Consider the following 57,671-nt stretch of genomic DNA (forward strand, 5'->3'; position numbering starts at 1 on the left):
TATATTTAAAAGGAGTTCAGGATTTAACAGATAAGACAAAACCTTCAAGAAATTACTTTAAAAACTGCTACATCGAAGGGACAACCGACTATATTTTCGGAGCAGGAACCGCCGTTTTTGAAAACTGCACGATCTATTCTAAAGAAACAGCAAGCTACGTCACAGCCGCCTCCACTCCACAGGAAAGTGAATTCGGATTTGTTTTTATACAATCTAAAATCATCGGAAACGCGAAAGAACATTCAGTCTATCTAGGAAGACCCTGGAGACCTTTTGCCAAAACAGTTTACATCGATTGTGAAATGAATTCCACCATAAAACAGGAAGGATGGCATAATTGGAACAAACCCAATGCGGAAAAGACAACGTTCTATGCAGAATTTAATTCAAAAGGAACCGGCGCCAATGCTGGAAAAAGAGTTTCGTGGTCACATCAATTAACAAAACAAGAAAGAAAAAAAAATACAACTGACAATATTCTCAAAGGAAAAGACCTTTGGAACGTTAAAACAAGTTTAAAATAATTTCAACCCGAACATCAAAAACACCAAAGAATTTTCAATCATGAAAAAACACTTCACCAAAATAATGACGATAGGAATTGTATGCGGAAGTTTGACTTTTGTTGAAGCTCAAAACGTCCTAAGTTTCCCCGGTGCAGAAGGTTTCGGAAGATATACAACCGGCGGACGCGGCGGAAAAATTTATTTCGTGACCAAATTAAACGATGATGGTTCGGAAGGTACTTTAAGGCACGCTTTAGACCAAAAAGGTCCGAGGTATATTATTTTTAAAACAGGCGGAACAATTTACTTGGAATCACCGTTGAAAATAAAAGAAGGTGATATCACCATTGCCGGACAGACAGCTCCCGGAGACGGAATTACCATTGCCAACTACGAAACTTTTGTTGCAGCAAATAACGTAATTATCCGCTACATGAGATTCAGGATGGGCGATCAGAAAAAATATCAGGGTGACGCTTTTGGCGCAAGATTCATCAAAAATCTGATGGTAGATCATTGCTCGATGAGCTGGTCTACGGACGAGACGGTTTCCATTTATGTCAACGAAAATACTACACTTCAATGGTGCGTGATTTCTGAAAGTTTGAGAAATTCTGTCCACGAAAAAGGTGCTCACGGATATGGCGGAATCGCAGGCGGAAAATTTGCGACTTTTCATCATAATCTATATGCCCACCACGATAGCAGAAATCCCAGATTAGGGGAATATGCGGGAAGTAAGTTTGCATTAACCGATCTTACCGATTTCAGGAATAATGTGATCTACAATTGGGGACACAATAATGTGTACGGAGGTGAAGGAATGAACGTGAATCTCGTTAATAATTATTACAAACCCGGCCCTGCAACCACGACAAAACAACGGATTGCAGCCATTGATAAAAACGGAAAACCAGAAGCTGAAGTGTATAACATCTGGGGAAAATATTACATCACCGGAAATGTTGTGGAGGGAAATCCGGAAATCACAACGGATAACTGGACGATAGGCGTTTTTGATCAGATGAAAGCATATAATTTGACGGATAAAGATAAAAATTCCATTAAAATCAATCAGCCGCATGATATTCAGGACAATGTGAAAACTCATTCTGCGAAAGAAGCGTATGAAAAAATTTTACAGATCGGAGGGGCAAGCCTGGTGAGAGATGCGATTGATCTGCACGTTTTAAAAGATGTGAAAAATGGAAGCTTCATCTACAAAGGTTCAAAAGGAAGTGCCAATGGAATCATTGATTCTCAAAATGATGTAGGCGGATTCTCCAATTTAAATCCAGGAAAACCTCTCCCCGATTCAGACAGCGACGGAATGCCTGATGAGTGGGAAATTAAAAATAAATTAAATCCTAAAGTTGCCAATTCCAACGGACGGGATTTAGATAAAAATTACGATAATATCGAAGTATATTTTAACGATCTGGTTAGAAAAATAACCGAAAGACAACACTATAACCATGAAGACTTTTAGTTAAAAACCAGTTATCTAATAAAAAAATATTATGAAATTCAGTTTGTTTAGAATAATCATAGCAGGAGCATTTTTGAGTTCAACATTTTCTGTGGCTCAAACTTCTGTGATTGAAAAAATTAAAGAAAATCCAAAAGCTCCCTTTTCATATGCAGAGCTTTCCGTAAAAGAAGGCGGGAAATGGGAAGGCAATCAGTACATTGGAGGAACTTTTAAAAACATCAACCAGCTTGTGCTTCCTGCCGAACATACCGACCATTCTTATTATATCAGATATGAAGGTATCGGTCTGGAAAACAACCAGATTGGCTACAGACTATATTTAGACTGGAGGAATGCAACTGATATTTTCGGTAAAAAAGTAAACACCTTGGCCTTGCCTGAAGTCGGACAAGACGGTTTTGAATCCTATCATCACGATGCACCCTGGGGACAGGATATTTTGAAATCCGGCCGTACCATTGGCATCGGTTCTTACGGAAGATATGACGAGCAGAATGACTTTATTGAAACCTTTAAAGTTGTAAAAAATACAGCCGTAAAAGTAGTTAATGAAAAAGATCAATCTTATGCAGCCATCGATTATAAGGGCTGGAAAACCTGGGGTGATGCCATAGATTTACAGTCAAAACTGACAATTTTTAATAAAGATCGTTTTGTAAAAGTAGATTTAAACTTAAGCAACACTATTTCAGGGTTATGTACCGGAATTGTTGCCATTAAAAATATTCCGTTAAAACAAGGAATCAGTAAAAATAAAAAATGGGCTTATATTGCCACTTACGGCAATCAAACGGAGACAAAAAAAGACGATAATCTGGGAATGGCTGTCTTCTACCCTCTCGAGAGTTTTGATAAATATGTTAAGACAAAATCCACTCATACCGTTATTTTCAAGAAAGTGAAGAATGTTTCTTATTACTTTTTGGGAGCCTGGTCTCTGGAACCAAACGGCTTAGCAACAGAAGAAGCATTTTATCAGGATTTAGATAAGAAACTGGATATTTTAGATAAAACCAATCAACTTTAAAGTTTAAAATAATGAATTTCATTAACCATAATATAAGATTATTGGCGCTTGCTGCTTTAGGTTCAGGAATATTTTTGGCTTGCGCCCAAACAAAATCTGTAACCGCTTCAAAATCTTCAACAGAAGCTTCAAAAGCAGGGAAAATAGTTCCTACAAACCTGAAATGGTCTGAAAGAATGTTGCTTTCCGAAATGCAGCGTTTTCCGGAATCCTGGATGCTTGATTTCAGTAAAAGCCCGAAATGGACCTATCCATCAGCGATTGTTCTGGATGCCGCTGAACAGCTCTACGCGAAAACCGGTAAAAAAGAATATTACAATTACATCAGCGAATTCGGAGAAAAACTGATCAAAGAAGACGGTACAATTCTTACCTACGATCTTGAAAAGTACAATATCGACATGCTGAACAGCGGAAATGTGCTTCTATATCTTTATGAAAAAGAGAAAAAAGAAAAATACCTGAAAGCCCTTCAAACCCTTCGTTCCCAAATTGACGGGCAGCCAAGAACCAAAGAAGGATCTTTCTGGCATAAAAAAATATATCCGTACCAGGTGTGGCTGGATGGTCTGTACATGGGAATGCCCTTCTACACGCACTATACGAAAGATTTTGTAAAAGGTGCAGAAGCAACCAAAGCATATGATGATATTGTTTTTCAGTTTGATTCGGTTCAAAAGAATCTTTTAGACAAAAAAACAGGATTGCTTTATCACGCATGGGATGAAAGCAAAGAACAAGCCTGGGCAAACAAAGAAACAGGACTTTCACCCAATTTCTGGGGAAGAGCGATGGGCTGGTACGGAATGGCAATGGTAGATGTCCTGGATTATTTACCTGAAGACCATCCCGGAAGAGCAAGATTAATTTCTTATATAAAATCCTACACCGATGCCATCATCAAAGTTCAGGATAAAGACAGCGGACTTTGGTATCAGGTTTTGGATAAAGCAGGAGAAAAAGGAAATTATACGGAGGCTACGGCTTCAGCAATGTTTGTTTACACAATTATTAAATCGGTCAATAACGGTTATCTTCCAAAATCCTATAAAACTTATGCTAAAAAGGGGTACGATGGAATCATCAAAAATTTAATTACAGTTGATGAAAATGGAGTGGTAAATTTAAATAAATGTTGCGCAGTAGCCGGTTTAGGTGGAAAACCTTACAGAGACGGGTCGTATGAATACTATATCAATGAAGAAGTTCGTTCAAACGATGCAAAAGGAACAGGACCGTTTATCCTGGCTAGTTTAGAATTTGAAAAATAAAACTAAAACCTGCAACCCAATTCCTATTGCCTAAACAATGAATCTGATTTTATGAGGACAAAAAGCATTTTAAATATAGCAACAATCACAATACTTTCAGTTGCGTCAACCTATCTCAACGCACAGGAAAAAAACTATGTTTCCGAGGTCTGGACAGCCGATCAGGGCAAAAATTACAAAAACCCAATTTTGTATGCAGATTATTCCGATCCCGATGCGATTCGTGTTGGTGAAGATTATTACATGACGGCTTCAAGCTTTAATGAAGCTCCGGGATTGCCTATTCTTCATTCAAAGGATATGGTCAACTGGAAATTAGTGAATTATGCCATTCAGGGTATTTTACCAGCCGGACATTTTTCCACGCCAAAAAGAGGGGACGGAGTTTGGGCGCCAAGCATCAGATTCCACAAAGGAGAATTTTACATTTATTGGGGTGATCCTGATTTCGGAATTTATATGGTGAAAACCAAAGATCCGTTAGGAGCTTGGGAAAACCCCGTTTTGGTGATGGAAGGAAAAGGCTTGATTGATTCCTGTCCGTTTTGGGATGAAGACGGAAATGCATATTTAGTTCACGGTTGGGCAGGAAGCCGCGCAGGTGTGAAAAGTTTACTTTCAATTAATAAAATGAATCCTGAAGGAACAAAAGTTTTGGATAAAGGTGTTCATGTTTTTGATGGTCACGATGCACATCCGACAGTTGAAGGCCCGAAAATGTATAAAAGAAATGGCTATTACTACATTTTTGCTCCCGCAGGCGGAGTGGCTACAGGTTGGCAATTGGTCTTGAGATCAAAAAATATTTACGGTCCTTACGAAGAAAAAGTTGTTCTGGAGCAAGGTTCCACAAAAATCAACGGGCCTCACCAGGGAGCCTGGGTTGATACGTCCTCGGGTGAAGATTGGTTTTACCACTTTCAGGACGTTGATGCAGGTGGAAGAATCGTTCATCTTCAACCCATGAAATGGGAAAAAGACTGGCCGGTTATTGGAACTGACCATAATAAAAACGGAATCGGGGAACCGGTTTTAACCTATAAAAAACCAAACGTCGGTCAATCCTACCCTGTCGTTACGCCTCCTGAAACAGATGAGTTTGATGGAGATAAATTAGGATTACAATGGCAATGGAGCGCGAATGAAAATATTGTTTGGTCATCCAAACTTCCCGGACAGAAATTTTTAAGATTATTTTCAATGAAGATTCCTGAGGGTGAAAAAAACCTGTGGAACATCCCGAATTTGTTAACTCAAAAATTCCCGGCACCTAATTTTGCTGCTTCCACGAAAGTTAAATTAACTCCGGAAGATGCTAAAGAAGGAAAAGCTGCAGGACTCTTAGTGATGGGATTAGATCATGAATCAATCGTAATTACCAATAAACAGGACGGCTTTTATTTACAGTTAAGAAGAGCCGAAAAGGCAGATAAAGGCGGCGAAGAAAAGGTTTTATTTGAAACAAAATTAAAAGGAAACGAGGCCTATTTAAAAGTAAATGTCAACGAACCTAACGGTTTGTGCCAGTTCAGTTACAGCGAAAATGGAAAAAATTTCACCAAAGTAGGTGACGTTTTTCAGGCAAAACCCGGAAAATGGATTGGTGCTAAAGTCGGTTTGTATAGCATAAGTACGGCAAAAGCTCCCCGCGGGGGATATGCGGATTTTGATTGGTTTAGAATTACTAAAAATTAATAGTTTTCTCCACAGATTTTCATAGATGTTGATGTAATATTTTTATTTATAGGTTTAAAAAATTTGCGCAATGATCTGTAAAAACCTGTATCATCTGTGGGAGAAAAAATAAACATAGATTTTGAAAAAAACAATAACAAAAAATAAAACTCAAAAAAATAAAATGAAGCAGTCTCTCAAAGTTATCGGTTTAGCAGCAGCAATGATGTTTTCAGGACAAATCTATGCTCAGAATCTGGATATTTACAAGAATCTTGAGTTTAAGATGCCTCAGGTTGTGGAAACCTCTTTTCCTGCAAACACAGTTTCCATTACACAATTTGGCGGAGTTGCAGGCGGAAATATAAAAAATACAGAAGCTTTCAAAAAAGCAATCGATGATCTTTCTAAAAAAGGCGGCGGAAAATTGGTTGTTCCCCGCGGAATGTGGTTAACAGGACCAATTGAATTGAAAAGCAACATCAATCTTCACGTAGAAGAAGGAGCATTCATCATATTTAGCAAAGACAAAAACGATTATCCTTTAGTTGATGTAAGTTTTGAAGGATTAAATACAATCCGCTGCCAGTCCCCCATTTCAGCAAGAAATGCAGCCAATATTGCCATCACGGGAAAAGGCGTAATTGACGGAAGCGGTGATGCCTGGAGAGCCATTAAAAAAGGAAAAGTATCAGAATCTGAATGGAAAGAAATTGTAAAATCCGGAGGAATTCTATCTTCAGACGGTAAAACCTGGTATCCATCAGAAAGTTATAAAAAAGGATTTGAAAGCAGTTCGAGCTTCAACGTTCCTGATAAAATTTCTAAGGAAGAGCTAAAATCGGTTAAAGATTTTCTTCGTCCCGTAATGGTAAGTTTGGTGGGTTGTGATAAGGTTTTGCTGGACGGGCCGACCTTCCAAAATTCGCCCGCATGGAACCTTCATCCGTTGATGTGTTCGAATGTCATTTTAAGAAATCTTACCGTAAGAAATCCTTGGTTTTCACAAAACGGCGATGGTGTAGACGTGGAATCCTGCAAAAATGTTTTAATCTATGATAATACCTTTGACGTTGGTGACGACGCAATTTGCATCAAATCAGGGAAAAATGAAGACGGAAGAAAAAGAGCAATGCCCACTGAAAATGTTATCATTAAAAACAATGTCGTTTACCACGGTCACGGAGGTTTCGTTGTTGGAAGCGAGATGTCCGGAGGAGCTAGAAATATTCACGTTTCCGACTGTACTTTCATCGGAACAGATATTGGTCTTCGTTTCAAAACAACACGGGGAAGAGGTGGAATCGTTGAAAATATTTACATCAAAAATATCGATATGATTAATATTCCAACTCAGGTAATTGGCTTCAATATGTTCTATGAAGGAGCTTCACCGGTTTTGGAAGACGGGCAAAAAAAAGAAGAAAACAAAGCACCGGAAAAAGTTTATCCCGTAACAGAGGAAACTCCGATTTTTAGAAATATTTTCTTTAAAAACATCAATGCAGTTAATTCTTACGAAGCGATTACATTATTCGGTTTAGCTGAAATGAATCTTAAAAATATTGTGATCGAAGATTCTCAGTTTGACACGAAAAAGGCTCTTACCATCGTAGATGCAGACGGAATTCAATTAAAAAATGTGAAGCTGAAATATTCTCAAGGAACAGGAGCAACAGTCTACAACAGCAAAAACATCAACCTTGCGACGGTAAAATTTGAGTCTCAAAATAAACCGTTGGTTAAGGTTTTAGGAAATAAATCAGGGGCAATCTTCTTACCCAAAGAAGTTGCAAATGATAAAGCTGCAATTTCTATTGCAACGGAAGTAGCTAAAAATGCGGTTAAATAATCTTAGTGGTTCAAAAATTTAAAATTTGACAACATGATTTTTAACAAAAAACATACTTATATTTCTATTTTTTTAATGGGAGGAACATTAGCATTCGGCCAGATTCAACGGCCGAATGCAACTCCTTACACCAATGAAACTACCTATGAAAAACTAAAGAAAAAATACACTTTTATCACTCCTATAGATCGGCCGGTTCCGAAAAATATAGGGATTGATAAAGATGTAGAATATGCCAATATTAATGGACTTTCATTAAAAGCAGACATTTATTATCCTGTCGATAAATCTAAAAAACACCCCGGAATCGCAATGGTTCATGGTGGTGGCTGGATTTCGGGAAGTAAGGAAAATGAAAAATTCATGGCAATGGAACTGGCTGCAAAAGGTTATGTTGCAATTGCGGTCGGTTATCGGTTGGCCGATGTTGCAAAATATCCCGGCGGAGTTGAAGATATTGAGGAGGCCATTCATTGGTTAAAGAAAAACAGAAAAAAATATTCTTTAGATCAAAATAAAATAGCAGTGTTGGGAGAATCAGCCGGGGCACAAATTGCAACTTTGGTTGGTGTACGATCAAAGAATAAAATTAAGGCAATCATCAATATTGATGGAATTGTTTCATTTATTCATCCCGAAGCTGAAGAAAGTACATATGCTTCGTATTGGTTGGGCGGTGACAGGAGTGCCAATTTGAAAACCTGGACCGAAGCTTCACCCTTAGAATATATTAATGAAAATACACCTCCTACTCTTTTCATCAACAGTTCTCAACCTCGTTTTCATGCCGGAAGAGACGATATGATGAAGAAATTGAAGAACTATAATATTCCGACTGGGTTTCACGAAATTAAAGATTCTCCGCATTCATTTTGGAGTGCAGAACCCTGGTTTACGGAAACATTGAATTATACTGTTGCCTTTTTAAATAAAGTTTTGAAATAGGATAAAGGTTAAGTTTGAGATTAAGGCTAAGACCAACTTAAGTAAAGTTTTATGAAAAAATTATTTTTAATTCTGTTCATTTCAATGACTCAATTTCTCTTAGCAGAAAATGATCCGTACATTAAAATCACTGTAGCTAAAAACGGTAGCGGTGATTTTACATCGATTCAGAAAGCAATAAATTCAGTAAGAGATTTAGGACCTGCGGAAGCATTGATTTTCATTAAATCCGGAACTTATAATGAAAAAATTACTATCCCTTCTTCAAAACATAAAATCACTTTAGAAGGCGAAGATAAAGACAATACTATAATCACCAACAATGATTTTTCAGGAAAATTGGATTCATTTAATGAAAAAAAGACAACCTTCAATTCCTACACTTTATTGGTCATGGGTGATGATATTAAAATCAGTAATTTAACGATTCAAAACAGTTCTTGCAACGAAGGACAGGCAGTTTCTCTTCATGTGGAAGGTGACCGTTTTGTGATTAAAAACTCTAAAATTCTGGGTTGTCAGGACACGGTTTATTCTGCTACCAATCATAGCAGACAATATTTTGAAAACTGTTATATCGAAGGAACAACTGACTTTATCTTCGGACAGGCAACGGTTGTTTTTAAGAACTGTACCATTAAAAGTTTAGCCGATTCTTACATCACCGCAGCCGCAACAGAAGCCGACAGACAGTACGGTTTTGTCTTTTTAGACTGTAAATTAATTGCCAAAGAAGGCATCACAAAAGTATATCTGGGAAGACCTTGGAGACCTTATGCAAAAACAGTTTTTATCAATACGGAAATGGGAAAACACATCCTTCCGGAAGGCTGGAATCCCTGGAAAGGCGATAAAATGTTCCCTGATAAAGAAAAAACAGCTTATTATGCAGAGTTTGGGAGTAAAGGTGAAGGAGGAAATATTTCAAAACGGGTAAGTTGGTCGCAGCAATTGACAAAAAAAGATTTGAAAAATTATACACTAGAAAAGATTCTGGGTGACTGGAATCCAAATAAATAATGAAATAAATCACTAAGATGCTTCGACGGGCTCAGCATGACAACTCTAATACTAATTGCTTCATTTAGCAGCACATTTGTAGCGATGCCGAGCTGAGCCGAAGCATCTTTCAGGTTTAATTAAAAATAAATTGTAAGATGAATAAAAAACTTAGCATACTATTATTATTCCTATCAATAATAACATTTGCCCAACAAAAAACAACCCTATTTTTAATTGGCGATTCCACAATGGCGAATAAGGAAAATCCTGATAAAAATCCTGAACACGGTTGGGGACAAGTTTTGCCACAATTTTTAACGACAGGAATTGAAGTCCAGAATCATGCAATGAACGGAAGAAGCTCAAAAAGTTTCAGAACAGAAGGAAGATGGGATAAAGTGATGAAAAAGCTTAAAAAAGGAGATTTTGTGATCATCCAGTTTGGCCATAATGATCAGAAATTGAAGGATTCAACTAAATTTACCAATCCATACACTCAATACAGGGCCAATTTAGAAAGATACGTCAATGAAACCAGAGCCAAGGGCGCAACCCCCATTCTGATGACTTCCATTGTCAGAAGAAATTTCACAGAAAATGGTGTTTTGATTGATACACACAAAGAATATCCGTTAGTGGTAAGAATGGTTGCCAATGATATGAAGGTCTCGTTCATTGATATGCAGTTATTAACTGAGCAAATGGAAATTGCGTACGGTCCGGAAAATTCAAAAAAACTGCATCTTCATTTTGCGGAGGGTGAAAATCCATATTACCCAAAAGGAAAAGCTGATGACACCCATTTGTCAAAATTAGGCGCAGAAACTGTTGCAAAACTGGCTTTGAAGGATTTGAAAAGCTTGAATATCGGGTTGGAGAAATATATTAAATAATTCAAAACATAAAAAATGAATTTCAAAAAAGAACCATTTTTCAACGGTAATTCCGGATGGGAAGATTTAGGAAGTGGAGTTTCCCGTCAGTTTCTCGGGTACAATTCTCAAATAATGATGGTGATTGTAAAATTTGAAAAAGATGCGGTTGGAGCCTTGCACCAGCATTTTCATTCGCAGATCACTTATGTTGCATCGGGAAAATTTGAAGTGACTGTTGATGGTTAGGTGAAAATTTTACAGCAAGGTGACGGTTTTTTCGCTCAGCCCAATATTTTTCATGGGGTAAAATGTCTGGAAGAAGGACAGTTGATTGATGCTTTTACACCGTTCAGAGAGGATTTTCTTAATTCTTAAATATGAAAATGTTAGTTAATCGCAAATGATTTTCTTGCGCCTTAAAAAAGAATCATTTAATGAAACTTTACACCATTGCAATTAACCAGAAGAATACAGACTTTTTTTAATCAAAAACCAATGAAAAAAGCAATTTTTATTACAGCATTTTTCCTTATAAATCAATTATCTGCACAGGAAAAAATCATTTTGTGGCCAAAAGGTCAAATGCCGAATTCCAAAGGATTGCAATTAAAAACTGAAGAAAAAGAAGGAAGAATTGTACAAATAAAGGAAACCGAACTTTTTGCTTTTTTACCTCCGAAAGAAGAAAGAAAACAGATGGCTGTCATTGTCATTCCCGGTGGTGGATATTATAAACTTACCTATGATCTGGGTGGCTATCAAATTGCAAAATGGTTCAACACGCAGGGAATATCTGCATTTGTTTTAAATTACAGGTTACCAACTTCTCCTGATTTAAAGCAAAAAGAAATTGCACCATTACAGGATGTTCAGGCGGCTATAAAATACCTCAGAAAAAATGCGGTGCAATATGGCATTTCATCAGATCAGATTGGAGTAATCGGAACTTCTGCAGGCGGACACCTGGCTGCAACGGTAAGTAATATCTCTACAGATTATACAGAATTAAAAGGCGACTGGGAGAATATTTCTACCATTCCTAATTTTGCGATTCTTGTTTCTCCCGTTATTGATTTGGGAGAATTTGCCCATATTGGAAGTCGCAATAGTTTGCTTGGTGAAAATGCTTCTCCGGAAAAGATCAAAGAATACTCTATGCAGAACCGGGTAACGGAAAAAACTCCGCCTACTGTTTTATTTCATGCTCAAAACGATAAAACAGTTCCTGTGATGAACAGCATTCTTTATTATCAAGAAATGACAAAAAATAAAGTAAAAGGAGCATTGTTTATCTTTCCTGAAGGTGAACACAAAATTGGAATTACGAACAGATCAGAACTAACTGATAACTGGAAAAAATTATGCTCGGACTGGCTGAAAACGATAGGTAATAAGTAATTAATATCTTATTTCGTAGTAATCACAAAAATTTAACAATTCAAAGTATGCTGAAAACCATTCAATATAAAATATTTTCACTGGCTTTTGGAGCGGTAATTTCCATTTCTATTCATGCACAGCAGAATTTAAAACTAACCTACAGCAAACCTGCAGAAAACTGGAACGAAGCGCTTCCCATCGGAAACGGAAAGCTCGGCGCAATGGTTTTTGGCGGTGTTTCACAGGAACATCTTCAACTTAATGAAGAAACAATCTGGGCGGGTGAACCGGGAAATAATGTTCCGAAAAACACATTCGACAGTATTCAAAAAATCAGGAAACTGTTGAATGAAGGTCAGTTTGAACAGGCTCAAAAACTTTCTAATACAACTTATCCCCGAGCAGCGCCAAAAGACCTGAACTACGGGATGCCTTATCAGACGATGGGTGATTTATTTTTAGATTTCAAGGGTCATGAAAATTTTAAAAACTACGAAAGAGCTTTAGATATTGAAAAAGCAGTAAGCACTGTTTCTTACAAAGTAAATGCTGTGACTTTTAAGCGTGAAATTTTCACTTCTTTTGCCGATAATGTGGTTGTGATTAAATTATCTTCCAGTAAGAAAGGGAATTTAAATTTTTCAATTAATGCTACTACTCCACACTTAAAAAAATCAATTTTTACGGAGAAAAATCAACTGGTGATCACCGGGACAAGCGGCTCGGCTGATAATAAAACCGGAAAAGTTAATTTCAAAACGATAGCTGTTCCTGTTCTAAAAGGTGGAAAATTGACCTCAACTCAAAATAAATTAACCATTTCAGGAGCAGATGAAGTGATTATCTATGTTTCAATCGCTACCAATTTCAAAAAATACAATGATATTTCCGGAAATCCGGATGCGAAAGTTTCTGAATATTTAAACAAAGCTTTAAGCAAAAAATATAATGATGAATTAAAAGCTCATACCGAAAAATATCAGAAATATTTTAACCGTGTACATTTAAATTTAGGAACAACAGATCAGGCGAAAAAAACAACGGATATCAGAATTAAAGAATTCGCCCATTCTAAAGATCCTGATCTGGTCGCTTTGTATTTTCAGTTTGGTCGTTATCTTTTGATTTCATCTTCACAACCGGGAACTCAGCCCGCCAACTTACAGGGGATCTGGAATTACCAGTTGAATCCGGCCTGGGACAGCAAATACACCGTCAACATCAATACAGAAATGAATTACTGGCCTGCCGAAAACACAAATTTGAGCGAAATGCACGAACCTTTGTTTGATATGATTCAGGATTTATCGGTGACAGGACAGGAATCTGCCAAAGAAATGTACCATGCAAGAGGTTGGAATATGCATCACAACACAGATTTGTGGAGAATTACCGGAATTGTGGACGGTGGTTTTTATGGAATATGGCCGATGGGCGGTGCGTGGCTCACACAGCATCTCTGGAATCATTATTTATACACGGGGGACAAAGAATTTTTAAAGAAATATTATCCTGTATTGAGAGGTTGTTCCCTATTTTATCTGGATGCTCTTCAACAGGATTCTTCTAAAAAATACCTGGTGGTTTCCCCTTCGATGTCACCCGAAAATAAATATTTAAACGATGTTGGAATTACGGCGGGAACGACGATGGATAATCAGTTGGTTTTTGATGTTTTTAATAATTTTATTAATGCTTCAAAAGTTTTAAATGAAGATAAAAATCTTTCGGATGAAGTAAAATCAGCGTTAAATAAACTTCCGCCTATGCAGATCGGGCAGCACGCCCAGTTGCAGGAATGGCTGAAGGATATGGACCGAACCGATGATAAACACAGACATATTTCGCATTTGTACGGATTGTTTCCTTCGGGGCAGATTTCACCTTTCAGAAATCCTGATTTAACGGAAGCAGCAAAAAATTCTATGATGTACAGAGGCGATAAATCAACAGGTTGGTCAATGGGCTGGAAAGTAAACTGGTGGGCAAGGTTATTGGATGGAAATCGTGCTTTTAAACTCATTTCAGACCAATTAACACCTGCTCCGTTGGAAGCAAAAGGTCAGTCAGGGGGAACTTATCCCAATCTTCTGGACGCACATCCACCGTTTCAGATTGATGGGAATTTTGGCTGTACATCGGGAATTGCAGAAATGTTACTACAAAGTTATGACGGCTATCTATACATTTTACCGGCACTTCCTGATGCTCTTCCAAATGGTTCAGTGAAAGGCCTGAAAGCACGTGGCGGATTTGAGGTTGATATAGAATGGAAAAAATCAAAGCTGACGAAATTAATTATTAAATCAGCTTTAGGAGGAAATTGCAGAATCAGAACAGCTAAAGATGTGGTGTTGGTAGCTTCTGAAGCCTCGGCTACCCAAACTCAACTGAAACCTTCAAAAGGAAATAATCCGAATGAATATTATCAGATCAACTCAATTAAAGCTCCTTTGATTTATGATAAAGCAGAATTGAAAGGTTTTACAGTTCCAGAAACGCAGGTTTTTGATTTAAATACTGAAAAAGGTAAAATCTATAATTTTGATGTAAAATAAAATTAAATAATTAATAAAATGCAATCGATTTAACAAACTAAATAAATAATATTATAATTATATAAATATTAATATTTTAAAATATAAAACATATTAACATTAAATATATAATTTTATACTTCAATCAAATAACAACAAATTACTATGAAAACAACATTTAAGGTTATCTTCCTGACAGCAGCCCTAAGTTCGGCTTTTATCCTGACAGGCTGCGGACAGGAAGACATCAAAACAGATTTAACGGAAAATCCAAACGACCTTGCTATGAAAAGCATTCTTGTAGCAAACGCGATTGTCCCTTTGGCTGATTGTCTTGCTCCGGGATGGGCTTCCCAAAACGGCGGAACAACCGGTGGCGGAACCGCAGCCGAAACTACGGTTACAACCTACGCCCAATTAAAAGCAGCTATCGAAAACACTGCTGTAAAAGTTATCAAAGTAACCGGAACAATCACGGTTACTGCCCGTTTATCATTTCAGGATCAAACCGGAAAAACAATCTACGGAACGAGCGGTGCTAAATTGGTTTCAACAGATCAGACAAAAGACGGTTCGGGAATTATCAATATTAAAAGATGTAACAATATCGTCATCCGAAATCTGATTTTCGAAGGTCCGGGAGCTTATGATACAGACGGTTGGGATAATGCTATTTTAGACGATTGCCGGAATGTATGGATCGATCACTGTGAGTTTAGAGACGGCGTTGACGGAAATTTTGACATTAAAAACAAGTCCGATTTTATCACGGTTTCCTACACAAAATTTCACTATTTAAAACCGCCAAAAGCCGGCGGTTCAGGTGGAACCGATGATCACAGATTTTCAAATCTTATTGGTTCAAGTGACACTTCAACAGCAGATGCCGGAAAACTGAATGTAACCTTCGTTCGCTGCTGGTGGGCTCCTGGCTGCAGAGAGCGTATGCCGAGAGTGAGATTTGGAAAAATCCATATCGTTAACAGCTATTTCAACAGCTCTGTGAGCAATAAATGTATTGCTGCAGGCGTTCAGGCGAATATTCGTGTAGATGGAAACGTGTTTGAAAATGTAAAAGAGCCTATCAATTTAATGAGCGGATATACGGCCGTTACCGTTACTTCCAACAACACATTTACGAATGTTACCGGAAATACAGCAGGAAGCGGAACAGCTTTTACTCCTCCTTATACAATTCCAACTTTATCTTTATCTTCAGTAAAATCTGATGTGACAGCAAATGCCGGAGCAACTTTAAGCGGAAATATCTGCAACTCTTTATAGGATTAAATACTAATTGCGAAAACAAAAAAGACTGAGAAATTCTCAGTCTTTTTTGCTATTGTGAGGAACGTAATGACGAAGCAATCTCTTATTCTCAATTCTATAAATATCAAGCATCTATCTTCTAATTTACTTTCTTTTATCGAAAGTTTTTTCCTACTCTCTGAACTCGCTGGTTTTCAGGTTTCCGGAGTGCTGCCTACAGTGTCACCTTATTCTTCTCAGCCCACTTCTGAAACTCTTTATTGATCAGTTTATCTGCAGAATCTCCAAACCAGCTGTAGCCGTTTCTTCTTTCTTCAGAAACTTCGTTGTAGTTGTATTTTACGCTTCCGTCGCGGTCGCCAAAAAGAGGCTTGTTATTATTGATGTCATAAAATCTTGCCCAGATCACCGAATTTTTATCTTCAGCCAACGTTCTGATTGCTTTTCCGTTTACCTTTGAAACGTTGTAGCTGTATCCTTCAATTTTATTTTGTCTAAACCAGTTTACAGCAGATTTTATTGACTTTTCAATTTCGGGGGTGACAGGCTGCAGCATCAAAAATCTCACAATTCCTACTGATTCGCCGGTTGCCAGAGAAATAGGCTCAAAAGCCCGTGCTTTATCTGGTTGAAGAGTAATTTCGTTGTATTGATCTGCCCAGATTGTGGGAATTCCTTTTTGCAAAACCTGAGTTTTTAAGATGCATTCGATTCCTTTCTGGACGGCTATTTTTGATTTTTCTTTTAGTTTAGAATCCACAACCTCAAAATCATTTTTCCCTTCCGCCACATTATATAAGACCGTTAAAGCATTGATCATCGCATCGTCATTGTAAGTGACTTGCTTTCTGTAAATCGCCGAATTCGGGTAATATTGAGGAAAACCACCGTTTTTGTACTGCATTAAAAGAAGATATTGAATTCCTTTTTCGGCAGATTTCAAATATTCAGGATTTTTTGTGGTTTTGTAGGCTTTTATTAAGGTGTTAATTTCCTTTGAAGTGGCATTATTATCAATGGTAGCGTGATCATCCCCGGTTGATTTTATTTTTTTTAATAAATTTTTGTCAATGGGTGCGTTATAGTTCACTACAGACTTATCGCTGAGCTGTTTGCCCCAACCGCCAATTGGAAGTTGGTATACTAACATTTTTTCAGCTAAAGTATCTTTGACCTGAGCAGAAAAAATGGCTGTTGTTAAGGAAAAGACAGCTATTGAGAGTTTTAATTTCATCATTATTTAACTTTAACAATTAATGGGTTGGCAATAATCTGAGACTGTTTATGCAATAAAATTTCCCAGTCTTTTTGTGTCTGAATCTGTCCGCTTTTCTGCCACGCAAATCCGGCGTAATAAGTCAGATTATTTTGAGGTTTTGTCACAACTAACAGGTTACTCTGATCCGCAGTTTCGGATTTAAAAGCAACAGATCTTTCAACAATTTTAGGATCTACAACCACTCCTTCCCCTACAAAAGCATCGTCAATTTTTTCCCAGTGGAGATAATATCCGTTTTCGTCGTTCAGTTTTGTTTCGCCTTCGTTTTTATGCAGGGTAATTCCGATTGTGTAATTTGGAACCTGCTTTTCAGCCTGAAAATTGGATTCAAACTTTGAAAAATTTGAGCCCAGATCAAGAGAAATCCGTTTTGTTTCTTTTACTCCGAAGTCACTCCACGAATTGTAGGTTAATTCAAAAACCGTTCTTAAAGGGCCATCCGCAATGGTTTTGGAACTCACGAAATTTTGTGATACCTGAAGCTTTCCATTCAGCCAAATTCCGATTCCACCCGTTCCGCGGCTATCTCCAACATGGTAAGGATCATAGCCCTCGCCTCTTGTGTCTTTATGATAATACAAAGGATCAGTCAGGTAGCCTTTATACCATTTGTTGATTACGGGTTTATCGGTTCTTTTTAACCAGATATCAACACCGCTGGAAAGTGTACTTCCTTTTATCCCTGCCAGGGCTTCTTTCTGACCTTTCGGGCCATAGACACGGAATGCTATTTTATCATTTTCCCAGGCATAGTCGTCTACTCTTTCGGGAACCAATCTTGAATACGCTGAAATTTCGCTTTCAGGAATTGGAATTTTAGCATCTGCAATAAGGGTATAAATATTTGTTTTATTTGCTTCAATATTTGCCTGAAAAAGGAGTTCGTCGCTTTTCCCGTCTCCGTTATAATCTATCCATTGAATGGGTAAAATCTTTTTACTGCTATCCTTTATTCTGAGATCAGATTCGCTGTTCGTGCTTAAAAAAGAAGTTAATTGAGAAATGGGTACCGAAACCACTTCATTTCTTGAAAAATTCAATGTATTTTTTACATGAATAGAATTTTGTGCCTTCAGAAAAGGATTAATGCAAACGATTGCACAAATACATCCGGAAATTAAAAATTTTGTTCTAAACATAATTTAGTCAATTGAATTGTAAAAATCAAAAATAATGATAACTTTCTTATGAATGTAAAAAAATCTAATTTTTAAATATAAAAGGTTGATTTAGAAAATATCCGAAATAATTTCTTTAATGATATTGTATAGTTAAAAAAAATATTTACAATATAAAAGTCCTTTCAAATGGTTTGAAAGGACTTCTTTTTAAAATGTATGAAATTAAACTTTGGTAATTTTTATTTAATAATAATTTTAAAATTACTATTCAGATTTTCGCCTGAAACATTGAGTATATAATTCCCTGAGGCTGTTTTGTTTACAATATTTAATTTAAATATTCCGTTTCCATCAGCATTAATTTTTTCTTTGACAACAATCTTTCCTGTCAGATCAATAACTGTCATTGTTAAACTGTTTTTTTTATATTCGGGAAGCTTAATGGAAATCTGGTCTTTTGCAGGATTTGGATATACTGTTCCAACATTTTTGCTGATACTGAATTCATCATTCCCCAATACTGCCTGACTGTACAAAGCATATACCTCCGCTGAAGATAATGCATAATTGAACATCTTAAGCTCATCAAATGCGCCTTTATAAGGAGCCGGAGCGTTGGCGGTTGATAAAAACTCAAGCTCACCAATATTCCCGATGATCAAATCACTTGCTTCACCGATACCTGTCACCGTACTTTCATCTCCTTCAGTGCTTAAAGTACCATTAGTGTAAATTCTCATTTTATGTGCAGCAATATCTCTCTGAATCACAACATGCACCCAGTTATCAGTAAAATAATTGGCAATAGGTGATGTGATTTCCTTTTTTGTAACGTCATCATCAATAGCATATCGCAGCAGACCTCCTTTGATTTCTACATTAAAACGTTTCCCTGTAGCTCCTGTTGCTGTATTTTTAGTGAAAGAACCTTTGCACAATACATAAAGGCTTGTAGACGAAGACGTTGGAACCATGCTTGTTGGAGCTTTCATCCAAAAAGAAACAGTAAAAGAATGATTATCAAATAAAATATGATTCTGATGAGGAATACTGGCTATGTAGATATTACCAGATGAAGTTGCCAGATCAAGGGCGTTGTTTTCTTTTCCTGGAATTCTTACATTGGCATTATCATAGGCTGTATCTAATATTCCATGATTGGCAAAAGATGTTACGTCTGCAATTTGAGCACCTGCGAAAGGAGCCTCAGCGAATGGCCAGTTCCCGACAAGACCTGGTGTCAATGCACGGAAAGTCCACACATCTCCTGCAGTAATACCAAGGGCATTAGCAGCATCAATTCTCCAATAGTAATTTGTTGCCGGATTTAAATTAGTAAGCTGATATGATGGTGTAGCAGAATAAGGTACAGTAGCAACATTGCTTAAATTTAAAGGATCTGTTCCAAAATAAACTGAATATGTTGTTGTATTTGAACTACCATTCCATTTTAAAAGCAGATTTCCACTGTTCAACTCAACGTTATTATTACCAGTTGCGGGAATCGGGTTAATTGCTTTTGTGGGAGCCGATGGGACTGGCGGTGTGGTTACTGACATATTTAATGTATAAACTGAAGATTCTGACGCATTCGTTGCTTTAACTCTATAATAGTATTGAGTATCAGGCGTTAAACCGACTTCATTATAACTTGTTGCATTCGCTCCCAATGTTGCAATGACTGTAAAATTAGTACCATTGGTAGAACGTTCTACAACATAATTAGTTTCATTCGTAGCATTATCATTCCAATTAACTGTTAAAGAACTTGAAGGTGAAGCTCCTGTAGTTGTGACTGAATTGGTGAAATTCACATTTGTTGGCGGAATAATGAAATCCGGAGGAGTTGTATTGGGTAAACTGTTAATATAAACCTCAATATTCAGATACGGAGCATGTGTTGTGCTTACAGCCAAAGCATCGAATACATTTGGATTCAGCCCATTAGCCGTTTCCCATGCGTCCGGCATACCGTCATTATCCGTATCCAAAGGCGCCGGCGCTCCATAAACGTGTCCCGCGCCGCCATTAGTGAAACCAAATTGAGTCGTTAAATCAGTTTGTACATAAACATAAGTAGCTGTTGTACCTTTCGACATTAAATCTGAAATCATTAAGCCATCCACCTGATCGCGTCTTGGATAGGATGCTCCTACACCTGTAACAATTTTATCGTATGCCTCCTGAGCGGTTAATGCAGGGGTTTTCATCGGATAATCATATGGGTTAGCCATTATTGCTGCCGGATCACCGACAGGATATCCCGTTAAGTTTTGAGGAACCGCAGCCCCATCCAATACTCCGTTTTTATTGTTGTCGAAATAATTTCCGGAACCATATAAATTGAAATTCGCATTTCCTACGCTGAAAGGTGTAGTAACCGTATTGCTTGTATTTGGGCCTCCGATAAAATAATTGTTGATGATATTGGCAAAAGAGCTTCCCGCCGAATCACCTCCCATGATGTATGCCTCCCCGGATTGGGTGTGCCCGTAAATATTTCCATAATTACCCCAGTTGTAAACCACATTATTGACAAACTCGTTGATTCCTTTTATTTTATTATTACGGGTTTTATTACAGATATATAAATTTCCGATTAAACTGATCTTTCCTCCTGGCGGGGGTTGCATTAATCCTCCCGCCGAATGATTATGGCGGTGCATTCCTTGTCCTATAATAGAATTCTGAATCGTTATATTATCGGGACTTGTGCCGTTATTATCCCAGTTAACTGAAAATACTTCGTCTGTACCCCAGGTAAAAGTCATATGATCTAAGATGATATTTGCTCCGTTGGCTATTCCTGATGCGTCCTGATTTTGAGATGTTCCGCCATAGCGAATACGAAGATATCGGGCAATCGTGTTATTGGCTCCCGTGAATGATACCCTGGGTCCCAAAAATAAGATCCCTTCTCCAGGAGCAGTTTGCCCGGCAATCGTGGTATTAGCTGCCACAGCAACAACCGATTGCAAATTAACAATACCTCCCACTTTAAATATAACAAACCGGCCCGGCTGACTCACCGCATCACGGAATGAGCCCGGGCCGCTATCATTTAAATTGGTAACCAGATAAATCTGAGGATTTGCGGCACCTCTTGCTCCCACAGTATATCTGCCAAAACCAGTAGCTTCTGGAAATGCCAATGTTTGGGCACTCAAATCTATAGCAGATAATGCTAATCCACAGAACAATAAAGATTTAAGAGTTCGTTTAAATAGTAAAGGTTTATTTTTCATAAATATCAATTTTGTGTTAACTAATCTATTCACAAAACTAATATCAAGTATCCTGCTCCGTCCTGTCGATCTCTATATCAAATAATTACAAAAAAATCCGGTTAAAAAAATAACTGATCTATACTATTGCAATAAGACAGACCTGCTAAAATTATTTGAAGGTGAAACCTTATAGCACAATAAAATGTTTTTTTCTGGAAACTGCAATAAAGGAACCTTGTTTTACTGCTTAGGATTTCACAGGAGAGCTTCAATACAACCATAAGTTCTGATATCATGAAGTGGAGCCTGAGAAACAATATATATTTCGAATTATGTGTAAAAATTACTCACTTTCGATTGGTGTTTCTTTGATATATTTTAATCACTCAAAACAACAAAAAAACCTTTAAATACTAAGATTTAAAGGTTTTTGATTTTATTTGGTTCCCCAACTGGCGGAGAGAGAGGGATTCGAACCCCCGGACCTGTTACAGTCAATAGTTTTCAAGACTATCGCAATCGACCACTCTGCCATCTCTCCTAATAACAGTAGTACTACCGTTTTCAGTGGTGCAAATATATAAAGTTTTTTGAAACTGACAAAATATTTTTTGGCTCTTAATAAAATATTGCACTCTATGAAGCAATTTTTTAATCATTAAGGTGCTAATATCCATCCCTTTTTTATTCTCCATTCCGTATAACCAACTTGTTTTGCATCTATCTCAGCAATCTTTTCTATACCCGGAATCCTATTGATTTCTTCCTGGGAAAAAGGTTTCAAATTGACTTTCAGGCGTTCTTCATTCAGTTTATTTTTATTTTCTACCGGATATGGTAGTCTTTCTTCGGTAAGCTGTGTCCCGTATTTTTGAGGCTTGCTCTGAAAAACCTGAATTCTGTCATGCAGATAAGCAATGTTTAAAGGATTCACACCACTTCTGTTTTCAATCATCATTTTATAACATTCTTTCATAAATGCAGGCTCACCAATAGAATGCTGAATAACAAGCCATGCAGCCTCACTAGCCTTATCCCCCACTTTTGAGATCGTAGGAAAACCTATCTTTCTAATGATTTCCCGAAGCTTTTCCGCATTTTGCCTGTGAATCTGTTCCATTTCAGGATGATAGCCGCCGGAAAGCTTTCCCTCAGAAGCTAGTTTCTCCCTAACCGACAGATCTTTTTCAGCCAGCTCGATTAATTCTTTAGAACATACTTCATTCATATCTTTAATTTTAATGAATCTATTTCAGGTCTGTTTTCATTCAGGATTGCAAATTGCCAAAAAAATTCCAAATATGTTAACCGTAAGAGTTCATTTCATTAAAAAATCTAACATTTCTGAAAAGAACTGTCACGTTTTATTCATTAAGTTTGTCTTCAAAAGAAATATCATGCAGGAAAATTACAGCAAACTGCTTACCTATGCTTACAACATCACAGGTTCTTATGAAGATTCGCAGGATCTTGTACAGGATGTGATAGAAAAATATATTTCTTTAGATAAATCCGGGGTAAGAAATGAGGTTAACTACCTGATTAAAAGTACAGTTAACCACGCCATCAATTTTAAAAACAGGCACAGTAAAAAAATGATTTACGGTGAATGGCTTCCGGAACCACTGTCGTTTGACAATGCAGAGAATAAACTGATCAAGGAGCAAACGGCACGTTACACACTCCTTGTCCTTCTAGAAAAGCTCAATCCCAAGGAAAGAGCTGTATATATTTTAAAAGAAGCTTTCGATTATTCTCACCAGGAAATTGCTGAAACTCTGGATATTTCCATTGATAATTCACGCCAGCTGCTGAGCCGTGCAGGAAAACAGCTGCAGAACATAAAATATGCTCCCGATACTGCAGATTCCAATGCTCCCGATACACTCCACAGATATCAGAAGGCACTGAGCGAAGGAAATATTCCCATGATCGAAGAACTTCTGAGAGATGACATCAGGCTTTCTGCAGACGGCGGAAAACGTATCCGCGTCATCAAAGCTGTGGAAACCGGCAAACCGGCAACAGCATCTCTTCTTGCTTATGTACAACAGCAGTTTCTTTCAGGGAAATCTTTCACTTTTAATGTTTTCAATCATCAGCCCGCTTTGTGCTTCTGGCAGGGAGAACGTATGTATAACTGCCATATTCTGGATATCGATGAACATGGGCTGATCAGGGAAATCTATTCTATTGTAGATCCTGAAAAATTGAAAAGAATTAATTAGTTTAAGGTTAAATTTTTCAGCTTTCTAACCATCTTTGTCACGTTTTGAAAATCAGGTGTGTCTTTAAAGAAAAAAAGTATGAACACACTTCTCCGAATCGACAGCAGCCTTCGGCTTAAAGATTCCTATTCACGTCGTATGGGTGATTATTTTGTAAAACAGTGGATCCTGAAACATCCGGATGGATTGGTTATCGAAAGAGATACGGCCAAAAAAATGACACCTCACCTCACCCAACAGACTTTTGATGCATTTCTGAATGAAAATCTTTACACCGAAGATCTTCTTCTATCCGACAGATTGATTGATGAACTTTACAAAAGCAGTGAGATCCTGATCACCTGTCCTATGTATAATTACGGGATTCCTTCTTCTTTGAAAGCTTATTTTGACCTTGTAATCAGGACTAAGAAAACGTTTACCTATGACAATGGTATCAAAGGACTGCTTTCAGGTAAAAAAGCACATCTCATTTCGGTCATGGGTGGCATTCACTCATTACCCGGAGGTATGAATTCTCTTGAAACTCATTTAACCAGCATCTTAAATCATCTTGGCATTACTGATATCATTTATTTTCCTTTGGAAAGCACAGCAGCTCCGGATCGGATTTCAGAGAAGGCAGAATTATTGGAAACCGCAATTTTTAATTATTTAAATTAATTATGGAAGAGATCAGACAAGCTATAGAAAAGTTTATCAAAGGTGGTGATACTCATGATCCTGACCTTTTAGAACAGGTTCTTCATCAAAACTACCAAAACATACAGGATGGTTTTTTTGACCAACCTGGAATTTTCGTCTTTTCTAAAGAAGAATATATCCAGCTGGTCCGTGATAAGGTTTTTGGAGGAAAGCCGAGAACGGTTATTTACCGTTCCCTGGAACAGAAAAACAATATTGCATACGCCCAGGTTTCCCTGGAAAGTCCAATTCTCCGGTTTTCATCACTTATTACGTGCGTTCTTGAGCAGAAAGAATGGCAGGTAATAGGCAACATTCCAACAATAGAGCAGAAATAAATAAAAAGCTGCATCAAAAGTTCATTGCAATGTTTTTGATGCAGTTTTTTGATTAAAAAAATTAATTGTATTTGTTTTTATCGTTTCACCGTAAAGCATTTCCAACCTTATGCATCAACTGTTCATAAATCCTTAAAACAATCGTAATCTATAGTTCAGGGTATTTCCCAAACAGACGTTTAATTTTGTTCAGACCTAATATACAGTTAAAAGTGAAGAAAATTTTTACCTCCGTTTTATTTTGTGCATCCATTTTTTTCTATGCACAAACCGGTACTGTTTCCGGAAATATCAATGATGATTCCAAATTATCTCTTCCGGGTGCCAAAATCTCCCTGGCTCCGGGAAATATCTATACAACTTCGGACGATCATGGTAACTTTGTTTTCCTGAATGTTCCTGCAGGAAACTATACCATGACAGTAGATTATCTGGGCTATGGAACCAGCGAATACACAGTAACAGTTGAGTCTGACAAAAATACAAAGCAGAATATCATTTTTGCAAGAAAAGAAACAGCGATTGCAGAAGTAGTCGTGAGCGGATCCACCCTGAAAAACCAGGCGAGAGCATTAAATAAGCAAAAAAATAATGCCAATATCACCAATGTGATCTCATCCGACCAGATCGGACGTTTTCCTGATGCCAATATTGGTGATGCTTTGAAACGTGTTCCCGGAATCACAATACAGAACGATCAGGGAGAAGCCCGAAATCTTATCATCAGAGGTCTGGCACCTAACCTTAATTCCGTTACCTTAAACGGTGACAGAATTCCGTCTGCCGAGGGTGACAACAGAAATGTTCAGATGGACCTGATTCCTTCGGATATGATCTCTACCATCGAAGTTAATAAAACCCTTACTCCCGATATGGATGCTGATGCTATCGGTGGTTCGGTCAACCTTATCACAAGGGCTTCACCTAATGGACAGAGAATTACTGCAACGCTGGCCGGAGGTTACAATCCCATTCGTGAAAAAGGCAATTATACAGCCGGATTTGTATACGGAAACCGTTTTATAAATAAAAAGCTGGGTGCCGTTTTCAGTTTTTCTTATAACAATAATAATTTTGGCTCAGATAATATCGAACCGACATGGAGCCTGGCAGATGATGCCGCACAAACTGCCTATATCAGCAAAATGGGGGTCCGTTATTATAATGAACACCGTATAAGACATAGTTTTGATCTGAATATGGATTATGAATTCAATTCCAAAAACAAGATCTATGCTTCTGCTATGTATAATTTCAGAACGGACAAAGAGAACAGATTTGCTTTAGGCTATAAAGTAAAACCGGTCTATAATGATGATGAAACTGAAATTACAGGCTGGAAAGGCAGCATCACAAGGCAGAATAAAGGTGGAGATGCGGATAATGACAATACGCGTCTGGAAAGACAGAAAGTGCAGAACTATGCTTTAAGAGGAGAACATCTTCTCGGATCAAAGGTCGATCTTGACTGGTCCATGAACTATGCAACAGCAAGTGAAAAGAAACCTCATGAGCGCCATATAGAGTTTGAAAACGGAAAAATGAATTTCTCTTCAGATCTCAGCGATCCTGAAAGGCCGATAATTACTCCCCTTTCTGCCGACAATTTAGGTGTTTATAAGTTAAGTGATCTTTCAGATTCCAACAGTTTTACACAGGAAAAGGAATTTGGGGCAAAGGTCAATGTCCGTTTTCCGTTTTCTGTGATGGAAAACCAGAAAGGCAGACTTCGTGCAGGTTTACGTCTCCGTTTAAAGGAAAAAGAACGGAATAATGATTATTATGCTTTTGAACCTTTGAATGATATGGGAAGCCTGTTATCTGTTCCTACTGTTCATTTTGACGGTCAAAACTTTCAGCCGGGAAATTATGTCCCGGGAACTTTCGTGGATCCGTCATACATGGGTAATCTGGATCTGTTCAATCCCAATTTATTTAAAGGTGAGCTGAAGCCTGAAGAATTCCTTTCAAGTAATTATACGGCCAAAGAAAATATCTATGCCGGATACATCAGATGGGACCAAGATTTCAGTGATACATTTTCAATGATCGCAGGAGCCCGTATTGAAACTACAAAAATTGACTATACCGGAAATTACGTGCTGGATGAGGAAAGTCTGGCAGGAAAGATCAACCGTACGAACACTTATACCAATGTGCTTCCCAATTTGTCTTTCAAATATGTTCCTGTTCAGGATCTTATATTACGTGCGGCATTTACAACAGCCTTGGCCCGTCCGAATTATTATTCACTGGTTCCTTACCTTAACGTTATTTCCGGGGATGAAACCATTTCGGCAGGAAATCCGGATTTGAAGGCAACGTATGCTTATAATTTCGATTTTATGGCAGAGAAATACTTTAAATCGGTCGGAATACTTTCGGGAGGTGTTTTTTATAAGAACCTTAAGGATTTTATTTATACTTATTCGAGAAGAAACTATACATCTGGTGATTTTTCGAATGATTTTGCAGGACAATCCAATCCTATTCCTGCCGGAGAAAATAACTGGAGTTTTACACAGCAGCGTAATGGTGACCATGTAGACATTTACGGTTTTGAAGTGGCCCTTCAACGTCAGCTTGACTTTATTCCGGGAGCATTCTGGAAAGGTCTGGGAGTGTATGTTAATTATACGTATACCAAATCAAAAGCGAAAGGAATCACAAATGAAGATGGTGTGGAAAGAACAGATGTAGAACTTCCGGGAGCTGCCCCGCATATGTTCAACGGATCTCTTTCGTGGGAAAATAAACGTTTCTCAGCAAGGGTTTCTATGAATTACGCATCTGATTATATTGATGAACTGGGTGGAAAATCATTTGAAGACCGTTATTATGACAAGCAGATTTTCCTTGATGCCAATGCATCTTATAAAATTACAAGCCAGCTCAGAGTTTTTGCCGAAGCCAATAATCTGACGAACCAGCCGTTACGGTATTATCAGGGAATCCAGAGCAGAACAGCACAGGTGGAATATTACAAACCGAGATTCACTTTAGGATTGAAATTTGATTTTTAAACGTATGAAAAAGTTACCATTTATTATAGCGATATCAGTTTTACCTTTTGTGGTGAGCTGCAGCACGCAAAATTTAGGAAAAAATATAAAACCTTCTGTTATTACAGAAACAGTAGTTCATGATACCGACGATCCTGCCATCTGGATCAATCCTGCGGATGCTTCAAAAAGCATTATTATCGGAACAGATAAGGATACTGATGGCGGACTGTATGCCTTTGACCTGAACGGGAAAATCATCAATAAAGTTTCAGGATTGAAACGCCCGAACAATGTAGATATCGAATACGGCTTTATGCTGAACGGAAAGAAAACCGATATTGCCGCTGTTACAGAAAGGGAAACCAATACGGTAAGGTTTTACAGTCTTCCTGACCTGAAGGCAGTGGGAGAATTTACAGTATTTGATGGTGAAACGGAACGCGATCCGATGGGAATTTCCATGTACCAAAACCCTGTATCAGGAGAAATATATGCTGTTGTGGGAAGAAAATCCGGCCCGGCTGACGGTTATCTTTGGCAGTATAAACTTTCTGAAAAAGAGGGAAAAATAACGGGTGAAGTCATCCGCAAGTTTGGAAAATATAGTGGCCTGAAGGAGATTGAAAGTATCGCCGTAGATGATGAAATGGGCTATATTTATTATTCTGACGAGCAGTTCGGGGTGCATCAGTATTATGCAGATCCAGCCAAAGGAAATGAGGAACTTCTTGTTTTCGGAAAAGGTGATTTTGCATCTGATGTGGAAGGAATTTCCATCTATCCTACTTCAGAAAAAACAGGATATATTCTGGTTTCCAACCAGCAGAAAGATACTTTTAACGTGTATCTGAGAGAAGATCCCGCCAAGGGAAGAATTGCCGAAATTCCTGTTTCCACCAGTGAAAGTGACGGTTCAGAGGTAACGAATGTTAATCTGGGGCCCAATTTCCCAAAGGGAGTCTTTGTCGCCATGAGCAATGGCCGGGTTTTTCACTTTTACGACTGGAGGGCGATTGAAGAAAGAATTACGGCAGCCGGCAAATGAAAATTCTGAATTGAAATAGGATATTTCACATAGCTACATGATAAAGCACTGCATTTGTAGTGCTTTGTTAATAGTAGCAGTAAAGAAATTCCATCTACTGTATATTCCTGACAATTATTATCTTAAAGAATTCACTCCTTTATAAAACAGATGCATTTGATGATGAAGTATTTTCATATCAATTTAGTTTCCGTATTAAAAAAATCACTAATTTGGGATAACTAAAAGCGGAATCTGAAAAGCTTATAAAAGAGTAAGAAAAACTAAAAATTTTAATTCATGAAAAATCTTAAAAAAATTTCAAGAGAAGGTTTAAAATCAGTAAAGGGAGGTACTAAAGAAGGATGTCCGGGACCTGGATCACCATTATACCATCCTTATGCTACACAAGAACAATGTGAAACTGCTACAGGAAAAACGTGCTTTTATTCAGAAGAAAGCTATTGCTTCCCTGCGGGATGGAATGCAGATTTACTTTAATTTCTCCTTAGACCAGTCCTGAAATAATGATCATATAATTATAAGGACATAAATAATAATGGAACCGGAGTAAAAATGTTTTTGCTCTGGTTTTATTTATTTGAAGTTTTAAGCTCAACCATACATACAGCTTTCAATGATTCACATAATCACCTTTGTTTTACTTTTCTTTTCAATTCTTTGACCCTCAAAGTCAGCTGTTTTCTCAGATCATTGTGATACTGTCTGTAATTTTTTATGCTTCTTTCCAACTGTCTCTTTTGAGCCAGATAATCTTCATATAACTCACTTAGTTCAGAGACCTTAGAAATCATGTCAGAAGGCTGGATATCCGGGTCCCCGGCTGCTTTTTTCAGCAAGCCACGATAATATTCCATACGGTCTGTAAGGCTGCTGTGAAATTTTGGTTCTATTCCCTGCATGGCTGTTGGTTTTATGTATTAAAAAATTAAAAAAATGTTCACTTTCCGATGGCTGCAGAAGGCGTATCACTCTGAAATAAAATCTTAACACTTTTGTCCAAAGTATTCTTGCCTGCTGATTTTGAATAAATATTGTTCAGCGCGGATGAAATCAAGGTTTCTTCCGGGTCTCCCAACGGAAGCAGTGGCAGCGAAGCATATTCACCGGCTGCAATCTGCGGAGGAATCCCATTGCTGTAAGCTCCTTCCCCATTCGCATTGAAAACCTTATAAATAACCGGATGAAGCTGCCACGATATTTTTTTGGGTTTCCTCTTGTCTTCCACCATAAATCCGGCCATATCTTTACCCAATGTCACACCTCCCACCTGAATAACCTGCATATAAGGTTTAAGATTATTGATGACAATCTCCGAAGCAGATGCCGTACTGGTCGAGGTAAGAATATAAACTTTGCCCAATCCGAGGGCATTTGCACGCAGGGTATTGAAATCAAGCGCATTGGAATCATAACTTATCTGCTGGGCAAATGTCCGTTTGACTTCACCTCCGTTTTTGTTTCCTTTGTAAATAATAAATGGGGAGGACGAGGAAATTCCGGAAGGGATCAATGAGCACAGTGCCGCTGCTGAAGCGACTGATCCTCCATAATTATAGCGTATATCTATGATGAGCTCCTGTATTCCGGCTGCTTTGAATGCGGCAAACTTCTGATTCAAATCAGAAGTCATTCCGTCCGGGAAATCATAGATATAAAGATAGCCTGTCTTTTTACCGTTTTTTTCAAATATTTTAGATTCCAGAGGCTGTTCAAAAGAATACCCGTAATAGACCGTAATGTTTTTTTCATTTGCAACAGTGCCATTTTCCCACTTCCCAACCGTTAATTCTATGACCGTCTGCTCTTTAATTGATGACGTCAATTCTTCGGCATTCGCTGCAGTAATCGCTTTACCGTTGATCTTCGTGATTATCATCCCTCTTTCCAAACCGGAATTGAATGCCGGGGAGTTCTTCATAACAAGTTTTACGGAGGTTACAACGCTTCCATTAGTCAACTGTATGACGGCATAATCGAAGCCATACATATTCCGGACAGAACGCGGATAAGAAGAAGGGTCCTGAGTATCTACAGCAAATGAAAAACGGTCTTGTGAAGATAAAAGGCTCTTAAAAAAGTCCTTCACCGGTAGGTGGTAATCCGGTTTGGCAGGCATCTGATCTGCCCAGTAATAATACCTTCTCATGCTGTCCTGCACCCATTGGTTTACAGATTCCCTGCTCCCTTCCGGGAAATGCGGAACGCCCTCATCATCATTACGATTGCATGATAAGATAAAGATAGACATTGCCGCGAGCAGCAGCAGAAAACTAAAATATTTCTTCATAGAATTGCCCATCATTAAAGATAATCTGCCACGTCAATCTCTCCTTTAACAGTGAGAGCACCATTTTCCATTTTTTCCTGAAGAACGATAAGATTGGCTCCCATATCCTGTTTTATTTTCACTTTAATGATTTCAGTTCCCGTATACGGCACAGAGCTATCCGGTTTATACAGTTCAAGGTAGACAGGTGCTGTATTACTGAAAAAATTATAGATCTTTACCTCAGTAAAATTTTTCTTTCCAATATTGTCAAATTCGGCAAGCACTGCCCCATTTTCTCTTTTCAGAACCCCTTTCACATTGGAAAGTGAAGTCCCAGAGTATTCACCAAGATTGGGAAAAATGAATTCAAAGCCTACTTTCCCCAGATTGATCTGCGGTTTAACAGCGGATGCCTGAAGAAAAATCCCCGGAAGATTGAAAAAATTCAGGGTTTTATAATCACTGATATTGTCGTAAGTAATATTGTAATGGGCAATTTCGGTACCCGTTTCATTGTTGTAGATCCCAAGCCTGTCCGTTTCTCCTTCATCCAGAACAAAATCAAGTCTGGTCTCTATTTTATTGGTATAAGAGGTATTCCCATCAATAGATATAGGTGTTCCGTTCAGTCTCAGCTGAATAACATCCGGCTTGGAATATCCTTTGATATTCACCTCAGCGGGCTTCTGTGATTTATCAAACGGCTGCATCACGCTGCTGTCTGAACAGGAAATAAGTAATGTAAAAAGTATGAATGCAATGAACTTATTCATTTATATTATTTTAAATTAAAAAATCTAACTCAGAAAATATTGTCCCGCCCGGTGAAAGTACGGGACAACATGATAATTATAAAAAAACTAAGTTGGATATGTTTATGATCAAACGGTTTTGCGGGGAAGCTTTAAACCTGTTTGATCTATTAAGTTTTCATGGTTAATTCCTGCAGAATATTCTGAAGGCTGGGTGGATAAACGTTATGGTTATTTTTTGATAAACTTCAGTTTTTCCGTTGTTTTTCCGTCAGAAACTTCAGCAAAGTACATTCCGGCCTGCAATGATGATACATTGAGAGATCTGCTGTATGACGCTGAAAGTACTTTCTGCCCGGCTACATTATAAATAGAAACCGCCGTCATATTTTCTTTAAAACCTGGATTTAATTGGAGCTGAAGGAATTCCTTTACCGGATTTTCTTCGATTTTCGTTACATTTTCTTTCTTCTTTATATCTTTTGTGCCTAAAAATGTGGAAGCATAAATCGCCATTTCATCGATATTGATATTCTGGAGATTATTACCGCTTGGCTTTCTGTTAGACCATATTCCTATATAAATCTTTTTGCCTGCAAAGGCTGAAAGATCAACAATACTTTCGTTAAACTGAGTCAGATCATTAGGAAAAGGATTCGCCACAGTTCCTGCAATGACGCTGTAAGGACTTGGAATATCATTTCCTCCTGCATCTACTGTCATAGCCTGGAAATCGGCCAATTCCGGAACCGGTTTCTGAGAGGTACTTACATAGATAAAAAGATCTCGCCCTACATTGAAATGGGTTGTTCTCTGTCTTCCGATATAAGCGGCCAGGCTGATTGTTCCTGATGCGCCCTGCAGATCAATCGGCGGCGAAATAATCCAGTCGTTTTCAGTAGCAAAACCTGCAACATTTCCAGTTGGAACCAGGCTTACTGAATATCGGAGAACTCCTGCGTTTCCATAAGTAAGGGCATTGGTCCCGTTAAAATAAATATTCTGTCCCTGAACCCATCCGTTTCCATTATTGTTCAGATCATGAGCAGTCCATCCCTGAAGATCAGCGGGGGTATCAAAAGAATTGCTCCATACCAGAGACTGCGCAGCCGCCGCCTGTGAAAGCAATACAACAGATAATAAAAATAATTTTTTCATAATACAGATTATTAGAGATTAAAAAAAATAAAAGCAGGGAAAGATTTGGGATGCTTCCCCTGCATTTAAAATTATTCTACAATAGAGAAGTTATATTTCGTCCAAGTTCCCTGGAAGTCTCCACAGTTTCTAGGTGCCACGTTCCATGGTCCTACGTTGAAGAATGGCTGAGTCATTCCCCAAGCTGAAGCTGTACTTCCTACCAGTAGGTTGGCAGCAGGGATTCCCGCAGTTCCCGTACCTGTAACAGAAGTTGTAAATCCGTGTACTTTGATTGTGTTTAAAGTAGAAGCTGAAGACAGTTCAGAACCTGTTCCTTCTACTTTGATTCCTGTAGGATATCCTGTTACTACAGCATTATTCAACGTTAATTTTCCTGCTCTTCTGATGTGGATACCATTTTCATATAGTGGTCCGGAAGGCGTAGATGAAGAATATAACACATTAGTACGAGATCCTACGATAGTAAGATTATTGATCACAGGATTTGTAATAAGCGGTGTAGCTGTACCCGTTGAGTTGTTATCCAGCTCAATACCGTTAGTATCGGAAACACCACCACTAAGACTGTGTGTAGAATTGTTGTCTGCCAAAGCAAGTGCACAAGTGATAGTTCCTGTGTATCCGTTGTCAAAATCAAAGTTATCATCATCCGGAGCAAAAGAAACAAGATTAGATGCATTCACAGTACCTCCGAAGAATTCGAAAGAGTCATCTTTCCCGTAAGATACCTGGATGTGATCTAAAGTAGTCCCGTTTCCTACAGCTCCCAAAGTAAGACCGTTGATTTCATTTCCTGAGTTTGGAGCTAAAAGATCGAATCCTGCAAATTCAATACGAACATACTTCAAGATTCCTGCGTTGTGAGCAGCATTGGTACCTCCGTAATAAAAATCGGAACCTGTTAATCCTTCGATAGTTTTTGTATCAGGTGTATTTGCAGGTGCATCTCCTAAAACAATCACACCACCAAAGTCACCAGGAGCAGCCGTTGTATTTTCGTCTCCATCTAACAGTTTATAACTTGTAAAAATAATCGGCTGTGTTGCTGTACCGGTAGCATCTATTTTACCAGTTTTAGAAATCACAAGAACTCCTGTAGGGGTATTCGTAGTGTTTGGTTTTGCTTTAATGAAAGTTCCCGGCTGGATAGTTAATTTAGCACCATTTTTTACGGTAACGATACCGTTGATTTCTACTACTCCGCTCCAGGTAGTGTTTGTAGTGATGTCACCACTTACAGAGGTTACCGGAAGTGAAGAAGCTGTAATATATTCAGCAGAAGCAGACTGCATTTCGAATGGTGTAGAAGAATCCGCTAAGTGATCATTTTGACAAGCAGTAAGAGATAATGCTGCAGCAGCAATTAAAGTTAGTTTTTTCATTGTTATAATTTTTAGTAGATCCAGTAATGTTATTTTTATAACCGGAAATTTTAATATTTAGGAATATCCGCCTCTATATTCCTGCGATTTGGTTTTATTTTCACCCTGCATTCCAGGAGGAGCTGTCCTGCCGGGGTTTCCCTGCTTATCCGCTGCTGTCCGGAAAAAAACAACGGCGTCCGGTTTTTATCTGACCCGGTACTGCTGTGCGCATCATCAGTATTGATCAGGTCGTGTTCAGGATTCCGAAACCTGTACATTGCATCAATGAGCTCTTTTATTCTGTTTTTTATAATGTCTTTTAAAATGTATAATTCACGCTTAAGCCGAATATCCTTCCGCTATAAGCCCGGAATGTAATCTTGTCGATATCTTTGTCATATTTATCAGTGGCTCCCGGCAGAAGCTTCCACGCCTCCCTGTCTGTAGATATGTTACTTCCTCCGGATCCATTCGGCACTGAATAAGAATTGAAATTGTTATAAAACTCTTTTACCCTGTTGAAAAGGTTTCTGACATTAAACTTTACTTCCAGATTTTTGTCTCTCAGAAATTTATAGGAAAGCTGGGCGTCTGCTACGGCATAAGGGCGCTGTATTTCTTCCCCATTATAATCATATCCTACCGTGATGTACTGATCTCCTTTGGCATTGTATAAAAAGCTGGCACCTAAACGGCCTCCATCATAGGTCATGCCTAAATTGTAGGCATAAGGAGTCTGTCCGTACAGTGGTCTTTCCACTTCATAAGTTTCTCCATTGTCTCCTGTCTTGTACTGATCTTTAAAAGCAATTACTTTTGTCGTGTTATAAGTAAAGTTTCCGCTTATAAAAAGTTTTTCCAGCAGGGATTCTTCAGCAATAAACCCCAGATTTTTCCGTACTTCCACTTCTACTCCTTTCAGCTTTGCATTTTTAGAGTTTCCGTTGTAGAGGAAGAGGTTTCCTTCGTTCGAAAGACGTCCTTCACGCTCAATAGGCCTGTCGATATCTTTGTAATATAGTCCGGCAGAGAATATTTCTCCAAGACCGGGAAACCATTCAAATTTAAAATCATAGTTTTTCACTACCGACGAGGTCATTTCCGTATTATAAATCAAGCCGTTGGCTACCGGATCAAAGTAAGGAAGCCCCGTTCTCTCATTGAATTGTGGACGGATTACCGTTTTATTGTAGGCAAGCCTTACATTGATTTTATTGGTAGGACTGTATGTAAAATTTACGGAAGGCATCCACTGCCACGGTTTGTCATCTATCGGCTCTTTTTTAACCGTTTGATTATCTGAAAGATCTAATTGCTGAGAAATAAGGTCATATTTAAAATATTCTGCACGGACTCCCCAAACTAATCTGAACATATTTTTCCAACGGTTATCAAGCATGACATAAAATGCATTCTGGGTTACTTTTCCTTCATATCTGTCATTTTTGTACAGGGGTCTGGTTTGCCAGCCTATTCCTCCCGGAACATATTTAGAACCGTCAAACCACTGGGCCAAAGAACCATGCATGGTGATAAAGTTTTTTTCACTGTTTGGAACATCCCTGTTTTCATCCACTCTTAAAAAGAATTTCTCCTGCTGATTGGTATTATTTTTTATAACCCCTGCATATCCTAACTTAATATCATTTTTAAAATTTCCTTTGTCTATATTCCATTTAAGCGAAGCTCCATAGTTATAATCCGTTTCTTTATTGGCGATATATCCCCTGTAGAAATTAGATCCCGAATTATAAATCCTGTGATAGTTAAGAATCTCGCTGCCAATGAAATCGTAAAGACTCAGATACTGGGTGTAGTCTTTGGTGTCAGATTTCACTCCTGTTCTTGCAGCAAACCAGTTGATTTCGGCATTTCCAACTTTGTGGTTTCCCTCAAGCTTGTTCTGTAAAAGCGTCTGATAGATAGGATAATTGGTATTATCGGTATAAGGTTTGTCCAGATCCTTGATTTGTGCGGGGTTATTATTGGGAATAATCCCGTTATAGAAATAATTATAGGATGCTTCGGCATTGGCAGCCATTCCGCTCCCTCCTGTATATTCATTCCAGCCGGTTATTCTGGTCAGCGTATTATCATAAATATGGGTGTAGGAATTACGGAAGGAGATTCTGTTTTTTCCCAGCTGTAACCCAAAATTCAGCATTCCTGCTAACGTCGAGTTGTAATTGTATGATGCTCCTTTATTTTTGAAATTGTAAAAAACAATAGGATCTGTTCCATTCGCCTGCCAGTTGGGATCGTAGGGTGCTGTGGTGTCCAGCCAGTTTCCCCTTCCTGTATGATCGATGTCTAACTTATTTTGTTCATTCCTTACCGTAAATGCTCCGGCAAAACCCCATTTATTATTATTTTTAAGGGCAAATGATCTTCCCAATGCTACCTGTACATTGGATCCCATATCCCCTGTGGTACTGAAGGTGGAAAAATTATCGTTTGTGAATCTTTTAGACTGCTCAAAAAACAAAGGATTATTCCAGTCTGTAGCTTCAAGTCCTTTGGGAAAATCTCTTGTACCATCATCATACCCGAAATAATCGTATTTTCCACGTTTACGGGTCAGGAATTCTTTAAACGCCGACTGGTCATTATAGGAAGTCCCTACACTTACTGTGGTAAAGTTTTCGTTGGGAATATCTTTGGTTCTTACCTCAACATAACCTCCTGCAAAGCTGGCATTCATATCCGGTGTTGCCGTTTTACTTACTACAATGCTTTCCACCATGGCGGTAGGAATAATATCAAATGAGAAATTCTGGTTGTAGGCTTCTGTACTCGGAAGGTTGATTCCGTCCATAGCTGCTGTATTCCAGCGTTCTCCCATAGACCGAACCACTACATATTTGTTGTCTATGGTCGTTATTCCTGTTACTCTTTTAAGGGTTCCACCTACATCATTATCCGGTGTTTTGGCGATCTGCTCGGCGGAGATCCCGTCACTCATCTGGGCAGCTTTTTTCTGTTGGGCGAGAAGTCCGGCCTGCGTATCTGCTTTTCGGGTGCCGGTAATCACCACTTCCCGGATGTCCGTTATTTTGTCCGGAGCCTGTTTCATGGCAAATGAGACTGTATTGGTTTCATTAGTATTGACTGAAAGTTTTTCTACCCGAAGCGGACTGTATTTTGATGCTTTTACGGTTAAAGTATATATTCCTGAAGGCAGATCTACCACGAAATCTCCGTTATTATCTGTAAGTACAGTCTTTTTAGCAACTGTTACTTCAGCTCCGGCCACAGGATTTCCTACTTCATCCACAATCTTTCCGGTAATCCTTCCGTCTCCCGTTACCGAAATACCAGTTCCCTCATATTTTATTGAAATAAGATCTCCACGAAGGCGGAATGCTACCGGAAGCCCGTTTGTAATATCTTTAAGACAGTTATTGACAGAAGTATTTTCACATTTTACGCCTTTTACCTTCAGCTCTTTAATATCTATTTTAGAATAGGCCAGCCTCATTCCTGTTTTTCCGGCAAAATCTTCCAGAACCTCAATAAGAGGCCTGCTTGCAGGTACTGAAAATGATACTTTCTGAACCAGTTCCTGAGCTTCAGTTGCTACCGTAAAGAATACTGCCGCAACGGTAAGACCGCATTTCAATCTTTTCATATGTTCAATTTCTCTTTTAATAATTTATTTTCTTTTAGTGTTAATCTATGTAGGTTATTTCTTCAGGGTGTATATATGATCTTCTTTGTGTACTTCAAGGCCCAATATAAAGGCCAGCGCTTCCATATTTTCATCGGCTGTACCTCCTGTGAAATCTGCTGTTATCCTCTTTTCTGCAGTTTCTTTAGGATATACGATCCTGATCTTGTAATTATTCTGCATCACATCTGCCACCTCTTTAAAGGAAACATCGTTGAAGCTTAATGACAAGAGTTCTGCTTTCTGTTTTCCTAATTTTTTTTCTGTTATAAGTGAAATCACGGCTGCGGTATGGGCTATCCCGAAATTGGTCCATTTCTGGTTAGGCTTCAGGTAAGAAACCGGGACTCCGGCATAGGAAACAGCAACTTTACCTTCATAAAGCTGTACAGATTTGTCATTGCCGGATTGTGAAATTTTAAAAACAGTTCCCAGGACTTTGGTACTGAAACCATCTGCATGTACAATGAAGGGATGGCTCTTTGATTTTGCTACAGAAAATATGGCATCCCCTTTCAGATACACTATTCTTGTGGAAGCAGGAAACGATTTATCTACTGTGAGTTCTGCACCGTTCAACAATGTAACCACAGAACCGTCTGCCAGGTAAACTTTACGGTTTTCCGAGCCCGAAGTATAGGTATCAGGTCTAAAGAATGCCGTATATAGGATTCCTCCTAAAGACAACAGAAGTATAATTGCAGCCGCAGCTGTGTATACATATTTTTTTAATGAATAGAGAGGAGCTGTCTGGACCGGCTTAATAAAATACATTTCGAGTGCAGATAAAACCCTTTCTTTGGATTCCTTCATATGGATTCTGTCCAGGTCTTTTTCTGTCTGGATTTCCCACTGACTCAAAATTTCTTTTTCTTTTTCAGAGATTTCCCCTTCGGAAACTTCCCTTTGCCAGAGCTTAAAAACAAAAGCTGCAGTATTCTTATTTTTTTGGCTTTTCATAAAATATTTCATGTATTCACAGATACTTCTATCTATAAGACTGTGAAAATGAAAAACTTCCCCAGGCGGTTCTTAATATTGTATTCACATTAAAACCAACTTGTTAACATTTTTAACCCATTCTACTGCTTTCTCAACATTTGATTCACATTTAGGGGATATCTTTCAGAAATAATTAATCTTAGAATCCCCAAAGTTCATAAAAAGTTAATTTTCCTTTAGGTAATTTTGTACCAACGATATGATGCTTACAGACTATACGATATTAAAGAAGATAAAATCAGGTGACCGTCCTGCATTCATGCTGTTCTATGAGCGGTATTGGGACAGTCTTTACCGTTTTGTTTTCACGAGGACGAGAGATAAAGAGATGTCTGAAGAACTGCTGCAGAACCTCTGGATAAAAATACTTGAAGACACCACTTCCATACAGACCGACGACACAGAAAGTGCAAAAGGCTACCTCCTGCGTTATCTTCATTACAGAATTATTGATCATTATAACAGCTCTAAAAAGGTTCCGTCTACCATTAGTATTGATGAATTTGACCCTACAGGCGAGATGAATATATCTGATACGGAATATTTTGAAATTCTTGAAGAAAACGAGATCTCTGCTTTATTATCTATGATTGATGAGGTGGTTTCACAGCTTCCCACGACGGAACAGAGCGTATATGATATGAGAATCCGAAGAAATATGTCTGTTGATGAAACGGCAGAAGCTCTCGGCATCAGCAATAAGACGGTAAGTAATAAATTAAGCAAAGCTTTGGGGGAAATAAGAGAGCAGCTGAACCCGGAATACCAGTCTTCTAAAAAACTGGTATCTATCCTGATGCTGATGGAAATATTAACGAAGTATTGAATTGGGGAATGGAAGCCGGATGCCTGAAGAAGGAAGTTAAGCCATAGTAATCAATGGTATTAGCACTTCTTTTTCTTATTTTTCCCTCTTTCAGACTAAATTCCCTCCTGATCGGGTTTAACCAAAAGAATTTTTCTGTATTCTTTAGGCGTCATATTCCTGTGCTTCTTGAAGAGCCTTGACAGATGGCTTTCATCACTGAACTGGAGTTCATACGCGATTTCGCTTAACCGGACACTGCTGTATTTCAAATAGGTTTCTACCAGTTTCAGGCGGTAATCCAGCAGATAATCCTGATAGGAAACTCCTGTATGCTGCTTGAAGTATTCCCCGAAATAATTCTTTGAAATCCCGAAATGATCTGCTATGGAATGTATTCTGGTCTTCTCTTTATCTTTTACATGCTCCTGAATATAGGTAATAATTTTCATGATGGAGAAAGCTTTTACGTTCTGCTGCAGATCTGAAGTTTCGCTGTCAATGATATTCCGTGCTATAATATTCAACAGGATAGAAATGCAGTTACGGATAATCAGATAGTCATCAGTTTTACGCTTATGCTCTCTGGTAATTTGTATAATGAGGTTTTCAGCAAAACGTTCATCATCCTTATTCCGGAATACACATCCTGCCCTTGCATGATAATTATTGCTTATATATTGGAGTTTATAAAGGTTTTCGCAGCTTTCTATACGGTCAGCTTCCAGTCTTATTTTATCTATAAACTCAATCGGACATTCTATAACGATCAATTGGGCATCATTACTTTCAAAATGGTACAGCTGATGCTGGGGAATAATAAAAAGCTTCGATTCCCCGAATGTAATAGTTCGTTCGTCATACGTGAGTGTTCCGCAACCCTTCAGAACATACACCAGTGAAAGAAAAGCTTTTGTTTTGAGAGCTATTCCTTCGCTGCAAAACCTGATTTCCTTTACATCAATGTGTTCAACTTGTAACATTTTCATGCTTGAATACTTATTTTTCCTCCAAAAGTACAATTTTACAGGTACAATAAGCGGCTAATTTTGCAGAAAAAATATGAACATCTATCCCAAACGATGGCAGGCGCTTGGCTACCTCACAGCAGGAGCCTTTCTTTCTCCACTCGATTATTTTATAGTCAATATGGCACTTCCCTCCATTAAAAAAACTTTTAGTGCCAGTGATCATCAGCTACAAATGGTAGTTGCCATTTACGGGCTTACTTATGCTGCGCTTGTGGTTTGTGGGGGACGTCTGGGCGACTTATATGGCCGTAAAAAAATATTTACTTTGGGATTATATCTCTTTTTACTTTCTTCTCTTGCCTGTGCTTTCTCTCCAAATATTACACTTCTTATTATTTCACGGATGTTTCAGGGAGTTGGCGCTTCTTTTCTGGCTCCTCAGGTTCTGGCATCTATAAGGGTTTTATTCAACAGCAGCGAGCAGCCTAAGGCAGTCAGTATATTCAGTTCCGTATTCGGTTTGGCTTCTGTTGCAGGACAATTGCTAGGTGGATTCCTGCTTAATCTCCACTGGATAACATTTTCATGGGAAACGGTATTTTTAGTCAATGTTCCCGTTACGCTGCTTTGTATCGTAGGTATCCATTATACCATGGAGAATAACCGGGAAGAAAAAAGACAAAAAATTGATTATGCCGGCGCGCTATTGCTAATCACCTCATTATTAATGTTTATATGTCCTATTATTTTCGGACGAAAATACCAGTGGGCATGGTGGATTTTTGCGATTCTACTATCAGGACTTTTACTGTTGATGGCGTTTTACAGATATGAAGTTAAATCATTGCGTAAGAACAGGCCTGTATTGATAGACCCTACTCTTTTGCAGTACCACCCGTTTGTTCTTTGTCTCCTGATTATTTTCTTTTACAATTTCACATCAGGACTGTTTATCTGCTATCCGTATTATTTGCAGCAGTTCCTGAATTGGAACCCGGTAGATACAGGTCTTGCTATTATTCCCTACGGAATGGCTTTTTTTATCGGACCATTGCTTATTTCCAAAGTAAAATATTCTTCACATATCATGGTTTACATTGGTTTGGGATTATTGATTTCAGGGTTCTCTTTAGCCTCAATATTCATTTATCTTCAGGAAAAACCTTCAATAAAAATGGATATCAGCTTATTTTTGGCCGGGCTGGGTCATGGTATTATCATGCCTGTGATGATGCGGGAAGCTATTGCATTAATAGATAGAAAAAAGGCAGGTCAGGCTTCAGGACTGATCAGTATCAGCATACAGATCGGGAGTGTAACCGGTGGTACCATTATCGGAACTGTGTTTTTCAGCACAATTGAAGTTCTAGGATTCCCGAAAGCCTTTGCCCTGGCTATTTTAATGATTGCAATCTTTCAGGTCGCAGGAATTTTCATCAATAAGAAGCTTTTGAAGCATAAAACATTATATTGAGTAGATTATATGTCATTTTTTTAATTACAATAATTATATATTTAAACTTATGAATAACACAGAAAAAATCATTACAGAAATCAATGGATTTCACAGAGATATTGAAGCTTGGTTTCGTGGAGAACAAGATCAAAACAGGCTTTACAAAAAGCTTCTGTCGGGATTTGATGCAGATTTCAGAATGATTACAGGAAACGGCGATACTGTGACTTTGGCTACATTTTCAGAATGGCTTCCGGGAGCATACGGTAAATTTCCGGAACGCAGCATTGTCATTGAAAATATTGATGTTCAAATTACAGAAAGCCATGGACTGTCTTCGTACATTGAGATCCAGACAACCGGATCTGTAGTGACACGGCGGAAGTCATCAGCTGTCTTTGTGATACGGGAGGAAAAAGTATTCTGGCTTCATCTTATTGAGAATTGGATCTGATTTTTTAGGACGGGATTCTTGATTTTAGATTTTGGCTAAAGCCAGATGATCAAGGCATTCTTTTGTAAGCGGGCTAAAGCCCGCTCCTATTGAATTTTAATAACAAGATCTTTTATCTTTTATCTAAAAATCACTCACTAATTTTATACACACACCGCTGTCCACCGGAAAGAATATGGCTTACTCTTTCCACCTGATACTCTTTGCCGATCAGGTTCCGGAAGTTGGAAAGCTCTGCCCGGCAGAATCCCTGACATTCGGTGGCAGCGGCACATATCGGGCAGTGGTTTTCTATGAGGAAATACTCATTGCCTTCTTTCGTCCATTCTGCCATATAGCCTTCTTCACTTCGGGCCTGTACCAGCACTTCTAACCGTTGTTCTAAGGATTCTGCTTTTACCAAAGCTTTTTCATAGCGTTCGTACGTATTTTTTTCTCTGTCATTGATCAGCAGATCCAATGCGTTTTCTCCCAACAAATTTTTCACAGACCTCAGGATCTGTACAGTTACGTCGGCATGGGAATCCGGAAACTGCGACAATCCTTTTTCCGTAAGGGTATAGTAGGTTGAAGGTCGTCCGACCCCTTCACTTTTTGCGACAGGCCGGATGAGTCCTTCCACAGCAAGATTCAGTAAATGCTTTCTTGCACCTTCTTTTGTTATGGAAAGCTCTTTAGAGATCAGAAGCGATGTCGCCTCCCCTCTCATTTTTAAGAACATCAGGATTCGGTCTGCTGCCGGCTTCTTCATTTTACAATAATTTAGTTGTTTTATTTTATACAACAAATATAGTCATTTTCTATAATCTTTAGTTTTATATATTAAATTACAGCTATTCAAGTGTTTAAAGTAAAATACGTCAATTCAATAAAACAACAATAAAGTTGTTTTATTGAAATATATGATTACCTTTGGAATACATTAATTAAAAAATAAAAGCAATGAGCACATTTACACTACCTCAGCTTCCTTATGCTTACGATGCACTGGAACCATTTATAGATAAAGAAACAATGACCATTCATCATCAGCGTCACCATCAGGCTTATGTGGATAATCTGAATGCAGCTTTGAAGGCGTCGGATGAAACTTCAGACGATCTGGATTCCATCCTTCAAAGAATCAGTGAATACAGTCCTGCCGTAAGAAATAACGGTGGCGGACATTTCAACCACTCATTATTTTGGGAAATTCTCTCTCCACAACCTCAGTTAAATCCTGAAGGAAAACTGGCAGAGGTTATCAGCTCCACTTTTGGAAGCCTTGAAAACCTTAAGGCTGAAATGAAAAAAGCAGGTCTTGGACAGTTTGGATCCGGATGGGTATGGCTGTTTGTAAAATTTAACGGTTCGCTGGCTGTGGCCTCTACTCCCAACCAGGATAACCCGATGATGGATATCCAACAGGTCAACAGAGGTTTTCCGATTCTTGGAATTGACGTATGGGAACATGCTTATTATTTAGCTTACCAGAATAAAAGAGCGGATTATCTGGATTCATTCTGGTCTGTTTTAAATTGGTCAGCCGTAGAGAAAAAATACGAAGAAGCTCTTTCAAAAATTAAATAACTAACTTTAATATTGATTACAAAATCAATTATGGATCAGAAAATATTCATCAATAAAGCAGAAGCCTCCGGAATCATTGCCCTTGATCTCTCAGACTACAGACCAACTACAGAAATTATGGAACTGGATATCAAAGATCATCTTTTCATGGGAATAATTGTGAAGGAAAAGGAATTTAAGGAATCCATTGCTGCCGTAGACTTTTCTGTATACAACGAAAAAGCTGTAGCAATTATTTGTTCTACGGATGCTATTATTCCGCCCTGGGCATTGATGATGTTAATGGAAAAATTATCTCCTTATGCCATTTATGCAGATTTAAATAATACAGAAACGGTTCTGCTGGATCTTTGGAAACGCCGCCTTATGTATGCAGATCTGAGATCATATAAAAATCAGAAAGTTGTTGTCCGGGCAAAAGCTGATCATGATCCTTCTCTGTACTTATTGGCAGCCGGACTTTTGAAACCTTTGGTCAAAACTTTGATGTATGGTGAAATAGGTCTTCCGAAAGTAATCTTTAAAAGTTAAAAGCAATGAAAGCACTTATATTAAACGGTTCTTTAGAAAAAAGACCTGAATCTACTGCCGGACGAATTTCCCGATACTTTGCAGAAAGGCTGGAGCAATCAGGCTTCCAGACAGAGATCTTTACATTGGCAGATTCGGGAATTCCACTTTTTGACACTACCCTTACTAAAACTCCTTTGGCTGTAGAACGCATGTGCCAGCTATTTTTGGAGGCAGATATTCACTTCTGGTTAGCTCCGCTTTATCACGGCAGTATTCCGGGAGTAATGAAAAACTGTCTGGACTGGCTTGAAGTTACAGCCAATCATTATCAGCCTTATCTCACGGATAAAACGGTTGGCCTGGTTTGTTGGGCAGATGGCCTGCAGGCTATGCAGGGCATTAATACTATGGATGCGGTTGCAAAATCTCTGCGGGCATGGCCTCTTCCTTTCAGCATACCTATTATCAGATCAGCATTATTTGATCCGGAAGATCCGGCAAAAATATCTTCTTTATATTCTGCTAAATTTGATCAGATGATCGGCATTGCAACTACGAAGAGAATAGGAAAGATATAGTAAAAATTATAACCCATTGTTTTTTCATTTAAATTATGTTTAGACAGAGATTTCTCGGGCTATAACAAGTCAGGAGAAATCTCTTTTAAAATCTTTTTAAAAAAATATAATATGGCTATTACAATAACCGATGACTGCATTAACTGCGGAGCCTGTGAACCCGAATGCCCTAATTCAGCAATCTATGAAGGCGCTGTTGACTGGAGGTGGCAGGATAAAACAAAACTTTCCGGAAAAGTGATCTTTCCGGATGGAGCGGAAACAGATGCAGGAGCTTATCAACAGGCTTATTCGGACGACGTTTACTATATTGTTCCGGGAAAATGCACAGAATGTAAAGGATTTCATGAGGAGCCGCAGTGTAAAACGGTATGCCCGGTAGATTGCTGTGTAGATGATCCTGAGCACCGTGAAACCGATGACATTTTATTCAGCCGCCAAAAATTCCTTCACTCTTAAGATAAGTGAACACATTAATTAGAAACCAATATAAAAGCGGGAATAAACCCGCTTTCATTTTATGACTTGTTTTTAGAAAACAAAATATCTCAGCTTATAAGGCTTTTATTTCATTATAAATTTTCTGTGTGACAGGCGTCTCAATACTCAATTCTTTTCCGAAATTCAAAACGGCACCCCCTAATAATTCAAGTTCATTATTTTCTTTTCCGGAGTTGACGTCAAGTTGTAGAGATGTCGGAGTTTCAAAAGGAAATGTAGCTGCTTTTTCAAATGTTTTCTGAATAATATCTTCATCCAGAGCAATCCTTTTTTTGTCAGCGATCCTTTTAATTTCTCTCATGATTTCAGAAGCTTCAATTCTCTGATTTTCATCTGTGCATACCATTCCAATGGAAGAATTATGTTTAGCTGTCACCAGTCCGAAACTTGCAATGAAAATATATTTCGTCCAAATATCTGCCAGTGAATTATCTTTAAAATCAAAATCAATTTTACTTTCTTTCAATATATCAACAATCCAATCCACATCCGCAGAAAAATGTTCAGGATCTCTTCCTACAATCATTTTCCCTGCTTTTCCTTTATGCTCTACAATTCCTTTTTCTTTGATATGGGAAGCTACATAGAGACAGGTCGGCAGAATAACGTTATCAGGAATTATTTTTCTAATTCTTTCGTAAATATCCGCACCATTCATCATGGGAAGCAGTACTGTTTCGCTGCTGATCACCTCTTTAAGCTGCTGGCAAATATTTTCCAGGTCATATTCTTTTACACAGATCAATAGTAAGTCTGCATTTTTCACATCACTGATATTCTGCTCTATGGCATCAGGATAAGTATGATCTACAGGGTGCTCAGGCGAGAGAAGAACCAGTCCGTTTTCTTTTACCTTCTGATAGGTTTCTCCTCTTGCTACAAAACTGACTTTATATTTTTTGGAAGACTCATTTTCCTGGTTGATTTTAAAACCGAAATATCCGCCTACTCCACCCAATCCAAGCACTGCAATATGTTTTTTGCTCATAAATTTATTTTTAACAAAGATGAGATCCAAATTCTAATATATCACTTGACAAATGAAAAGAAATTAGATTTCAGATTTCAGATTTCAGACATGAGACCTGAGACTTTTATTAATATTAGAAAATGTCAATCGTTAATTTTGCTTTGCAAGTGAACAGTAAATGATAAAGTCAAGATGCAAGACATCAGATACCAACCGGCAGTTCATTAACTCAATCACTAGGAACCAGCAACGTTATTTTAACCAGCAACTCAATACACTCCTATACTCTCAAACCCAAAAAACCTGTACGGTTACATTTTATGAATGTCTCTTCTGATGCGGCTTAATGAGCTGTCTTTAATTCCCAGGTAAGAAGCGATGATCTTCAGAGGAACAAACTGGAAAATATCGGGATGCTTTTTCATCAGATTAAAATATCTGGTGGAAGCTTTCTGGCTGGCCATTTCGATCAAGCGGTCATGGATGCTGTAATAATTAAGAACAAAAAGAAGCCTGCTGAATTCTCTGAATTCCGGGATGTTATGAAAGTTGTGCTGTACATTTTCCAAACCTGTTTCCCAAAAAGAACATGCAGTAATAGTTTGGTATGTTTCTTTCGCAGGCTGCTGTCTGAAAAACGACAGAAAGTCGTTGACAAAACAGGGCGCTGCATAAATATTAGTGGTGATTTCTTCATTATCCTCATTAAGGATAAAGGAACGTACATAGCCTTTTTCCAGGAAATAGGTTTTGGTACTGATCTCATCTTTGCTCAGCAAAACTTCATTCGCCTTAAGCTCAAAGTGACTGAATGTCTCTGTGATTTTTCCAACCACTTCTTCTTTAATGTCAAATAAGGAATGGAAATAATTATTAATCGGGGACTTATTCATTATAATAAAGTACTGCAGTAAGGATCAAAATTAAGCAAAATCCGGAACAGTTCCTTTATGAATCAGTTTTATCAATAAACCGTATCGATACAATGTGTGTGACAACTGAAAAAAATTAAAGAGATTTGTATCTTCGAATATTCAACATTCAAAAAATTATTAATATTGAAAACTCAGCCCGTTATTGCAGTTCTGTTTCCAGGAGATATGGGAACCCAAATAGCAAAAGCACTTATAAACCACAACTTTAAAGTTATCACTGCAGGAGAAGGAAGGTCGGAAAGAACATTACAGAATATAAAAGAATTAGGAATTATTGATACTCATTCTCTTCAGGATACTGTTGAGCAGGCTGATGTTATCCTTTCGCTTACCAGCCCGGAAGGAAGCCTGAAAGTAGCGGAAAGCATTATTTCCTGTCTGGAAAAAGCTTCAAACTGTCCCCTCTATGTCGATTTAAACTCTAATACTCCAGCTCTTGCCGCCACTATTGAGCAACTATTTTTGTCAATAGATATTCCATTCGTGAATGGAGCAGTAATGGGAGCTTCCAAAGATATTCCTGACCATGCTGTGTTGGTGGTGAGCGGTATGTACAGAAATTTGTTTATCAATCTGTTTGCTCCTGTTTTTAAAATAAAAGATGCCGGTGAAAAAACAGAGGCAGCATCAGCATACAAACTCCTATTTTCTATGGTGAATAAAGGAATGAACGCCCTGTTTTTTGAAACCATGACTGCAGCAGCCCATTTCGGAATCCTGGATGAACTGAACGAAAGTCTTCAGGAATTCCTTCCGGGAACCTATCAGGACCTCATTAAAACAACGCCTACCTATCCTCAGCACATTGTGAGAAGGATTGATGAAATGAAAGGTCTGGCCGAAATGCTGGAAAATGAAAATCTCCCTAACATCATTGCTTCCGGAACTGCGCAAACCTTTGAAAGGGTTTTAGAATCTGGTATTTTTGAAAATGAAAAACCTGAAGGAGTCATAGAAACGCTGCAGAATTTTAAAAAACTATAATTGAGATTTAGAATTCTTCCCAGCCTTCATTCTGCGGGTCATATTTTGCAAATTCACCCGTATCTGTAAACTCAGATGCAGTCATTCCTACTTCAAAAATGGAACTTTCACTCAAATTTGCATTGAAATAAAGGCCTTTATCGGTAAGTAAGGCGTTTCCAAAATCTTCATCAGGATGGCTGAAATGAATTCCCGTTTCATCTTCTCTTACCAATGTATATTTATACTTTAAAAGGCGTTCTTTCAATCCCTCTATCTGCTCTCCCGTGAATGGAACAAGATTTTCTTCACGGTCAAAAAAGCTGTCGTCATCGGCGGCCTTCTCTTTTTCTTTTGTTTCAATACTGAATAACTGGATATTATAGCTCATGAGGGATATGTGATTATACGTTTGCCAATATAATACTTTTATAGGTATCTATACGGTCTGTTTCTTTAAACATATTACAGAGAATGATTAATTCATCTGTACCATACTCGTCCGCTTTTTCCCGGAGCCTCGCTGAAATATTTCCCGGTGTATCTGTAATGATATGATCCAGGATTTTAAAAAATTCTTCTTCATCTTCACTTCCCAATATTCTCTGTTCAACTGTTTCTGAGGGAAGAAGTGCTTCCGGCGCCTGTATATGCCTTGCCTGTAGAAACTGATAAGCCATTCCGTAGGCATTGTATTGAGCTGATTTCAGATCTTCTGCTACAGATACCGCAACAGCCACCTGGAGCGAAGGAACCGGACTGTACTGGTTTCTATCGAATTCGCTTAAATAAGTTTCGGTACTTTTCGTCCCCTGATCATTTCTCATAAAATCAGCATACGAATACCCTACGCCATGTTGAGCTGCTTCCCTGGCAGATTGAATTCCGGAGCCAAGCCATAGGATTTCAGGCAGGTGGGTAAGGCCTTTTGGCTGGGCAATAAGCTCTTCATAGACTCCCTTCTCTTCTTTAATGTATTGTATGATCTCTTCAAGTTTAGTTTCCTGACTGGATAAAACAACGGGGCGGTGGTTATTCAATGCGGATACGGCATCTTTTAATCCTCCCGGAGCTTTCCCCAAGCCCAGGACAAACCGTTCCGGATAAAGACTTTCCAGCATTTTGGCCCATTCTGCGATCTTGTAGGCCGAATAATTTTTCATCATGATCCCTCCAGTTCCTACTTTGATTCGTTCAGTTTTGCTTAATATGATGGCAGACAGAATTTCAGGACTTGAACTTCCGTATGCTTTCACCCCGTGATGTTCGGAATAGATGACATTATAAAATCCTGCTTTATCAGCAAACAGCGCCAGATCAATGCTGTTCTTCAATGCCTGTAGTGAACTGCCCCCTTCAATGGTCGGAGATTGGTCCAGGATCCCTAATTTCAATTTCATGCCTGCTGTTTACTTTTAATTTAAAACTAAATATTTATCTATTGAACACTTATACTTTTGAAGATGAACATGAGTTCCTGAAAACTTTTTATAAAAATACCAAAAATTTAATGATCCGTTAAAAGTATCCTTCCTGTTTATTGATAATTTTGGGCAGATTTAAACTGGCTATGTTGTACATTTTAATGGTTGTTATCCTGCAGGCTGTAATTACGCTGGCTGTCTTACTCTGTCTTGCCAAGAACAGAAAGTCTTTCCATAATATGCTATTGCTCTACATTGTGACCGTAGTAGTGGATATGGGCTATGAATATTTCATCATCCAAAGATTCGGCTATGAATCTATTCTTTATGAAATACCGGGCAGCCTCAGAGTTTTTAAGGGTTTGATATTTCTGTACATTACTTTTTATCTGATTAATTTCAAGCACCGGGACAAACTGAAATACCTGCTCTATCCTTTCTCTCTGATCGTTCTCATCCATACCTTGGGATTGTCAGCAAAGTTATTCGGTTACAAAGAAGGAGATCTGATTATTGGTTTGTACTCAAAATATTTTGCCAATTATTATATTCATTATTGGACAGGAAGTCTTTTTATCTGTATTGTTCTATTGTCCCTGTATCAAAAAAAGATCGAAAACCCTTTTATAAAAAAATTCCGGCTATTTTTATCTTTTGTGTTAGGGAGTGTTTTGGTTTTCTGGTCAAGTTATAAATTAGGGCTGGATATTCTTCTGTTCCAAAAAATGTATAACCTTTCATTTTTAATCCAGTTTGCCTGGATATTGTACGTTTATATTTTAACGTACCACGAACAGCAGAAGAAAGAAACACTTATAGTTATTGAAGAAACTCCATTTAAGGAAAAATACCAATACAAGGATCTTTCTAAAATAGATTTTGAGAAGGTAAAATCTTCTATAGAGGAATTTTATGACAAAAGCATTATCTATCTGGATGAAGACTTTACCCTGGAGCAGCTTTCACAGTATTTATCTATTTCCAGAACCGATCTTACCATTACGTTCAGCCAATATCTTTCTTCCAACTTTCATGAATATACCAACCGTAACCGTGTTTTACAGTTCAAACGTATGCAGGAAGAAGAGCCTGATTCCAATGTTACGGACCTAGCCTACCAATGCGGATTTAAGTCCAAATCTACCTTTTACAAATATTTCAAAAAAGAGTTCAACTGCCTGCCAACAGATCATGTTTTATAACGTCCAAATGCTATATTACAATTATTTAACAAATACAAACATCTAAAAATCAACACATTAAACAATGTTTAAATCTAAACAAGTCTGTTAAAATTTAAATGAACTGAATTCTTTCTCAGGGAAAACATCTTTGTGCAAAATTTATAAAATGTTACGAAGAAGATTTTTTTTAACCACTGCAGCTGGCTTTTTTCTCGGGGGCCTTGCGATGGCCCAAACCACAGTCCATGGCATTGTGACTGATCAGCAGGGAAACCTGCCTAATGCTTTAATCTATATAGAAAATAAAGCAGAAAAAATAACGTCGAATACGGACGGGTCTTTTGTATTAAGCAATATTCCTGACGGAAATTACAGACTGATTATTGAATATACAGGTTACGAAAGTATATATTTACCTTTTATAGTCGCTGATAAGAAGGCGGTTGATCTTGGCTTGATCAGCCTAGGCGAAAAAAAAGTGAAAGAGAATGCCATTCAGGAAGTAGTGGTCACCAGCGCTTATAAAGCGTCACAGGCCCGGGCTATTACCATGAAGAAAAACTCTAACACCATTACGGAAGTTCTGAGTGCAGATGCTATCGGGAAATTACCGGACCGTAATGCTGCAGATGCGGTACAGCGTATGCAGGGAGTCTCCATCGAAAGGGATATGGGGGAAGGACGTTTTGTTGCCGTGAGAGGTACTCCGGTTCAATGGACTTCTTCCACATTGAATGGCAGCAGAATGCCGAGCGCAAGTGGTGACAATGCCAACAGAGGAGTCCAGATGGATATCTTCCCTTCTGAGCTTATACAAAGTGTACGTTTATCCAAAGCACTGACTCCTGATCTTGATGGCGACGCTATCGGCGGAAATGTGGATTTCATTACAAAAACATCCCCCAACAAAGAAACACTGGCCATAAGTACTGCTACCGGATATGTAAATATGTCCAAATCTCCAACGTTTAACTCTTCCATCGTTTATGGAAATAAAATTACGGAAAAGCTGAAATTCATTTCCTCTGCGGTGATATGGCAACGGTCTAGTGCCATAGACCAAATGCGGAATATTTTCAATTATGGTTTAGCAGATCAGACAGCATCCTATTCCATCAATCAGTTACAGCTTCGTGATTATCTGGCAGACAGAAGAACTTTGGGGTTCAATTACGCAATGGACTATGATATCAACAGTAAAAATAAATTGTACTTCAAAGGACTCTACAGTCAATACAAAGATGGACAGTCTGTCCGGGAAACCTATTTTAATTTTGACTCTAAGAATGTAACTCTTCAGGCAAGACATGCCGATTATCTTACCGATTTATATTCCATGCAGGTGGGTGGGAATCATCAGGTTGGCCAGCGTTTAGAAATAGACTGGTCTTTGTCTAAAGCCAGATCAAGTTTTAAATTTAATTCTCCGGAAAATTTAGAAGACCACGACAGAGGCTACCCTATCATCAATTTTGTGCAGCCTATGACCTATGGAAACCTGGCTTCTGATGGCAGAAAATACTTTGCCATGGATGCTCCAGGCGGAACGGGTGATCCGGCAGACTTTACCTTACCTCATAATCAGAGCCCGGTTTCTGCCAACCAGCTAAAACTGAATCAGGTGATCCTCAGCCAGAATCGTAACAGCGAAACCGATCTTCGGGGTCAGGTGGATCTGAAATATACCGTTTCGGAGCATTTTAAACTTCAATTCGGAACAAAATTCAATAATAAAGAAAAAGTAGTTGATGCTGCGGTATTGGTTTGGATGCCGAAATCAGCACTGGGTATTCCGGGATCTCCGTTAAGTTATATGAGCCAGTTTGAACAGACACCCTTTCCTTTTAAAGGAGGTTTTATGAATCCTATCGGCAATCCTTATCAGTCAGTCATGATCAACCAGATCACTAACGGACAGATCGACCAATTTTATAATGCCGACACCCAAAATATTCTGGGATTGCAGCAGGTAAGCGGAAAGAACAGCAATTCCAACATGACCAGCTCCTACAGAGGAACAGAAAATGTGTGGGCCACCTATGTAATGGGCACATGGCGGGTCAATGAGAACTTTCAGCTGGTGGGCGGTGTAAGAAATGAATATAATGATATTTCCTTCTACGGCAAGAAAGTAGTTTCCGATAAGTCAGGAACTGTGGTAGAAGATATTAAAGACGGGAAAAAATACAACCTATTTCTGCCTATGATCAATATGAAATGGAAATTGACCAAAGACCGGATACTGAGAGCTGCATACACCAGATCTTTTGCCAGACCTGATTTTAATGATCTCAACCCGGGAACTATTGTCAATGATCTGTCCAATACTGTTGTCCAGGGAAATACTCAGCTGAACCCCACTTTTTCCAATAATTTCGATCTGATGTTTGAAAACTATTTCGGAAAACTTGACCTTGTCACCGCCGGAGCTTTTTATAAGGACATTACCGATCTGATCTACAAAGACCAGTCTATCCTTAACATCAATGGACTTCCATACACCTTTACCACTCCTAAAAATTTAGAAGGGGCAAAACTATACGGCTTCGAAATCGGAATCTCCAAACGATTTGAAAGGCTTCCCGGATTTCTGAAACATCTTGGTTTTGAAGGAAATTACACCTATATCAATTCCGAAATGAAAATGCCAGTTTATGAAAACGGAAAACAGACCGGAACCATGAAAACGACCATTCCCAATCAGGCCAAGCATATTTTTAATACCATATTATTTTTCGAAACCAGTAAGCTCATGCTCCGTTTGGCCGGAAATTATAAGGGAGATTACGTCAGCGAAATAAGAACAGCTGCCGGTCCCGATCATTATCAGCATTTTGATAAAAACTTTACGGTAGATGCCTCTACGTCGTACAGCATCAATAAAAATATCAGACTGTTTGTAGAGCTGAATAATATTTTCAACGAGCCCAACCGGTATTATATGGGAGAAAAATCCAGAGTTGAGAACCTCTCCTATTCCGGAATAAGAGGCCAGCTTGGTGTTAATTTCAATTTTTAATAATACAAAATAATTATCCACTTTATGAAAAAGTATATGTATACTGCTGCAGTAGCTGCAGCCTCACTATTCCATGCCCAGGAAAAATGTAAAGACATCAGAATTAACCAGATACAGGTGCTGGGAACTCATAATTCCTATGCAGAACCGGTAGATCCCAAAGTATTGGATCTGGCAGCGCCTATTATCAAAAATCTGATGACAAAATACAGTTCAGGAATGTCCTCTGAGCAGAAAGCTAAATTCCAGGAATACCATCCTAACGGAATGGATTTTACAGAGGCCCTCAATTATAATCATCCCGGTTTTACAGAGCAGCTTAATGCCAATCTCCGCGGCCTTGAGCTGGATGTTTACTATGATCCGGACGGCAACCGCTTTAATCATCCGGCATCCTACCGCGTCTTACAGGAGAAAGGCGTAAAAGATCTGGCACCGCACAATACCAAAGACCTGGACCAACCCGGATTTAAGCTTCTGCATATGGCAGATATTGATTTCAGATCGCATTATCCGACGTTAAAAGATGCTCTTAAGGAACTTCGGAAATGGTCGGATCAGCATCCTCAGCACACGACCCTATTTATTATGGTGGAAGCCAAGGACTCCGGATTTCCTATTTTCCCTAATTCTACCCAGGTTTTACCTTTTACCCAAAAAGCTTATGATGACCTGGATCAGGAAATTTTACAGTATCTGGGGAAAGATAAGATCATTACTCCTAAAGAAGTACAGGGGAAGTTTCCTACACTGCGGGAGGCTGTCGTTCACAATAACTGGCCAAAAGCAGAAGACAGCAGAGGAAAATTCATATTCATGCTGTTACCGGGAAGTGCAGGAACTCAGTCTACTAAAAACAGTCCTTATCTTATTGACGGTTCTCTGGAAAAAAGACTAATGTTCATGGAAAGTGAGCCGGAGGACAGTTTTGCAGCCTTTATTTTAAAAGATAATGCAATCGTACGGCAACAGGACATTCAGGCTCTGGTGAAGCAGGGATTTATGGTACGAACAAGGGCTGATATTGAAACCTATGAAGCCAAGGTCAATGACCTTACCCGATCAAAAGCAGCCTTCAGCAGCGGTGCACAGGTTGTTTCTACAGATTTTTTCCGGCCCGGAAATGTTTATGGAACATCCTATTTTGTAAAACCTCCCCAGGACAAAGATTATATCCTGAATCCTATCAATGCGGATTGTCACTAAACCTAATGAAGCATCTTCAAAATTATATTTGAGGATGCTTTTTATTTATCAACCAAGATAGGTTCTACTTTATTGCCACTTCTTTTGGATGTGTTAACGATGTGATCCTTGCCTTCGCATAACTAATCTGTTCTTTTTCTTTCTCAGAATCCGGTTTATTTTTCAGATACAGATTATAGTAAGTTACTGCATTTTTAGCCTGTTTCAGGTTGAGGTCATACAAAAGGCCCAGACGATAGTAGATAGTGTTACTGTTTTTAAACATCAGGCCTCTTTTGTAGGCTTCCAGAGCATCTGAAAAACGATTTTTGGATTCATAAATTCCTCCCAGAGCGGTATAATAAAGTGCTGTATGATCGGAAATACCCTCATCAATGGTCTTTTCAGCATATATGGCAGCCTGATCATATTCCTTAAGCTCACGGTAACTTAAAGCCATAAAATACAGAGTCCCTTCATTCTGAACACCAAGATCTTCCAAGGTTTTAAAAAGTGCTATACACCTTTGATAATCTTTTAAATAAAAATAAGCCTGTCCCATTTCATTGATCACGTTGACATCTGTATTTTTTTTCAGAAGATTTTCTCCGGTTTCAACAACCTCTTTGTATTTGCCCAACAGGTTAGCTATCGGAAGTTGGGCCTGCTGCAACGTAAAATTATCCTTATCTGCATCAATAGCTGTTTCAAGGATATCATAAGCCTGCTGATATTGTTTGATTTCCCGGTAAGCCACAGCAAGATCGTAAGCAATATCCAGCTCTGTACGGTTTAAGGCATTTGCTTTTTTGAGGTATTGTAATTTGGACTCAGGAGTATCTCCAAAACCAGCTAACTGTTTGTACGCACTGAAATTAAGGCTGTCCAGCTGAATAATTTTCAAAAGATACGTTTTAGCATTCGCTGCATTCCCTCTCTTGGAATTGATACTGGCCAGGCTGAATAAAACCGGAAGACTTCCCGGTTCTACAGCATTGACCTTTAGATAGTTTTTCTCTGCTTCCGGAAGTTTTCCGGACATCATATTGCAATATGCCATCTGCGTCAGAGCTTTTACATCTTTTGTATCTTCAGGATATACACTCTGCAGATATTGGGCAGCTTCAGCATAACGCTGTGATTCATAATATTCAAGAAGTTTTTCCTTATCAATCATCTGAGCATTGATCCCTGAAATGGTAAAAATAAAGAAGCATATAAAGATTGGGAATTTCATTATTGTGATTTATAACTAAATTATCAGTTATTTGGATATTTTCCAAATTTTAGACTAAAATTATTCACAAAATAAAGATTTATATAGGATTGAGTTAAAATTGATCACTTAAGTCCAATTTCTTGTAATTTAGTTTTTTGAAAAATTATAACAGAAGTATACTTCTATGGACAACGAATTCTACTGTAAATTTATTCAACCGGACCCATCACTGGACAGCTTTGTAGAAAATATAGGGATGTTTCATAATCCTGCAGTTGAAGCAAAAGAAGTGGTTATACTCCCTGACGGAAGGGTCGATTTATTTTTTATGCGATCCGGCCCGAATGAGCCGTTCAATGTTTTTCTCATCGGATTAGAAACTGCACCTGAGCAGAGAAGTATTCCTTCCGGCACGTTTGCTTTTGCCGTCAGTTTCCGGCCGCTTGCCGTGGAATATATCCTCCACACTTCCATTGCAGACCTGATCAACAGTGGCAAGAATCTTCCTGATGATTTTTGGAATCTGAATGATGATAATCTTAAAAATCTTGAAACATTTACTCTAAAAATAACAGAAAAAATAACAGAGTTATTGCCACAAACCGTTGATGAAAGAAAGCACAGGCTTTTTAACCTCATCTATGCATCAAATGGCGAAATGAGCGTGAAAGAACTTTCAGAGAAAACAGGCTGGAGCAGCAGACAAATCAACCGCTACTTCAATCAGCAGTTCGGACTTTCTTTAAAAGCCTACTGCAGTATTCTGCGTTTCAGAGCCTCTTTAGGCCATATTGCGGAAGGCAAGCTATTTCCTGAACTTAATTTTACAGATCAGACGCATTTCATCAAAGAAATCAAGAAATTTTCAGGGGTAGTCCCAAAGGAATTGTCCAGGAACAAAAATGACCGATTTATACTATTATCCGTATTGAAACAAAAATAATTTTGCA

At 38.4% G+C, this 57,671-nt stretch carries 49 protein-coding genes, 1 tRNA gene and 1 pseudogene (1 of these 51 only partly in view); 31 read left to right on the forward strand and 20 right to left on the reverse strand.

The genetic code is table 11. The features are described from left to right. The 13 genes and pseudogenes from LC418_RS15585 to LC418_RS15645 all read left to right on the forward strand — a co-directional run. Positions 1 to 524 carry the 3' portion of a pectinesterase family protein gene (locus LC418_RS15585; RefSeq protein ID WP_223559814.1) on the forward strand. 499 nt of this gene lie to the left of the window's left edge, so the window shows 524 of its 1,023 coding nt (coding positions 500–1,023); its start codon lies beyond the left edge, outside the window; its stop codon occupies positions 522 to 524. Positions 525 to 564: 40 nt separating this feature from the next. Further along, positions 565 to 1,995, forward strand: a complete 1,431-nt coding sequence (locus tag LC418_RS15590) for a pectate lyase family protein (protein WP_223559815.1) — start codon at positions 565 to 567, stop codon at positions 1,993 to 1,995. A gap of 31 nt (positions 1,996 to 2,026) precedes the next feature. Further along, positions 2,027 to 3,025: a DUF4861 family protein gene (locus tag LC418_RS15595; RefSeq protein ID WP_223559816.1), complete on the forward strand. Its 999-nt coding sequence runs from the start codon at positions 2,027 to 2,029 to the stop codon at positions 3,023 to 3,025. 11 nt (positions 3,026 to 3,036) lie between these two features. After that, positions 3,037 to 4,296 (forward strand): glycoside hydrolase family 88/105 protein, encoded by a 1,260-nt coding sequence (locus LC418_RS15600; protein WP_223559817.1) that lies wholly within the window; start codon positions 3,037 to 3,039, stop codon positions 4,294 to 4,296. Positions 4,297 to 4,347: 51 nt separating this feature from the next. Beyond that, a complete protein-coding gene (locus LC418_RS15605; protein WP_223559818.1) occupies positions 4,348 to 5,991 on the forward strand; it encodes a glycoside hydrolase family 43 protein in 1,644 nt (547 codons plus the stop codon). A gap of 163 nt (positions 5,992 to 6,154) precedes the next feature. Beyond that, positions 6,155 to 7,822 (forward strand): glycoside hydrolase family 28 protein, encoded by a 1,668-nt coding sequence (locus LC418_RS15610; RefSeq protein WP_223559819.1) that lies wholly within the window; start codon positions 6,155 to 6,157, stop codon positions 7,820 to 7,822. A gap of 33 nt (positions 7,823 to 7,855) precedes the next feature. Then, positions 7,856 to 8,767: an alpha/beta hydrolase gene (locus LC418_RS15615; protein WP_223559820.1), complete on the forward strand. Its 912-nt coding sequence runs from the start codon at positions 7,856 to 7,858 to the stop codon at positions 8,765 to 8,767. Between the two features lie 51 nt (positions 8,768 to 8,818). Next, a complete protein-coding gene (locus tag LC418_RS15620; protein ID WP_223559821.1) occupies positions 8,819 to 9,787 on the forward strand; it encodes a pectinesterase family protein in 969 nt (322 codons plus the stop codon). A gap of 137 nt (positions 9,788 to 9,924) precedes the next feature. Further along, positions 9,925 to 10,662 carry a rhamnogalacturonan acetylesterase gene (locus LC418_RS15625; protein WP_223559822.1) on the forward strand — a complete coding sequence of 246 codons (738 nt, stop codon included), beginning with the start codon at positions 9,925 to 9,927 and terminating at the stop codon, positions 10,660 to 10,662. A gap of 15 nt (positions 10,663 to 10,677) precedes the next feature. Further along, positions 10,678 to 11,019 (forward strand): annotated as a pseudogene (locus LC418_RS15630) (cupin domain-containing protein). Positions 11,020 to 11,139: 120 nt separating this feature from the next. Beyond that, a complete protein-coding gene (locus LC418_RS15635; RefSeq protein ID WP_223559823.1) occupies positions 11,140 to 12,042 on the forward strand; it encodes an alpha/beta hydrolase in 903 nt (300 codons plus the stop codon). Between the two features lie 47 nt (positions 12,043 to 12,089). After that, positions 12,090 to 14,582 (forward strand): glycoside hydrolase family 95 protein, encoded by a 2,493-nt coding sequence (locus tag LC418_RS15640; protein WP_223559824.1) that lies wholly within the window; start codon positions 12,090 to 12,092, stop codon positions 14,580 to 14,582. 144 nt (positions 14,583 to 14,726) lie between these two features. Continuing rightward, entirely contained in the window at positions 14,727 to 15,845 is a 1,119-nt protein-coding gene (locus LC418_RS15645) for a pectate lyase family protein (RefSeq protein ID WP_223559825.1), read from the forward strand. A gap of 199 nt (positions 15,846 to 16,044) precedes the next feature. Here LC418_RS15645 and pelA read toward each other — a convergent pair whose 3' ends face one another. The 5 genes from pelA to LC418_RS15670 form a co-directional block, all read right to left on the reverse strand. Continuing rightward, positions 16,045 to 17,067, reverse strand: coding sequence for a pectate lyase (pelA, locus tag LC418_RS15650; RefSeq protein WP_223559826.1), 1,023 nt, complete (start codon positions 17,065 to 17,067; stop codon positions 16,045 to 16,047). Beyond that, entirely contained in the window at positions 17,067 to 18,248 is a 1,182-nt protein-coding gene (locus LC418_RS15655; protein ID WP_223559827.1) for a DUF4861 domain-containing protein, read from the reverse strand. The genes pelA and LC418_RS15655 overlap by 1 nt, the downstream gene beginning before the upstream one ends. Positions 18,249 to 18,469: 221 nt before the next feature. Beyond that, the gene (locus LC418_RS15660) at positions 18,470 to 21,475 is read right to left on the reverse strand and encodes a LamG-like jellyroll fold domain-containing protein (protein WP_223559828.1); all 3,006 of its coding nucleotides are present in this window, start codon (positions 21,473 to 21,475) and stop codon (positions 18,470 to 18,472) included. A gap of 435 nt (positions 21,476 to 21,910) precedes the next feature. Then, positions 21,911 to 21,998, reverse strand: a tRNA-Ser gene (locus LC418_RS15665). 117 nt (positions 21,999 to 22,115) lie between these two features. Continuing rightward, entirely contained in the window at positions 22,116 to 22,685 is a 570-nt protein-coding gene (locus LC418_RS15670) for a DUF6624 domain-containing protein (protein WP_223559829.1), read from the reverse strand. 73 nt (positions 22,686 to 22,758) lie between these two features. Here LC418_RS15670 and LC418_RS15675 point away from each other — a divergent pair, with 73 nt between their 5' ends. The 6 genes from LC418_RS15675 to LC418_RS15700 all read left to right on the forward strand — a co-directional run bounded on the left by LC418_RS15675 (position 22,759) and on the right by LC418_RS15700 (position 29,237). Further along, a complete protein-coding gene (locus LC418_RS15675; protein ID WP_223559830.1) occupies positions 22,759 to 23,685 on the forward strand; it encodes a sigma-70 family RNA polymerase sigma factor in 927 nt (308 codons plus the stop codon). 78 nt (positions 23,686 to 23,763) lie between these two features. Then, a complete protein-coding gene (locus LC418_RS15680; protein WP_223559831.1) occupies positions 23,764 to 24,348 on the forward strand; it encodes an FMN-dependent NADH-azoreductase in 585 nt (194 codons plus the stop codon). 2 nt (positions 24,349 to 24,350) lie between these two features. Beyond that, positions 24,351 to 24,707, forward strand: a complete 357-nt coding sequence (locus tag LC418_RS15685; RefSeq protein ID WP_223559832.1) for a nuclear transport factor 2 family protein — start codon at positions 24,351 to 24,353, stop codon at positions 24,705 to 24,707. A 212-nt stretch (positions 24,708 to 24,919) separates the two neighbouring features. Further along, positions 24,920 to 27,730: a TonB-dependent receptor gene (locus tag LC418_RS15690; RefSeq protein ID WP_223559833.1), complete on the forward strand. Its 2,811-nt coding sequence runs from the start codon at positions 24,920 to 24,922 to the stop codon at positions 27,728 to 27,730. Between the two features lie 4 nt (positions 27,731 to 27,734). Next, the gene (locus LC418_RS15695) at positions 27,735 to 28,757 is read left to right on the forward strand and encodes a phytase (RefSeq protein WP_223559834.1); all 1,023 of its coding nucleotides are present in this window, start codon (positions 27,735 to 27,737) and stop codon (positions 28,755 to 28,757) included. A 279-nt stretch (positions 28,758 to 29,036) separates the two neighbouring features. Beyond that, the gene (locus tag LC418_RS15700) at positions 29,037 to 29,237 is read left to right on the forward strand and encodes a bacteriocin-like protein (protein WP_111959728.1); all 201 of its coding nucleotides are present in this window, start codon (positions 29,037 to 29,039) and stop codon (positions 29,235 to 29,237) included. A gap of 149 nt (positions 29,238 to 29,386) precedes the next feature. Here the strand turns inward: LC418_RS15700 and LC418_RS15705 are convergent, their stop codons facing one another. The 8 genes from LC418_RS15705 to LC418_RS15740 form a co-directional block, all read right to left on the reverse strand. Then, positions 29,387 to 29,659, reverse strand: a complete 273-nt coding sequence (locus LC418_RS15705) for a hypothetical protein (RefSeq protein WP_111959726.1) — start codon at positions 29,657 to 29,659, stop codon at positions 29,387 to 29,389. Between the two features lie 38 nt (positions 29,660 to 29,697). Next, a complete protein-coding gene (locus LC418_RS15710; protein WP_223559835.1) occupies positions 29,698 to 31,047 on the reverse strand; it encodes a S41 family peptidase in 1,350 nt (449 codons plus the stop codon). Between the two features lie 14 nt (positions 31,048 to 31,061). Beyond that, positions 31,062 to 31,802, reverse strand: coding sequence for a hypothetical protein (locus LC418_RS15715; protein WP_223559836.1), 741 nt, complete (start codon positions 31,800 to 31,802; stop codon positions 31,062 to 31,064). A gap of 210 nt (positions 31,803 to 32,012) precedes the next feature. Beyond that, on the reverse strand, positions 32,013 to 32,939 hold the full coding sequence (locus LC418_RS15720; RefSeq protein WP_223559837.1) for a T9SS-dependent choice-of-anchor J family protein: 927 nt from the start codon (positions 32,937 to 32,939) through the stop codon (positions 32,013 to 32,015). A gap of 71 nt (positions 32,940 to 33,010) precedes the next feature. Then, entirely contained in the window at positions 33,011 to 34,324 is a 1,314-nt protein-coding gene (locus tag LC418_RS15725) for a hypothetical protein (RefSeq protein ID WP_223559838.1), read from the reverse strand. Between the two features lie 50 nt (positions 34,325 to 34,374). After that, positions 34,375 to 34,584: a hypothetical protein gene (locus LC418_RS15730; RefSeq protein WP_223559839.1), complete on the reverse strand. Its 210-nt coding sequence runs from the start codon at positions 34,582 to 34,584 to the stop codon at positions 34,375 to 34,377. Positions 34,585 to 34,625: 41 nt separating this feature from the next. Further along, positions 34,626 to 37,934, reverse strand: coding sequence for a TonB-dependent receptor (locus LC418_RS15735; protein WP_223559840.1), 3,309 nt, complete (start codon positions 37,932 to 37,934; stop codon positions 34,626 to 34,628). 54 nt (positions 37,935 to 37,988) lie between these two features. After that, a complete protein-coding gene (locus LC418_RS15740) occupies positions 37,989 to 38,933 on the reverse strand; it encodes a FecR family protein (RefSeq protein ID WP_223559841.1) in 945 nt (314 codons plus the stop codon). A gap of 241 nt (positions 38,934 to 39,174) precedes the next feature. Between LC418_RS15740 and LC418_RS15745 the strand changes: the two genes are divergently transcribed. Next, positions 39,175 to 39,801 carry an RNA polymerase sigma factor gene (locus tag LC418_RS15745; protein WP_111959714.1) on the forward strand — a complete coding sequence of 209 codons (627 nt, stop codon included), beginning with the start codon at positions 39,175 to 39,177 and terminating at the stop codon, positions 39,799 to 39,801. A gap of 95 nt (positions 39,802 to 39,896) precedes the next feature. On the opposite strand, the gene LC418_RS15750 is transcribed toward LC418_RS15745, so the two are convergent. After that, positions 39,897 to 40,769: an AraC family transcriptional regulator gene (locus LC418_RS15750; protein ID WP_223559842.1), complete on the reverse strand. Its 873-nt coding sequence runs from the start codon at positions 40,767 to 40,769 to the stop codon at positions 39,897 to 39,899. Between the two features lie 73 nt (positions 40,770 to 40,842). Between LC418_RS15750 and LC418_RS15755 the strand changes: the two genes are divergently transcribed. After that, positions 40,843 to 42,225 (forward strand): MFS transporter, encoded by a 1,383-nt coding sequence (locus tag LC418_RS15755; RefSeq protein ID WP_223559843.1) that lies wholly within the window; start codon positions 40,843 to 40,845, stop codon positions 42,223 to 42,225. A 49-nt stretch (positions 42,226 to 42,274) separates the two neighbouring features. Next, entirely contained in the window at positions 42,275 to 42,661 is a 387-nt protein-coding gene (locus LC418_RS15760) for a hypothetical protein (RefSeq protein WP_223559844.1), read from the forward strand. A gap of 130 nt (positions 42,662 to 42,791) precedes the next feature. On the opposite strand, the gene LC418_RS15765 is transcribed toward LC418_RS15760, so the two are convergent. Further along, positions 42,792 to 43,412 carry a helix-turn-helix transcriptional regulator gene (locus tag LC418_RS15765; protein ID WP_111959706.1) on the reverse strand — a complete coding sequence of 207 codons (621 nt, stop codon included), beginning with the start codon at positions 43,410 to 43,412 and terminating at the stop codon, positions 42,792 to 42,794. Between the two features lie 191 nt (positions 43,413 to 43,603). Here LC418_RS15765 and LC418_RS15770 point away from each other — a divergent pair, with 191 nt between their 5' ends. The 4 genes from LC418_RS15770 (at position 43,604) to LC418_RS15785 (ending at position 45,780) form a co-directional block, all read left to right on the forward strand. Beyond that, positions 43,604 to 44,230 carry a superoxide dismutase gene (locus tag LC418_RS15770; protein ID WP_223559845.1) on the forward strand — a complete coding sequence of 209 codons (627 nt, stop codon included), beginning with the start codon at positions 43,604 to 43,606 and terminating at the stop codon, positions 44,228 to 44,230. 30 nt (positions 44,231 to 44,260) lie between these two features. After that, positions 44,261 to 44,761, forward strand: a complete 501-nt coding sequence (locus tag LC418_RS15775; RefSeq protein ID WP_223559846.1) for a DUF2480 family protein — start codon at positions 44,261 to 44,263, stop codon at positions 44,759 to 44,761. A gap of 5 nt (positions 44,762 to 44,766) precedes the next feature. After that, positions 44,767 to 45,321: an NADPH-dependent FMN reductase gene (locus LC418_RS15780; protein ID WP_223559847.1), complete on the forward strand. Its 555-nt coding sequence runs from the start codon at positions 44,767 to 44,769 to the stop codon at positions 45,319 to 45,321. 111 nt (positions 45,322 to 45,432) lie between these two features. Then, on the forward strand, positions 45,433 to 45,780 hold the full coding sequence (locus LC418_RS15785) for a 4Fe-4S dicluster domain-containing protein (RefSeq protein ID WP_223559848.1): 348 nt from the start codon (positions 45,433 to 45,435) through the stop codon (positions 45,778 to 45,780). A gap of 94 nt (positions 45,781 to 45,874) precedes the next feature. On the opposite strand, the gene LC418_RS15790 is transcribed toward LC418_RS15785, so the two are convergent. Together LC418_RS15790 and LC418_RS15795 are read right to left on the reverse strand one after the other, a co-directional pair. Continuing rightward, complete coding sequence (locus LC418_RS15790) at positions 45,875 to 46,810, reverse strand: ketopantoate reductase family protein (protein ID WP_223559849.1); 936 nt, start codon at positions 46,808 to 46,810, stop codon at positions 45,875 to 45,877. Between the two features lie 293 nt (positions 46,811 to 47,103). Then, positions 47,104 to 47,685, reverse strand: a complete 582-nt coding sequence (locus tag LC418_RS15795) for a Crp/Fnr family transcriptional regulator (RefSeq protein WP_223559850.1) — start codon at positions 47,683 to 47,685, stop codon at positions 47,104 to 47,106. A gap of 165 nt (positions 47,686 to 47,850) precedes the next feature. Between LC418_RS15795 and LC418_RS15800 the strand changes: the two genes are divergently transcribed. After that, the gene (locus tag LC418_RS15800) at positions 47,851 to 48,711 is read left to right on the forward strand and encodes an NAD(P)-dependent oxidoreductase (RefSeq protein ID WP_223559851.1); all 861 of its coding nucleotides are present in this window, start codon (positions 47,851 to 47,853) and stop codon (positions 48,709 to 48,711) included. Positions 48,712 to 48,718: 7 nt separating this feature from the next. Here LC418_RS15800 and LC418_RS15805 read toward each other — a convergent pair whose 3' ends face one another. Further along, the gene (locus LC418_RS15805) at positions 48,719 to 49,081 is read right to left on the reverse strand and encodes a hypothetical protein (RefSeq protein WP_223559852.1); all 363 of its coding nucleotides are present in this window, start codon (positions 49,079 to 49,081) and stop codon (positions 48,719 to 48,721) included. Between the two features lie 13 nt (positions 49,082 to 49,094). Further along, positions 49,095 to 50,090, reverse strand: a complete 996-nt coding sequence (locus tag LC418_RS15810) for an MsnO8 family LLM class oxidoreductase (protein ID WP_223559853.1) — start codon at positions 50,088 to 50,090, stop codon at positions 49,095 to 49,097. Positions 50,091 to 50,260: 170 nt separating this feature from the next. Between LC418_RS15810 and LC418_RS15815 the strand changes: the two genes are divergently transcribed. The 3 genes from LC418_RS15815 (at position 50,261) to LC418_RS15825 (ending at position 55,523) form a co-directional block, all read left to right on the forward strand. Beyond that, positions 50,261 to 51,316 carry a helix-turn-helix domain-containing protein gene (locus tag LC418_RS15815; protein WP_223559854.1) on the forward strand — a complete coding sequence of 352 codons (1,056 nt, stop codon included), beginning with the start codon at positions 50,261 to 50,263 and terminating at the stop codon, positions 51,314 to 51,316. Between the two features lie 148 nt (positions 51,317 to 51,464). After that, complete coding sequence (locus tag LC418_RS15820) at positions 51,465 to 54,317, forward strand: TonB-dependent receptor (protein ID WP_223559855.1); 2,853 nt, start codon at positions 51,465 to 51,467, stop codon at positions 54,315 to 54,317. A 24-nt stretch (positions 54,318 to 54,341) separates the two neighbouring features. After that, positions 54,342 to 55,523 (forward strand): phosphatidylinositol-specific phospholipase C domain-containing protein, encoded by a 1,182-nt coding sequence (locus LC418_RS15825; protein WP_223559856.1) that lies wholly within the window; start codon positions 54,342 to 54,344, stop codon positions 55,521 to 55,523. A 64-nt stretch (positions 55,524 to 55,587) separates the two neighbouring features. Here the strand turns inward: LC418_RS15825 and LC418_RS15830 are convergent, their stop codons facing one another. Next, on the reverse strand, positions 55,588 to 56,739 hold the full coding sequence (locus LC418_RS15830; RefSeq protein ID WP_223559857.1) for a tetratricopeptide repeat protein: 1,152 nt from the start codon (positions 56,737 to 56,739) through the stop codon (positions 55,588 to 55,590). A gap of 166 nt (positions 56,740 to 56,905) precedes the next feature. Here LC418_RS15830 and LC418_RS15835 point away from each other — a divergent pair, with 166 nt between their 5' ends. After that, a complete protein-coding gene (locus LC418_RS15835) occupies positions 56,906 to 57,664 on the forward strand; it encodes a helix-turn-helix domain-containing protein (RefSeq protein ID WP_223559858.1) in 759 nt (252 codons plus the stop codon). Positions 57,665 to 57,671 lie beyond the last annotated feature (7 nt).

This window comes from Chryseobacterium lathyri, from assembly GCF_019970085.1.
Taxonomy (GTDB): Bacteria; Bacteroidota; Bacteroidia; order Flavobacteriales; family Weeksellaceae; genus Chryseobacterium; species Chryseobacterium lathyri.

What these genes read in the sequence shown, in the direction of transcription:
- LC418_RS15590 (WP_223559815.1), top strand. Translation starts at nt 565, where the DNA reads ATGAAAAAACACTTCACCAAAATAATGACGATAGGAATTGTATGCGGA.
- LC418_RS15595 (WP_223559816.1), top strand. Translation starts at nt 2,027, where the DNA reads ATGAAATTCAGTTTGTTTAGAATAATCATAGCAGGAGCATTTTTGAGT.
- LC418_RS15600 (WP_223559817.1), top strand. Translation starts at nt 3,037, where the DNA reads ATGAATTTCATTAACCATAATATAAGATTATTGGCGCTTGCTGCTTTA.
- LC418_RS15605 (WP_223559818.1), top strand. Translation starts at nt 4,348, where the DNA reads ATGAGGACAAAAAGCATTTTAAATATAGCAACAATCACAATACTTTCA.
- LC418_RS15610 (WP_223559819.1), top strand. Translation starts at nt 6,155, where the DNA reads ATGAAGCAGTCTCTCAAAGTTATCGGTTTAGCAGCAGCAATGATGTTT.
- LC418_RS15615 (WP_223559820.1), top strand. Translation starts at nt 7,856, where the DNA reads ATGATTTTTAACAAAAAACATACTTATATTTCTATTTTTTTAATGGGA.
- LC418_RS15620 (WP_223559821.1), top strand. Translation starts at nt 8,819, where the DNA reads ATGAAAAAATTATTTTTAATTCTGTTCATTTCAATGACTCAATTTCTC.
- LC418_RS15625 (WP_223559822.1), top strand. Translation starts at nt 9,925, where the DNA reads ATGAATAAAAAACTTAGCATACTATTATTATTCCTATCAATAATAACA.
- LC418_RS15635 (WP_223559823.1), top strand. Translation starts at nt 11,140, where the DNA reads ATGAAAAAAGCAATTTTTATTACAGCATTTTTCCTTATAAATCAATTA.
- LC418_RS15640 (WP_223559824.1), top strand. Translation starts at nt 12,090, where the DNA reads ATGCTGAAAACCATTCAATATAAAATATTTTCACTGGCTTTTGGAGCG.
- LC418_RS15645 (WP_223559825.1), top strand. Translation starts at nt 14,727, where the DNA reads ATGAAAACAACATTTAAGGTTATCTTCCTGACAGCAGCCCTAAGTTCG.
- pelA (WP_223559826.1), bottom strand. Translation starts at nt 17,067, where the DNA reads ATGATGAAATTAAAACTCTCAATAGCTGTCTTTTCCTTAACAACAGCC.
- LC418_RS15655 (WP_223559827.1), bottom strand. Translation starts at nt 18,248, where the DNA reads ATGTTTAGAACAAAATTTTTAATTTCCGGATGTATTTGTGCAATCGTT.
- LC418_RS15660 (WP_223559828.1), bottom strand. Translation starts at nt 21,475, where the DNA reads ATGAAAAATAAACCTTTACTATTTAAACGAACTCTTAAATCTTTATTG.
- LC418_RS15670 (WP_223559829.1), bottom strand. Translation starts at nt 22,685, where the DNA reads ATGAATGAAGTATGTTCTAAAGAATTAATCGAGCTGGCTGAAAAAGAT.
- LC418_RS15675 (WP_223559830.1), top strand. Translation starts at nt 22,759, where the DNA reads ATGTTAACCGTAAGAGTTCATTTCATTAAAAAATCTAACATTTCTGAA.
- LC418_RS15680 (WP_223559831.1), top strand. Translation starts at nt 23,764, where the DNA reads ATGAACACACTTCTCCGAATCGACAGCAGCCTTCGGCTTAAAGATTCC.
- LC418_RS15685 (WP_223559832.1), top strand. Translation starts at nt 24,351, where the DNA reads ATGGAAGAGATCAGACAAGCTATAGAAAAGTTTATCAAAGGTGGTGAT.
- LC418_RS15695 (WP_223559834.1), top strand. Translation starts at nt 27,735, where the DNA reads ATGAAAAAGTTACCATTTATTATAGCGATATCAGTTTTACCTTTTGTG.
- LC418_RS15700 (WP_111959728.1), top strand. Translation starts at nt 29,037, where the DNA reads ATGAAAAATCTTAAAAAAATTTCAAGAGAAGGTTTAAAATCAGTAAAG.
- LC418_RS15705 (WP_111959726.1), bottom strand. Translation starts at nt 29,659, where the DNA reads ATGCAGGGAATAGAACCAAAATTTCACAGCAGCCTTACAGACCGTATG.
- LC418_RS15710 (WP_223559835.1), bottom strand. Translation starts at nt 31,047, where the DNA reads ATGAAGAAATATTTTAGTTTTCTGCTGCTGCTCGCGGCAATGTCTATC.
- LC418_RS15715 (WP_223559836.1), bottom strand. Translation starts at nt 31,802, where the DNA reads ATGAATAAGTTCATTGCATTCATACTTTTTACATTACTTATTTCCTGT.
- LC418_RS15720 (WP_223559837.1), bottom strand. Translation starts at nt 32,939, where the DNA reads ATGAAAAAATTATTTTTATTATCTGTTGTATTGCTTTCACAGGCGGCG.
- LC418_RS15725 (WP_223559838.1), bottom strand. Translation starts at nt 34,324, where the DNA reads ATGAAAAAACTAACTTTAATTGCTGCTGCAGCATTATCTCTTACTGCT.
- LC418_RS15730 (WP_223559839.1), bottom strand. Translation starts at nt 34,584, where the DNA reads ATGTACAGGTTTCGGAATCCTGAACACGACCTGATCAATACTGATGAT.
- LC418_RS15735 (WP_223559840.1), bottom strand. Translation starts at nt 37,934, where the DNA reads ATGAAAAGATTGAAATGCGGTCTTACCGTTGCGGCAGTATTCTTTACG.
- LC418_RS15740 (WP_223559841.1), bottom strand. Translation starts at nt 38,933, where the DNA reads ATGAAAAGCCAAAAAAATAAGAATACTGCAGCTTTTGTTTTTAAGCTC.
- LC418_RS15745 (WP_111959714.1), top strand. Translation starts at nt 39,175, where the DNA reads ATGATGCTTACAGACTATACGATATTAAAGAAGATAAAATCAGGTGAC.
- LC418_RS15750 (WP_223559842.1), bottom strand. Translation starts at nt 40,769, where the DNA reads ATGAAAATGTTACAAGTTGAACACATTGATGTAAAGGAAATCAGGTTT.
- LC418_RS15755 (WP_223559843.1), top strand. Translation starts at nt 40,843, where the DNA reads ATGAACATCTATCCCAAACGATGGCAGGCGCTTGGCTACCTCACAGCA.
- LC418_RS15760 (WP_223559844.1), top strand. Translation starts at nt 42,275, where the DNA reads ATGAATAACACAGAAAAAATCATTACAGAAATCAATGGATTTCACAGA.
- LC418_RS15765 (WP_111959706.1), bottom strand. Translation starts at nt 43,412, where the DNA reads ATGAAGAAGCCGGCAGCAGACCGAATCCTGATGTTCTTAAAAATGAGA.
- LC418_RS15770 (WP_223559845.1), top strand. Translation starts at nt 43,604, where the DNA reads ATGAGCACATTTACACTACCTCAGCTTCCTTATGCTTACGATGCACTG.
- LC418_RS15775 (WP_223559846.1), top strand. Translation starts at nt 44,261, where the DNA reads ATGGATCAGAAAATATTCATCAATAAAGCAGAAGCCTCCGGAATCATT.
- LC418_RS15780 (WP_223559847.1), top strand. Translation starts at nt 44,767, where the DNA reads ATGAAAGCACTTATATTAAACGGTTCTTTAGAAAAAAGACCTGAATCT.
- LC418_RS15785 (WP_223559848.1), top strand. Translation starts at nt 45,433, where the DNA reads ATGGCTATTACAATAACCGATGACTGCATTAACTGCGGAGCCTGTGAA.
- LC418_RS15790 (WP_223559849.1), bottom strand. Translation starts at nt 46,810, where the DNA reads ATGAGCAAAAAACATATTGCAGTGCTTGGATTGGGTGGAGTAGGCGGA.
- LC418_RS15795 (WP_223559850.1), bottom strand. Translation starts at nt 47,685, where the DNA reads ATGAATAAGTCCCCGATTAATAATTATTTCCATTCCTTATTTGACATT.
- LC418_RS15805 (WP_223559852.1), bottom strand. Translation starts at nt 49,081, where the DNA reads ATGAGCTATAATATCCAGTTATTCAGTATTGAAACAAAAGAAAAAGAG.
- LC418_RS15810 (WP_223559853.1), bottom strand. Translation starts at nt 50,090, where the DNA reads ATGAAATTGAAATTAGGGATCCTGGACCAATCTCCGACCATTGAAGGG.
- LC418_RS15815 (WP_223559854.1), top strand. Translation starts at nt 50,261, where the DNA reads ATGTTGTACATTTTAATGGTTGTTATCCTGCAGGCTGTAATTACGCTG.
- LC418_RS15820 (WP_223559855.1), top strand. Translation starts at nt 51,465, where the DNA reads ATGTTACGAAGAAGATTTTTTTTAACCACTGCAGCTGGCTTTTTTCTC.
- LC418_RS15825 (WP_223559856.1), top strand. Translation starts at nt 54,342, where the DNA reads ATGAAAAAGTATATGTATACTGCTGCAGTAGCTGCAGCCTCACTATTC.
- LC418_RS15830 (WP_223559857.1), bottom strand. Translation starts at nt 56,739, where the DNA reads ATGAAATTCCCAATCTTTATATGCTTCTTTATTTTTACCATTTCAGGG.
- LC418_RS15835 (WP_223559858.1), top strand. Translation starts at nt 56,906, where the DNA reads ATGGACAACGAATTCTACTGTAAATTTATTCAACCGGACCCATCACTG.